The following is a 57,671-nucleotide window of genomic DNA, read 5'->3' on the forward strand; positions in this document are numbered from 1 at the left end:
GGCGGCCGCGGTGACGTTGGCGGCGGCGGCGAGCTCTGCCGGCGGGGCGAAGCGTCGCTCCTCCTTGAGCAGGTTGGCCAGGCTCTCGTTGCTCAACGCGCACTCCTCATCGAGTCATGATCGGGGACGATCCCGTGCGTGGGGATTGTCCCGTGTGTCCCAGCGCACAGCTCACCAGGCGAACGGGGCAGTTGACAAGAGGCTCCCAGGAATTGGTGTAGACCTTTGGCTGGTGACCGGACAACGGCCCGTACGGCCGACCGCGCGGGAGTGGAGAACCGTACCAGGGCTGGTGGGCCCGTGCCCCGGCCCGCCCGGCGGGGACACGGGCCCGGCTCTCAGGCGGCCAGCCGGGGCCCGTCGTCGTCGCCGGACGGAACGCGACCTTCCTCATTCACCCGGTCGGCCGATGCCCCGCCGGTCCGGGCCTCGGCACGGGCGTCACCGCAGGCGTCACCGCGGGCCTCGGTGCGGGCCTCGACCGGGCTGAACGTCCCGGCGGCGCGGTCCAGGACGTAGGCCTGGGCGGTCGCGAGGTCGAAGTACATTCCGACCAGTCGCAGGGTGCCCTCCTCGACCCGGCGCTCCACGGCCGGGTTCGCCATCAGCTGGTCCAACTGCTGGACCACGTTGGTGATGCAGAGCTGCTCCACCGGGCCCGCCACCGGCCGGGTGGTGAACTCGGCAGGCACCCGCCGGAGCCGGTCCAGCGAGCCGCGGCCGTTGCGCAGCCAGCGGGCCAGCGGGGTGGGCGGACCGGGGAGTTCGTGCACGCCGTCCAGCAGGGCCTGCATCGCGCCGCAGCCGGAGTGGCCGCAGACCGTGATCGAGCGCACCTCCAGCACCTCGACCGCGTACTGCACCGCGGCGGCCACCGAGTCGTCGGCCGCGCCGGGTTCGAACGGGGCCGGCACCAGGTTGCCCACGTTGCGGACGGTGAAGAGGTCGCCCGGGCCGCTGTTGGTGATCATGCTGGTGACCATCCGCGAGTCCGCGCAGGTCAGGAAGAGCTGGGAGGGCGTCTGCCCCTCCCGTGCCAGCCGGGCGAGTTCGGGCCTGATCAGCGGGGCGGTGTGCAGTTGGAACACCCGGACCCCGTCCAGCAGCCGGCCGTGCGGGTCCTCCTGCTGCTCGATGCAGTGGTGGCCGACCCAGGGCGTCCAGGCCCGGCAGCGGTGCGGTCCCGGTGAACTGCCCGCGCGCACCGTGCCGTCGGGGTCGAGCACCTCGTCGTCCTGACGCTTCGTCACCATCGAGACCCGGCCGCCCGCGTCCTGGTGCCCGGTGCGCCAGCTGTGCAGCGTCTCGTACGCGGCGTGGTCCAGGAAGGAACCGTCGTGGATCACGGTGACCTCGGCCCCGGCCGGGACGCCGGCCAGCGCCCGGCTGAGCCGGGGGACGGCGGTGAAGGTGAGCGGGCCGTGCGTCTGGACGGTGACCGAGCCGTCGGTCCCGGTCTCGACGTCCACGTGGGCACGGGTCAACCGGTAGAGCGCGAGCAGGACGGCGGTGCCGGCCCCGATCGCGACGCCCCACAGCACACCGGCCGCCACCACGGCGATCACGGTGGTGAGGTAGACCGGGAACTCGCGGTGCCGGTGCACGTTGCGGATGTGCGCGAAGCTCACCATCTGCAGCCCGACCACCAGGACCAGCGCGGCGAGCGCGGCCAGCGGGATCCGGCGCAGTCCGCCGGTCAGCGCCAGCGCGGCGGTCAGCACCCAGACGCCGTGCAGTACCGACGCCCACCTGGACCGCGCGCCGGCCTGGACGTTGGCGGTGCTGCGCACCGCGCCGCCGGCGATCGGCAGCCCGCCGATCAGACCGCTCACCACGTTGGCGAGGCCCTGGCCGCGCAGTTCGCGATCGAGGTCACCGCTGCGGCGGGACATCCGGTCGATCGCGACGGCGGAGAGCAGCGACTCCACGCCGGCCACGGCGGTGACGGTGAGGACGGCGGCGATCAGGCCGAGTACCGGGCCGTCCGGGAGGGCGGGCACGAAGGCGTGCGGCTGCCAGGCGGGCAGCTCGATGTGGGCGAGCCGCAGGTCCAGGGCGAGCGCCAGGGCGGTGGCCAGGGCGATGGCGGCCAGGGGGCCCGGAACCTTGGCCAGTCGGGCGCCCAGCCTGCCCGCGCGGCCCGGGAGTCGGCCGAGCCGGGGCCAGCCGAGCAGGACCGCCACGGTGACGGTGCCGACCAGCAGCGCGGGCGGGTGCGGTCCGGCCGACTGCCCCGGCAGGGCGAGGAGGTTGGCGATCGCGGAGCTCTGCGGCGAGCCGCCGAGCACGACGTGCAGCTGCGCGATGGCGATGGTGAGCCCGACCCCGGCCAACATGCCGTGCACGATCGCGGGCGAGACGGCGAGTGCCGTCCGGGCCACCCGGCGCACGCCGAGCAGGAGTTGGAGCAGGCCGGCGGCGAGGGTGATGGTGCAGGTGGCCTGCCAGCCGTACCGGGCGATCAGTCCGGCGGTGATCACGGTCAGCGCTGCCGAGGGGCCGCTGACCATGAGAGTCGTGCCGCCGAACAGCCCGACCACGATGCCGCCGACGGCCGCGGCGGCCAGCCCCGCGGTGAGCGGGGCGCCGGTGGCGAGTGCGATGCCGAGGGAGAACGGCACGGCGATCAGGAAGACCACGAGCGAGGCGGAGATGTCCTGCGCCCAGCGGATCCGGGCGCCGGGGCCCGGCGGTGCGTGGTCGGTGGTGTCGGAGGCGATGGGGGCACTGGAGATGTCGAGGGTCATGTGTCTTCCCGTCTGTCCGGGGGAGCGAACGCAGTCAGGTCCGGCGGTGAGTCCGGGGTGGGGCTCGGGGCGGATCGGCTGTCGTGGGTCGCGACGGTGGGCGGGATGGCGTGGGCGCGGCGGGGAGTGCGGGTTTCACCGGCCGGCGTTGACCATCGGGCCCGCCAGGAGCCTGGGCGAGGTGCGGGGTGTCTCGCCGAGGGCCGTCGGGACGGATCATCAAGACTCGGTAAACCGAGGGTAATGAAATCTTTGCACGGCGTTGTTACGGGAGGGAAGCGGAAAACCCCCTGATTCACTCCAATGGGTGGTGTTCGAACCGTCAGGAATCTGCTGGTGGCGGCGGGGAGGGCAAAGGGGCCGGGCGTGACGAACGGGTCGGACACGGCGAACGGGCCGCGGCCTCCCCGGGGTGGTGGGAGGCCGCGGCCCGTCCGGGCGCGGTGGCGCGGGCGTCAGGCGCGGGCGCCCGCCGGGGTCGGCTGCTCGCCGCTGTCCGCGAACCGGCCCGGGACGAAGCCCTCGTCGACCTGGGTCGCCAGGTCGATGCCGACCTTGGCGTTGGCCCAGCTCTCCGCGTTGCGGCGGTGGAAGAGCACGGCCTGCCCGGTGTAGCGGTGCGCGTCCCGTCGGCCGTACGCCGCGTCGGCCTCGGTCCGCAGCTGCGCCAGCACGGCCCGGTTGGCCGGCTCCAGGGACTTCAGCGGCGGCTCGGTGCCCTGCTCCAGGCGGCGCACCCAGTCCGACTGCCCGAAGGTGGTCAGCAGGTCGTCACCGACCTCGCGGCGGAGGAAGGCCAGGTCGTCCGGGCCCTGCACCTTGTTGCCGACCACCCGCAGCTGCACGCCGAAGTCGCGGGCGTAGTCCCGGTACTGGCGGTAGACGGACACGCCCTTGCGGGTCGGCTCGGCCACCAGGAAGGTCAGGTCGAAGCGGGTGAACAGGCCGGACGCGAAGGAGTCCGAGCCCGCCGTCATGTCGGTGACCAGGTACTCGTCCGGGCCGTCCAGCAGGTGGTTGAGCAGCAGCTCCACCGCGCCGACCTTGGAGTGGTAGCAGGCCACCCCGAGATCCTCCTCGGTGAACGCGCCGGTCGCCAGCAGCCGGACCGAGCCCTCGTCCAGCGCGATCGGGCGGGCGCAGGCGGCGTAGACCGGGTTCTCCTCGACGATCCGCAGCAGCCGCGAACCGCGGCCGGGCGGCGTGGTCTTGATCATCTCTTCGGCCGAGCGGATCAGCGGGTTGCTGCCGCGCAGGTACTCCTTGATCTCCGGCAGGTGCGCGCCGAGCGAGGGCAGGTCGGCGGCCTGGGCGTCCGTCAGCCCCAGGGCGGGGCCCAGGTGCTGGTTGATGTCGGCGTCCACGGCGATGACCGGTCGGCCGGCGGCGGCCAGGTGGCGGATGAACAGTGCGGACAGCGTGGTCTTCCCGCTGCCGCCCTTGCCCACGAAGGCGATCTTCATCTGGGGACTCCGGCTCTCGCTCAGGGCCCTCGCGCGGGGCCGCCTGTCCAGGGGCGCGGGCGACAGGAGCGCCCGCTAGTTGGAAATCGTTATCGTCTCCGATAGCGGTCATGCTAGCGGGGGTTTGCGGTTCGCCGGGGAAGGGAAGTGAGGATTGCCTCTAACGGGTGATGCGGGGTTGCTGTTCCGGGAGGGGTGGCCCGTTCATTACTCTCGGGTAGGTGAGCACTGGAACAGATCCCCTCGCCCCGCTGGCCCAGCTCCCCGGGGTGCCCGACGCGGTGGCCGAGGTGCGCAAGGCCGTCGACCGGCTCTACGGCCACCGGGTGATGCGCCGCCGCGCAGCCGAGGTCACCTCCGAGGCCGCGTTGCGCGGCGCCCGCGCGTCGGCGGCCCTGGCCGGGGCCGACTGGCCGCTGGAAGAGGTCCGCCGTCGCACCGACTTCAGTGCGGACGCCGAGGCCCGCGCGGTCGGCGCCGCCCTGCGGATCGCCGCCGAGGCCGGACAGCTGCTCAGCATCTGGCGGCACTCGCCGCTCCAGGTGCTGGCCCGGCTGCACCTGCTCGCGGTCGGCGACGGCGACCCGGCCGCCGGGCGCCCGCGCCGGGCGGGGGAGGGCGCCGAGGCGCTGTTCCCGCTGGAGCTGGAACCGGTGGAGAGCGTCCGGGTCGAGGCCGTGGACGGGCCGCTGCCCGAGCTGCCGCCCGCCCCGGGCGCGGAGGAGGTCGCGGCCCGGCTCGACCAGCTCTCCCGGCTGCTGGTGGCGCGCGCGGAGGGCCAGGGCGTGGGCACGCCGGCCCTCGTCGTGGCCTCGGTGGTGCACGGCGAACTGCTCGCGCTGCGCCCGTTCGGCAGCTACAACGGAGTGATCGCGCGGGCCGCCCAGCGGATCGTGCTGATCGCCGAAGGCCTCGACCCGAAGGCGATCTGCCCGGCCGAGGTCGGCCTGGCGGAACTCGGCACCGCCATCTACCGCCGGGCCCTCGCGGGCTACCTGGCGGGCACGCCCGAGGGTATGGCGGCCTGGATCGCGCACTGCGGCGCGGCGCTGCGGCTCGGCGTGCGGGAGAGCACGGCGGTCTGCGAGGCGATGCAGCGCGGCATGGCCTGAGCGGTCGGGCCGCGCGTTTCGAAGGGTCGCACGCTCCGAAACCGCGCGCAGTCGGAAGGGCCCCTCGTCCGGAGGGGTCCGGAGGGGCCCTGTGCTCGGAGAGGCCTCGCGCTCGGAAAGGCCCCGCGAAGGGGCCCGTACACATGCAGATGCGGCGGCACCTGATCCTGCTGGGTGCCGCCGCTGGTGCAGGTACCGGGTGACCATGCATGCACCGGAAGTGCCGATCAGACGGGGATCCTGCCCGTTCGTCTGGTCCGGCGGCCCGACAGCGGGTCGGCTGCATGTGGGTGCTCGGTTACCTGTACGCGCGGTCCGTGGGGCCTGAACTGCGTTGTCGGTTTGACCTCTTCGGTCCTGACCGGGTCTCGCGGGCCGTGCTTCATTTGTATCGCGTTTCGGGCCAAAGGGGAACCCGAAAAGAGAACTCTGTATCGATTGACCGTTTTGTCCAAGGCGGGCCGGGCGTGCGGCCTCAGGCGAGGGGGCGCCGCCGGCGGGCCAGGTACCAGATCACCCCGGCGGTCACGATCGCCGTCCCGACCGCGACCGCGGTCAGCACCGAACCGCTCGGAGCGGAGAACTCGGGCAGCCGCCGCCGGAGTTCCACCGGCTTGTCGAAGACGAGCACCGGCCACTCCCGGGCCTGCGCCTCCTTGCGCAGCGCGCGGTCGGGGTTGACGGCCGACGGGTGGCCGACCGCCTCCAGCAGCGGCAGGTCGGTGGAGGAGTCGCTGTAGGCGTAGGAGGAGGCCAGGTCGTAGCCCTCGACCGCGGCCAACTCCCGGATGGCGGCAGCCTTGTTCTCGGCGTAGGCGTAGTACTCGATCTCGCCGGTGTAGCAGCCGTCCTCGACCTGCAACCGGGTGGCGATCACGTGGTCCGCGCCGAGCAGCGCGCCGATCGGTTCGACCACCTCGGAGCCGGAGCTGCTGACGATCACCACGTCCCGGCCGGCCGCGTGGTGCTGCTCGATCAGCGAGGCCGCCTCGTCGTAGATGATCGGGTCGATCAGGTTGTGCAGGGTCTCGGCGACGATCTCGCGGACCTGCTGGACGTTCCAGCCCCGGGTGAGCGCGGAGAGGTACTCGCGCATCTTCTCCATCTGGTCGTGGTCCGCGCCGCCGACCAGGAAGACGAATTGCGCGTACGCACTCCGCAGTACGGCCCGACGGTTGATCAGGCCGCCCTGGTAGAAGGGGCGACTGAAGGCCAGCGCGCTCGATTTGGCGATGATGGTCTTGTCGAGGTCGAAGAAGGCCGCCGTGCGCGGCCCGTTCGACCGGGGGCCGGCGGGTGCGGGGCGCTCTTCGGGCCCGGTGGTGTCGTCCTGGGACTCGTCGGCGTGGTCGTCGGCGTTCTCGGTGGTGTCCACGGGAACCGAGGATAGAGGGAGCCGCAAAACACCCCGCCATTCGGTGTACTCACGGGCGTGCGGGTTTGTGTTTCTGGCCGCTCGGGTACACCATGGAAGTCACGGATCGTTCGCGACCGTGCTAACCCGGTCCGGCTCCTCCCCCCCGAGTCGGGCCGTGGATAGACGACCCCCGCTCTCCCCCCCGGCGGGGGTCGTCGCACGTCCGGGGCCATTTTCAGGGCTTGAAGGCCCTTCGCGGCGCATTCCGCGCGCGCCTCGCCGACGGGCTACAGGGGGTGTCGACAGCTCGGCCGGACGACCGCCTTTCGTCACTCTGTGTCGCCGTTTGCTCATGGCTGTCGAGGAATGAACGGCTTGGTTCCGACCGGCGGCGCGGGTCGCTGCGAGAGGGTTCCGGAAGGCGATCGGGAGACGGCCGGGAGAGCTCCGAGAGAGCTCCGAGAGAGCGCTGAGAGAGCTCCGAGAGAGGGCGTCGGGAGATCGTCCGATCGCGCTGCGACGGCCCGGCGGTTCATCTCCGTGACTCCTTTCGTCAATTCTTCGCCGATTAGCCCCCCGCCCGGGTGAACGTTTTCATCCACAGCCCACGAGTTATCCACAGGCAATCGGAACGTGGATGACGGAATCCGGATCTTCCCCCACCGTGATGGTCGGCGGCGGTCGCCGGGCAGGGCCTCATCCCCTTCCTCTTCCAGAGGTCTGCCGGGCGGCCGTCCGCCGGAACCGTCCGACGTGCGCCCCGGTCGCCCCTGGTGGCCGGCGGCGCGGAGGGGAGACCACCATGTCGACGCCGATCGCCGACCACGTCACCGCCGAGGGCCCCGGGGCCACCGGGCCGCTCGTCGTCACCGAGGACGAGGGACTGGCGGAGCACCTGCTGCGGCTCTGCGCGGCGGCGGGTACCGAGCCCAGGCTGATCCGTGGCGCGCCGCCGACGCGGGAGCTCTGGGAAGCGGCCTCGCTGGTCCTGGTCGGGGACGACCAGGCCGTCCGTTGCTCCGAGTTGGGCCGACGCGGCGGGGTGCTGCTGCTCGGACTGGACCTGGACGATCCCGGTGTGTGGGTCCGGGCCGTCCGACTCGGCGCCGAGCACGTGCTGTTCCTGCCCGATGCCGAGGCCTGGCTGCTCGACCGGATCGCCGACGCGGCCGAGGGCGGCGGGCCCCCGGCGGTCACCGTCGCGGTGCTCGGCGGCCGGGGCGGGGCCGGTGCCTCGACACTGGCCTGCGCCCTGGCGGTCACGTCCGCGCGGGCAGGCCGGCGGACCATGCTCGTCGACGGCGATCCGCTGGGCGGCGGCCTCGACATCCTGCTCGGCGGCGAGACGGCCCGCGGGCTGCGCTGGCCCGATCTGGCCGGCTCGCGCGGTCGGGTCAGCGGGTCCGAGCTGGCCCGGGCGCTGCCGGCGCTCAAACGGCTCGCGGCGCTGGCCTGCCTGTCCTGGGACCGCGGCGACACCCTGACGGTGCCGCCGGAGGCCATGCGCAGTGTGCTGGCCGCCTCGCGGCGGCGCGGTGGGCTGGTGGTGGTCGACGTGCCCCGTCACCTCGACGCGGCCGCCGGGCAGGCGCTGGAGCAGTCCGATCTGGCGCTGCTGGTGGTGCCGGCCGAGCTGCGCGCGGTGGCCGCGGCCGACCGGGTCGCCGCGTCGGCCCGGATGCGGCTCGGGGACGTCCGGGCCGTGGTGCGGCCGGTGCGGGCCGGCGGGCTCCCGGCCCAGCGGATCGCCGACGGGCTGCGGCTGCCGCTGGCGGGGGAGTTGGAGCCGGAGCCCGGCCTGGCCCCGGACGTGGAGAAGGGCGTCCCGCCCGGGAGCCGGGAGAGCGGCCCGCTCGCGCGCTTCTGCGCGACCTTCCTGAACGAGGTGCTGCCGCCGGTACCGGCGGTCGGAGGAGGTGTGTACTGATGGTCCGTCTGCGCAGAACAGCTTTCCGGGACGGCGTGCCCGGCCCGGGCACCGGCGGGCGGGAACACCGGCCGCTCCGGAGCGTGCCGCCGCCCGGCGGGCCGCCGGAGGCCGAGCACGGGCCCTGCCCGTACGGCCGGACGGCTCGCGAACAGCGGGCGGCGGCCCTGGTGGACGCGGTACGGCTGCGGCTGGCCGAGTCGGGGGCCGCCCCGACGGCGGGCTCGGTCGCGGCCGCGCTGCGGGCCACCCGGCCGCCGCTCGGCGGGGACGAGGTCCTGGACACCGTGCGCTCGCTGCGCGCCGAACTGGTGGGTGCGGGCCCGCTGGACCGGCTGCTGGCGGCGCCCGATGTCACGGACGTCCTGGTGAACGGTCCGGAGGAGGTGTGGGTCGACCGTGGCGGCGGCCTGCGCCGGGCCACCGGAGTCCGCTTCGCCGACGCCGAGGAGGTGCGGCGACTGGCCCACCGGCTGGCCACCGCGGCCGGGCGGCGGTTGGACGACGCCCGGCCCTGGGTGGATGCCCGGCTGCCGGACGGCACCCGGCTGCACGCCGTGCTGCCGCCGATCGCGGCCGGCTGCACGCACATCTCGCTGCGGGTCTGCCGGCCCCGCCCGTTCACGCTCGACGAACTGGTGGCGGGCGGAGCGCTGCCGCCGGAGGGCGCCGACCTGCTGGCCGGCATCGTGCGGGCCCGGCTCTCGCTGCTCGTCTCGGGCGGGACGGGCTCGGGCAAGACCACGCTGCTCGCCGCCTTGCTCGGGACGGTCGGGCCGGACGAGCGGATCGTGGTCGCCGAGGACTCCGCGGAGCTGCAGCCGGCCCATCCGCACGTGGTCCGGTTGCAGAGCCGCCCGCCCAACCAGGAAGGGCTGGGCGAGTTCACCCTCCGGGACCTCGTCCGCCAGGCGCTGCGGATGCGTCCGGACCGGCTGGTGATCGGCGAGGTGCGCGGGGCCGAGGTGTCGGACCTGCTGGCCGCGCTGAACACCGGGCACGAGGGCGGCTGCGGCACGGTCCACGCCAACACGGCGGCGGACGTGCCGGTCCGGCTGGAGGCCCTGGGCGCGCTCGCCGGGCTCGACCGGCCGGCCCTGCACAGCCAACTGCGGGCCGCGATCGAGGTGGTGGTGCACCTGGTCCGGGATCCGGGCTCGGGGCGCCGCCGGATCGCGGAGGTCCACACGTTGGCCGGGGACCGCGAGGGGCTGGCCGTGACCACCCCGGCGGTGGCCTTCCCGGCGGCGGGCGGCCTGGTTCCCGGGGCGGGCTGGGAACGGCTGGTCGGGCTGCTGGCGGCACGCGGGGTGGTGCTCGGGGCGGGGCCCGAGCCCGGATTCCCCGAGCCCGAATCCGACCGGTCCGGATCCATCGAGCCCGGGCTCGGGGGGCCGCCGTGACGGCGGGCGCGGGGCTGCGCGCGGCGGAACTCGCTTTCGCCCTGCTGCTCGGCGGGTGTGCCACGGGCGCCCTGGCGCTGCTCGGGGCCTGGAGGAGGAAGGACCGATGACGGATGGCAACGGAGGTCGACGGGATGACGCACGGTCGGTTCGAGCTCTGCTGGACGGTGGCGCTGTGCCTGGTGGCGGCCGCCGGATGGCGAGCGCTGCAGGAGCAGTTGCCGGGCGGGCGGCGCTCCAGGCTGGTGCTCGCGGGCAGCGCGCCCCCCGTGCGGGGGCCGAGCCCGGAGTCGGCGCCGCGGGCCCGGATCCGGCTGCCGGAGGTCCTGACGCCCGAACTGCTGGCCCTGCCGCTCGGGTTGGTCGCCGGGCAGGCCACCGGCTCACCGGTGCCGGTGCTTGCCGCGGCGCTGGCCGTCCTGCCGCTGCGCCGGTGGCGGTTGCGGCGGCGGCTGGTGGCCGAGGCCCGGCAGCGGGCCGCCGCCGTGGTGGAGCTCTGCGCCGGGTTGGCCGGGGAGCTGCGGGGCGGTGCGACGCCGGAGCGGGCGCTGCACCTGGTCACGACGCGGCTCGCCGCCGACCTGGACGGGCGGCGCAGGCTCGGCGAGGAGCCGGTGGCGCGGCTCGCGGCGGGCCGCTACGGCGGTGACGTGCCCGCCGCGTTCCACCTGCTGGCCGAACTGCCGGGCGGGAGCGGGGCGGCGGCCGTCGCGGCCTGTTGGCGGGTCGCCGCCGACAGCGGGGCGGGGCTGGCGGCCGCGCTGGACCGGGTCGCGGAAGCACTGCGCGGCGAGCGGGCGTTGGCGGAGGAGATCGCCGGGGAGCTGGCCGGGCCGCGGACGACGATCGTCGTCCTGGCCGCGCTGCCGGGCGCCGGACTGCTCCTCGGCACGGCGCTCGGGGCCCAGCCGCTGGCCGTCCTGCTGCACACACCCGCAGGGTTGGGCTGCCTCGCGGCGGGAGCGGTCCTGGAGGGGCTGGGTGTGCTCTGGACGGCGCGCATCGTCCGGTCCGCGGCCAGAGGCGCGCTGGAGGCCCCCAAGGGGCGCGGCGAGCCCCGCCGAGCGCCTGACGGTGTGCGGCCCGGGCTTCCCACGGGTGGACACGGCGGTGGGGTGTCGCGGCTGCGGGTACGGGCGCTCGGAGTGGGAGCGGGGGCCGGGTGATGCGCGGAGCAGAGTGGGCGGCGGCCGGGCTGCCGCTCGTGGTGGCCGTGCCGGCCGTGGTGGTGCGGGTGCGGGCGGTGGTGCGCGGTCGGGTGAGACGACGATGGGCGTTCGCCGGGGCTCGCGAGCGGGAGGCGGCGCGGAGGCTGACAGGGGCCGCGAGGCCAGGTGTCGGGCGTCGGCGACACCTGGCCTTGGTGGTCGGCGCCGGGCTCGCGGTGGCCCTGCTGGTCGGTGGCGGCACCGGGCTGGTCGTCGGAGTGCTGGCGGCGGCGGGCGTCCATCGGTGGTCGGCCCGAGCGCGATCGCCGGCGGACCGCCGGGCGGCCCTGGAGGAGGAGCTGTTGACCAGGCAACTCCCGCTGAGCGCGGAACTGTTGGCGGCCTGCCTCGGGTCGGCGGCGCTGCCCTCCGAGGCGGTGTCGGCGGTCGGCCGGAGCGTGGGCGCGCCGATGGGCCCCCGCCTGGTGACGATCGGGGCCGAACTGGCCCTCGGCGCACCGCCGGAGCTGTGCTGGAGGCGACTGGGCGAACAGCACCCGTCGCTGGCACCGCTGGCGCGCTGCCTGGTGCGGACGAGCCTCGGCGGAACCCCCGTCGCCGGGCCGCTGATCCGGCTGGCCCAGGGGCTGCGGACGGCGGCCGCCCGCGCGGCCCACGCCAGGGTCCGCCGGGCCGCGGTACTCGCCACCGCGCCGCTCGGCCTCTGCTTCCTGCCGGCCTTCGTGCTGATCGGCGTGGTGCCGGTGGTCATCGGCCTCACCAACCTGTTCGCGCAGGCCATGTGACCGGAAGTCGAATGTTCGGACAATCGAGAGACAGGAGAGATCCATGACTGCAGTGATCGCGATCAGGCCGGTCGGCGGGCGCCCGCTCCGGCGGCTGACCAGGGCCCGGCGGCTGCCCGGGGCTTGGCGGCGGACGAGCCGCTGGGCGGCCTGCCGGGTGCGCGGGGTGGCTCGGCACCGGGGCCGGTCGGACGCGGGGATGACCACGGCCGAGTACGCGGTCGGGACCTTGGGCGCGTGCGCCCTCGCGGCCGGGCTGTACAAGGTGGTGACCAGCGAGGCCATCACCGGCGCGCTGACCGACATGCTCCAACGGGCGCTCCATGCGACGTAGGGCAGGTGGGCCCGGAGGCGCGGGGCCGGGGCGGCGTGGTGACGGCGGCTTCGTCACGGCGGAGACGGCGGTGGCCCTGCCGGCGCTCGTCCTGCTCGCCGCGATGCTGATCTGGGGCGTGCTCGCGGCGGCGGCGCAGATCCGCTGCGTGGACGCCGCCCGGGTCGGCGCCAGGGCGGCCGCGCGCGGGGAGGCGGACGCCGTCGAACTCGCCCGCGCGGCGGCCCCGGCGGGTGCGCGGGTCCGGCTGACGCCGACGGCCGACACCGTACGGGTGGACGTGGACGCGCCGTGTGCGGCGCCGGGCAGGCTCGGCGGAGTGCTCGCGGTGCGGGTCGCCGCGACGGCCGTGGCGGCGCGGGAGGACGTGCTGGTGGCAACTGCGGAGGGAGGTGGCGGTCCGTGGCCGTCCTGACCGGGTCGGCGGGCCCTGCCGGGCGGACTGCCCTGTCCGGGGCGGCTGTTCCGGCCGGGCGGACTGTCCGGGCCGGGCTGCGGGCGGCGCTGGATCGGGTGGTCCGGGCCCGTGCGGGGCGGGCGGCGGCGGGCGGGCGAGGGCCGGACACCGGCTCGGCGACGGTCTGGTTGCTCGCGCTGGCGGTGCTGGGCACGGCGGTGTTCGCCGCGACTCTCGCGGTCGGATCGGTGGTCGTCGCCCGGCACCGGGCCGAGTCGGCCGCCGATCTCGCGGCCCTCGCGGCGGCGGACCGGCTGCTGCTGGATCCGGACGGCGGCTGCGCCCGGGCCATGGGGATCGCCGCGGCCCAGGGCGCGGACCTGGTGTCCTGCGGGGTGGACCGGTCGTCGGACGCCGTCGAGGTGGTGGCCGAGGTGAGGGCCGGCGGCCTCCCGGTGCGCCTGCCGGTAGGCCCGGCGCGGGCGAGGGCCCGGGCCGGGCCGGTACGGGCGCCGGTCAGCGTCGCCGAGGACGGCCCCGGCGACGCCCCGGGTGGTGCGGCGGCGGCCTCATGACCCGGCCGACGTCCCACCGTCCGGGCCCACGCCACCGTCCGGGCCCACTCCACCGTCCGGGCCTGTCCCGGCACCTGCTGCCTCCGCCGACTCGGGCGCCTCCGATCCGGCGCCGCCTGCCCCGGCGTCGCCCGCCCTGGTGCTCGGTGTCGCCCCGGGATCCGTCGCCGCGCTCCCGGGTGCTCCGGCCAGCAGGACGTCCAGCAGGCGGACGGCGGCCGCCTTGTCCAGCGGGTCGTTCCCGTTGCCGCACTTGGGGGACTGCACGCAGGACGGGCAGCCGCGCTCGCACTCACAGGAGGCGATCGCCGCGCGGGTGGCCGTCAGCCACTCGACCGCCCGCTGGAAGCCGCGTTCGGCGAAGCCGGCCCCGCCCGGGTGGCCGTCGTAGACGAACACGGTCGGCAGCCCGGTGTCCGGGTGCAGCGGGACGGAGACGCCGCCGATGTCCCACCGGTCGCAGGTGGCGAACAGCGGCAGCAGACCGATCGAGGCGTGCTCGGCGGCGTGGGCGGCGCCGGGCAGCTGGTCGGGCGGGATGTCCGCGTCCAGCAGCTGGTCCTCGGTGACGGTCCACCAGACCGCGCGGGTGCGCAGCGTGCGGGGCGGCAGGTCGAGCTTGGTCTCGCCCAGGATCTCCCCGGTGGAGATCCGCTTCCGGAGGTAGCCGACCACCTGGTTGACCACCTTCACCGAGCCGAAGGTGAGCCGGCCCTCGCCCCAGTCGACGGTGGTGTCGGTGTCGAGGACGGAGACGGAGGTGATGTCGCGGGCGGCCGTGGTGTACGGCGGATCGGCCGGTTCGACCAGGGCGGCCGAGTTCTCCAGGTCGAGCTCCCGGACCAGGTAGGTGCGGCCCTGGTGGAGGTGGACGGCCCCGGTGTGGACGGTGGTGTGCGCGGCCGCGGCGTCCACCGTGCCGAGCAGTCGGCCGGTGTCGGCCTCGACGATCTGCACCGGGCTGCCGCCGCTGCCGCGCAGGTCGACCGCGTCGGCCGCGCGTTCACGGCGGGTCCAGTACCAGCCGTCACCGCGCCGGCGCAGCAGGCCGCGGCGTTCCAGGACCGGCAGCAGCGGGGCGGCGGACGGCCCGAACAGCTCCAGGTCGGCGTCGGTGAGCGGGAGTTCGGCGGCGGCCGCGCAGAGGTGCGGGGCGAGCACGTGCGGGTTGTCGGGGTCGAGCACGGTGGCCTCGACGGGCGCCGCGAACAGCGCCTCCGGGTGGTGCACCAGGTAGGTGTCCAGCGGGTCGTCCCGGGCGATCAGGACGGCCAGCGCGCCCTGGGCCTCTCGTCCCGCGCGGCCCGCCTGCTGCCAGAGCGAGGCCCGGGTGCCCGGGTAGCCGGCGATCAGGACGGCGTCGAGGCCGGAGATGTCGACGCCGAGTTCGAGGGCGGAGGTGGAGGCGAGGCCGAGCAGTCGGCCGGTGTGCAGGGCGCGCTCCAGGGCGCGGCGTTCGTCGGCCAGGTAGCCGCCGCGGTAGGCGGCCACCCGGTCGGCGAGTGGTCGGCCGAGCTGGTCCTGGGTCTGGAGGGCGACGAGTTCGGCCGCACGGCGGGAGCGGACGAAGACGACGGTGCGGATCTCCCGCTCGACCAGATCGGTGAGCAGGTGCGCCGCTTCGGCGGTGGCGGTGCGGCGGACGGGCGCGCCGTGTTCGCCGACGTTCTCGGTCAGCGGCGGTTCCCAGAGGCCGAAGACCATCGGCCCGCGCGGCGAGGCGTCCTCGGTGACGGCCACCGAGGGCAGGCCGGTGAGGCGCTGGGCGGTCGCGGCCGGGTCGGCGGTGGTGGCGGAGGCCAGCAGGAAGGTGGGTGACGATCCGTAACGGGCGCACACGCGGCGCAGCCGGCGCAGCACCTGGGCGACGTGCGAGCCGAACACGCCCCGGTAGCTGTGGCACTCGTCGACGACCACGTAGCGCAGCGCCTTGAGGAAGGAGGACCAGCGGGCGTGCCCGGGCAGGATGCCCCGGTGCAGCATGTCCGGGTTGGTGAGCACGTAGGAGGCGTACTGGCGGACCCACTCGCGCTCCTCGGGCGGGGTGTCGCCGTCGTACAGGGCGGCGCGGACCCTCGGCGGGGCGAGTTCGGCGGCCCGGCGGCGCTGGTCGGCGGCGAGGGCCTTGGTCGGCGCCAGGTAGAGCGCGGTGGCGCCGCGGCCGTTGCGGGCCTCGGTGCCGTCCAGCAGGTCGCTGAGCACCGGGGTCAGGTAGCCCAGCGACTTGCCCGAGGCGGTGCCTGTGGCGATCACCACAGTCTGACCGCATTTCGCCAGGTTCATGGCTTCTGCCTGGTGCGCCCAGGGCTGCTCCACCCCGACCGCGCGGGCCGAGGCCACGATCTCCGGACGGATCGACTCGGGCCAGGTGGAATAACGCGCAGGTCGGGCGGGAAGGTGCTCCGTATGGGTGAGCCGGTCAGACCGCCCCCGGCCGTCGGTCAGGGTCGCGAGCAGTGCCTCGGGCAGGCTGTGTCGGGGCGGCATGAGGACCCAGTGTGTCACCGGCGTGACGGAGAATCGTCGTAAGCCATCGTGCGGGCATGGTCGCAGGTGGTTGAATGTGGCCGTGACGGCCGTACGGCCGTGGGTCGCAGCGCTGAGGCTTGCCACGCGTTGGCTGGGCGCGCCCGGGCTCGCGACCATGCGGTGGCGGCCGTCCGGCCGAGGATCGCACATGACGTAGCAAGGCAAGGTGCTGGAGGTTCCGTGGACCTGTCCCTGTCGACCCGTTCAGTCGGCGATCGCACGGTCGTCGAGGTTGGCGGCGAGATCGATGTGTACACCGCCCCGAAGCTGCGGGAGCAGCTGGTCGAGCTCGTCAACGACGGCAAGTACCACCTCGTCGTCGACATGGAGGGCGTTGACTTCCTCGACTCGACCGGCCTGGGTGTGCTGGTGGGTGGTCTGAAGCGGGTGCGCGCCCACGAGGGCTCGCTGCGCCTCGTCTGCAACCAGGAGCGCATCCTGAAGATCTTCCGCATCACCGGCTTGACCAAGGTCTTCCCGATCCACACCTCGGTGGACGACGCGGTCAACGCGACCGACTGACGCGGCCGGGCCGGCCCCCGTGGCCGGCCCGCCCCGTTTTCCTCGCGTCCGGGGTGCCTGGGCCGGTGCGGCCCGGTGCCTCCCGGCCGCAACTGGGCCGGTCCAGCCGGCCCGTAGGGGCCGTACTTCCGGTCCCGGTCGGAGCACCCCGAGGGGGAGAGATGGCAACCGTCGAACTTCGATTCAGCGCGCTTCCCGAGCACGTGCGGACGGCCAGGCTGGTCGCCGCGGCCGTCGCCAGACGGGCCGGGGTCGACGAGTCGGTGCTCGACGAGGTACGGCTCGCGGTCGGCGAGGCGTGTTCCCGCGCGGTCGGCCTGCACCAGCGGGGCGGCATCGGCGGCACGGTCAGGGTTGCCCTGACCGATCAGGAGAAGCGTTTCCTCATCGAGGTCGAGGACGAGGCCGGCCCCACCGCCGCCCCGGCCTCCGACGCCGACGAGGGCGGCGAGCCGGACGAGGACACCCTGGGCCTCGCCGTGATCACCGGCCTGGTCGAGGAGCTTGAGGTCACCAACGGCACGGGCGGTGGCCTGATCCGGATGAGCTGGCCGGTTTCGGTCGCCTCCGTCGCGGTCTGAGGCCGCTTCCGCACGCGATCGGGGTCCCGTCCCCGGGCCTGCGTCGACAAACCGTCGAGCGTTGATGGTTCACCACTTCCGTTCCGTCGCGACCGGGTCGGGTTCGATCGCCGATCAGGCCTCGTCGCGGCAGCGGAAGTGACAAGAGGACGTCGTGCGGAGCCGCGTTCCGCGGTCGGCCGGACGGACGCGTCGGGCCGGGGGAACAGGAAGCGGGAACCGGGAAGCGGGAACCGGCCGTGTAGGTTCGACGACCGATGACGACCGAACCGAAAGGCTTCTCCCGGTGAACAAGCGACTGCTGGCCGTACCCGCCCTCGGCGTGCTGCTGGCGTTCGGCGCCGTCGGCTGCGGCGGCGACGACAACAGCAAGCAGCTGGAGTCCTGGGCGTCGAACGTCTGCGGCGCGGCCAAGGACCCGATCGCGCAGGCCCAGGCCGCGCTCGCCGACACCGGCCAGGTGAAGACCGGCGAGGCCCCGGCCGACCTGCAGAAGCGGCTCTCCACGGACATCGGGCGGCTGGCCAAGACCAACCAGGACATCGCGTCCGCCGTCGACGGCGCCGGCGCGCCCAAGGTGCAGGACGGCGCGACCCTGCAGAAGGACACCGTCGACGAGCTGAAGAAGGCGGCCGACGGCTACCAGGAGGTCCAGAAGAAGCTGGACGCGCTGCCCAACAACGACCAGGCGAAGTTCGCCGACGGGCTGCGCAGCGTCGCCGACCAGGTGCAGCAGCTGGCCTCGCTCTCCACCCAGGCGCAGAGCAAGCTGCAGCGCGGCGACCTCGGCGTCGCGATGTCCAAGCAGGAGGGCTGCAAGCCGTCCCAGGCCACCGCACCGGCAGCTGCCCCGACCAGCGGCGCCAGCACCGGCGCGAGCGGTACCCCGGCGCCCGCCGGTGCGGGCACGAACCCGACCCCCGGCGCGACCGACACCCCGAGCGCCCCCGCCACCACTCCGGCGGCTGGTGCGACCGGTTCTGCCGCTCCCACGGCCGGTGCCGGCACTCCGGCCGCCCCGGCCACCACCCCGGCCCCGGCCGCGAGCTGACCGGGGGCCGAGCCCGCCGCACGGCCCATCGGCCCATCGGCCCATCGGCGGTTCGGCGGTTCGGCGTAAAAGGGGGGACAGACGCGTCAGCAGCCGGTGCCGCTCACAGGAGCGGCACCGGCCGCCACGTGGTGCGTGCCGTGGGGCACGGGAGCGAGCGCCGTCGGGTCCGAGCGCTCCGGGCGGCTCCGAGCGCTCCGGGCGTACAAGCGGGCGTGCGGAGGCCCGATAGGGCGCGCGCGGAGGCTCGGGCTCCCGACGGGACGCTCAGGGCGGGCGGGCCCGGAGGCGGGCGGCGGGGGATCGGCGGGGGACAATGGCGGGGTGATCAGTAGCCCCGTTCTCGACCCGACCCGCCTCGCCAAGCTGCGCGAGGCGCTGCTCGCCGCCTCGTTCACCGCCGACGGGTGCCTGGACCTGCTCGGGCCCACCGGCTACGCGGCGCTGGCCCGCAGCGAGGCGGTTCCGGCGCTGCGTGCGACGCGCGGTGGCAGCCCCTTGGAGACGCTGGTGCGGCTGTTCCTGCTGCAGCAGCCGGTGCCGTACCAGGCGGCCGCCGCGGCGCTGCCGGTGGAGGACTGCCTGGCGGACGGCTGGCTGCGCCCGGACGGGGACCTGGTGCGCGCCACCGTCGACGTCCGGCCGTACGCCAACGAGGTGGCCGGGCTGCCCAGTTCGGATGCCTGGGTGGTCTCCGACCTGGGCTGCGCGGTGGGCGGCGCGGGCGGCATCGGCTCCGGTGAGACCGCCCACGGGGTGGCCCGCAAGGACCTGGTGCTGGGCGTCGGCGGTGCCTCCACCACGCTGGCCAACATCACCGTGCGACGCTCGGTGCGGGCCGCCCTGGACCTCGGCGCTGGCTCCGGCGTGCAGGCGCTGCACGCGGCCCGGCACGCCGGTTCGGTCACCGCCACCGACCTCAATCCGCGTGCGCTGCGCTTCACCGAGCTGACCCTGGCGCTGTCCGGTTTCGAGCACACCGAGGTGCTCTCCGGCAGCCTCTTCGAGCCGGTCGGGGAGCGGAAGTTCGACCTGATCGTCTCCAACCCGCCGTTCGTCATCTCGCCGACCGGCCGGTTCACCTACCGGGACGGCGGCATGGCCGGCGACGACCTGTGCCGCAGCCTGGTCCGCTCCGCCGCCGACCACCTGGAGCCCGGCGGCTACTGCCAGTTGCTCGCCAACTGGCAGCACGTTCGGGGCGAGGACTGGCAGGAGCGGCTGGCCGGCTGGGTCGCGGGCACCGGACTGGACGCCTGGGTCGTCCAGCGCGAGGTCCAGGACGTGTCCCAGTACGCCGAGTTGTGGCTGCGCGACGGCGGTGACCACCGCGGCCCCGGCGGTGACTACCAGGCCCGCTACGGCGAGTGGCTGGACGCCTTCGAGGCGGGCCGGGTCGAGGGCATCGGCATGGGCTGGATCACCCTGCGGGCGGGCGGCGCCGAGCGGCCGACCGTCCGGGTCGAGGAGTGGCCGCACCCGGTGGAGCAGCCGCTCGGCCCGCACATCGAGGCCTGGTTCGACCGGCAGGACTTCCTCCGCTCGCACGACGACGCGGGCCTGCTCGCGGCCCGCTACGTGCTGGCCGACGAGGTGGTCCAGGAGCAGGTCGGCGTGCCCGGCGCGGAGGACCCGGAGCACGTGATCCTGCGTCACAACCGGGGCATGCGAAGGGCCACCAAGGTGGACACGGTGGGGGCCGGCTTCGTGGGCGTCTGCGACGGGACGCTGGCGGCGGGCGAGATCGTGGACGCCATCGCGCAGCTGCTCGGCGAGGACCGGGTGGTCCTGCGCGACCGGGTGCCGGAGTCGCTGCGGCTGCTGGTCGAGCAGGGGTTCATCGACCCGGTCCGCTGAGCCGGGGCTGCCCCGACGGGCCGGTCCGCCGACGTCGGTCCGCCGACGCCTCCGGACCGGTCCGACGACGCCGGTCCATCCGCCGCCGACCCGGCCCGCCGGAGCCGGTTCACCCGCCCGTACTCCCTGGTTCGTCCGGCGGTCTCTGAACGGCTGCCCCCCGTTGGCCCTCCACTGTGAGGCTCTGTCCACAGGCTGTGGACAGAGCTGGGGAGCCGGGGGCCAGGGGTGGACACGACGACGGCGACGGTGGGTGGGCTGGTGCTCGCCCTCTTCGGTGGCGTGCTGCTGCTCTGGTGCGCCGCCGAAGTGCGCCTTCGCCACCGGGTGCGCCGCCAGGGCGTGGCGGTGGTGGCCACGGTGATGGCCGAGGACGACGTGCACGGGCAGCTGGACAGCGCGCCGCTGCTGTCCTTCTCGGTGCCGCCCGCGGTCGGCGGTGCCGGCGCGTGCCGGATCGGGGGGCTCGTGCTCACCCGTCCGCGCGGGCACACCCCGCTGCGCCGTCCGGAGCGCTTCGCGCCCGGTGCCCCGGTGCGGATCTGCTACGACCCGGAGCGGCCGAGCCGGGTGGTGCTGGCGGCCGGCGAGATCGGGCGGGGGTTCGTCGTCGACCTGCTCTGGAGCGCCCTGGGGGTGGCCTGTCTGGCGGCGGGTGCCGGGCTGCTGACCGCGGTCGGCGGCTGAGCGGTACGCCCGCTCCCGAGGACGTTCCCCCGCGCCTTCGACCACACCGCCGAGGCCTTCGACCACACCGCCGAGGCCTTCGACCACACCGCCGAGCACACCCTTCGGCCACCTACTCGACCACATCCTCGGCCAAGCCCTCGGCCACGCCGTCGACGGCCGCCCGCCGGCCCGTCGATTTTCCGTTGACAGATCTTGAAATCCGTCATTCCATCCTCCGGAACCTGCCGAAGCCCCCCTCCACGGGGCGCGAACCTCCGTCATCGGGTTACCGTTCGAGTGGCGTCGGTGAGCCCGGCAAGTGAAAAAGCGGGATCCGTCCGTTTGACAAGGGTGGCCGGGGTACGGTCACACTCCGCTGGTGGGGTGTCGTGCAGCGGCGGCCCCGGGACGGTGGAGGGGTCGGGCGGAGCGCAGCCCGTGCTGCCGCGCCGACCAGCCACATAAGGACCGGGAGAGAAGAGCGAAGGTGTCCCCGAGCAGCGAGACCGCGCACGGACAGCGACTCGTCATTGTCGAGTCGCCGGCCAAGGCGAAGACGATCAAGGGCTACCTTGGCCCCGGCTACATCGTCGAGGCGAGCGTCGGGCACATCCGCGACCTCCCCAGCACCGCAGCCGAGGTGCCGGACAAGTACACCGGCGAGGTGCGCCGCCTCGGGGTGGACGTCGACCACGACTTCGCGCCCATCTACGTGGTCAACGCGGACAAGAAGTCCCAGGTCAGCAAGTTGAAGTCGCTGCTCGCGGAGTCCGACGAGCTCTTCCTCGCCACCGATGAGGACCGCGAGGGCGAGGCCATCGCGTGGCACCTGCAGCAGGTGCTCAAGCCCAAGGTGCCGGTGCACCGGATGGTGTTCCACGAGATCACCAAGTCGGCGATCCAGGAGGCCGTGGCCAACCCGCGCGAGCTCAACCAGCGCCTGGTCGACGCCCAGGAGACCCGCCGCATCCTCGACCGCCTCTACGGCTTCGAGGTCTCGCCGGTGCTGTGGAAGAAGGTCATGCCGAAGCTGTCGGCGGGCCGCGTGCAGTCCGTCGCGACCCGGCTGGTGGTCGAGCGCGAGCGCGAGCGGATGGCCTTCCGCACCGCCTCGTACTGGGACCTGGTCGGCACCTTCGGCACCGGTCGCACCCCGGCCGACGCCGCCAACCCGGAGACCTTCGGCGCCCGGCTCGCCGCGGTCGACGGCAAGCGGATCGCCAGCGGTCGCGACTTCGGCCCGGACGGCCGGCTGAAGGCCGGCAGCGCCAACAGCCTGCACCTGGACGAGCAGGCCGCCCGGCAGCTGGCCACCGCCCTGGAGCGGACCGCGTTCAGCGTCCGCAGCGTCGAGTCCAAGCCCTACCGCCGCTCCCCGTACGCGCCGTTCCGGACCACGACGCTCCAGCAGGAGGCCAGCCGCAAGCTGGGCTTCGGCGCCAAGCGGACCATGCAGGTGGCCCAGAAGCTGTACGAGAACGGCTTCATCACCTATATGCGCACCGACTCCACCACGCTGTCGGACACCGCGGTCTCCGCCGCCCGCGCCCAGGTCACCCAGCTGTACGGCGCCGACTACCTGCCGGACGCCCCGCGCACCTACGCCAGCAAGGTCAAGAACGCGCAGGAGGCGCACGAGGCCGTCCGCCCCTCCGGCGACCGCTTCCGCACCCCCGCCGAGACCGGCCTGACCGGCGACGACTTCAGGCTCTACGAGCTGATCTGGATGCGCACCGTCGCCTCCCAGATGAAGGACGCGGTCGGCCAGTCCGTCACCGTCCGGGTCGGCGGCACCTCCGCCGACGGCCGGGACGTCGAGTTCTCCGCCTCCGGCAAGATCATCACCTTCCACGGCTTCCTCAAGGCCTACGTCGAGGGCGCCGACGACCCGAACGCCGAGCTCGACGACCGCGAGCGCCGGCTGCCGCAGGTCTCCCAGGGCGACCCGCTGGGCGCCGAGCGGATCACCCCGGAGGGCCACGCCACCAAGCCGCCGGCCCGCTACACCGAGGCCTCGCTGGTCAAGGAGCTGGAGGACCGCGAGATCGGCCGCCCCTCCACCTACGCGTCGATCATCGACACGATCATCCAGCGCCGGTACGTCTTCAAGAAGGGGACGGCGCTCGTCCCGTCGTTCCTCTCCTTCGCGGTGGTCAACCTGCTGGAGAAGCACTTCGGCCGGCTGGTCGACTACGACTTCACCGCCAGGATGGAGGACGACCTCGACCGCATCGCGGCCGGTGAGGCGCAGTCCGTGCCGTGGCTGAAGCGCTTCTACTTCGGCGAGGGCGAAGGCGAGGGCCTCGCGGCCGGCGGCGCCGCCGAAGCCGGCAACGGTGACGGCGACCACCTGGGCGGTCTGAAGGAACTGGTCACCGACCTCGGCGCGATCGACGCCCGGGAGATCAGCTCGTTCCGGGTCAGCGACGACATCACCCTGCGGGTCGGCCGCTACGGCCCGTACGTCGAGCGCGCCTCCGCCGTCGAGGGCGAGCCCGGCCAGCGCGCCGACATCCCGGACGAGCTGCCGCCGGACGAGCTCACCGTCGAGCTGGCCGAGGAACTGCTGGCCAAGCCCAGTGGCGACTTCGAGCTCGGCCCGGACCCGGTCAGCGGCAACATGCTGGTCGCCAAGGACGGCCGCTACGGCCCGTACGTGACCGAGATCCTGCCCGAGGGCACGCCCAAGACCGGCAAGAACGCGGTCAAGCCGCGCACCGCCTCGCTGTTCAAGACGATGTCGCTGGACACCGTCACCCTGGAGGACGCGCTGCGGCTGCTCTCGCTGCCGCGCGTGGTCGGTACCGACGCCGAGGGCGCGGAGATCACCGCGCAGAACGGCCGCTACGGCCCGTACCTCAAGCGCGGCACCGACTCCCGCTCGCTCACCAGCGAGGACCAGCTCTTCACGATCACCCTCGACGAGGCGCTGGCGATCTACGCCCAGCCCAAGCAGCGCGGCCGGGCCGCCGCCGCCCCGCCGCTCAAGGAGCTGGGCAACGACCCGGTCAGCGAGCGCCCGGTGGTGGTCAAGGACGGCCGCTTCGGCCCGTACGTGACCGACGGCGAGACCAACGCGACGCTCCGCAAGGACGACGACGTCGAGACCATCACGCCGGAGCGCGGCTACGAGCTGCTCGCCGAGAAGCGGGCGCGCGGACCGGTGAAGAAGGCGGCGAAGAAGGCCCCGGCGAAGAAGACGGCGGCCAAGAAGGCGACCGCGACCAAGACCGCGGCCACCAAGACCGCGGCCGCGAAGAAGACCGCTGCCAAGAAGACCACCACCAAGACGGCGGCGGCGAAGAAGACGACTGCGGCGGCGGCCAAGAAGACCACCGCGAGCAAGACCACGGCGACCGACGAGGGCTGATCCCCGGTCACCGCCGACGGGCCCGTGCCCCCGATCCCGGGGGTGCGGGCCCGCGCGTTGTCGCGTGTCGTCGTGGGCGGGGAAGCGGGGCGGGAAGCGGGCGGGCGGCGGGTGGGTGGTGCGCCGGTCGGCAGCCGGGTGGTGCGCCGGGAAGCGGGCGGGTGGTGCGCCGGGCGGTGGGCGGACGGCAGCCGGGCGGGGATCTGTGCGGGGAACGTCACAACCCGGTGATGAGCGGGATCCGGAAGCCCGTTCACCACAATCCGGCCAGGCCTCGCCCGCTACGCTGACCGTATGACGAGCGAGGAGCAGCCCACCCCCAGCGCCGCCCCGGCTGCCAGAGCCGCGACGCCCGACCTGCCCGAGGTCGCGCCCGCCGGGACCCCGGTGGACCGGGCCCGGGCACTGCTGCGGACACGCGCCTACCGGCGGCTGTGGACCACCCAGCTGATCGGCGGCACCGCCGACCGGCTCGGCCTGCTGGTGCTGCTCGCGCTCACGGTGATCGCCGCCGCCGTCGACGGCCGGTTCGGCGACCTGCCGCGCAGCCTGGCCTTCGCGAGCGCCGCGGTCCTCGCGGTCCGGGTGGCGGCCACCGGCCTGGTCGGCGTGGCGTTGCTCGGCCCGGTGCACCAGCTGGTCGCGGACAAGCTCGACCGGCGCTGGACGCTGTTCGGAGCCGACGCGCTGCGCGCCCTGCTGATCGGCCTCGCGCCCTGGTGGACCGTCTGGCTGGGCTCCGGCCCGAAGACCTCCGGGGCCGCCACCTACGTCCTGCTCGCGACCGTCTTCGTCACCGGTGCCGCCGAGCGGGTCTGGGGGATCGCCAAGGCCGCCGCCGTCCCCGGCCTGCTGCCGCCGGCCGACCCCTACGCCCCGGCCGTCGAGCGGCGGCCCGCCGCCGCCAACCTGGAGACCGTCCGGGTCGTCGACCGCTTCACCGGCTGGGTCACGCTGCCGCTGGCGGCCGTCGGCCTGGTCGGCCTCACCCTGCTCAACAACATCGGCGCGGCGGTCGGCTCGGACTGGCTCCGCGCCCACCAGCTCACCTTCGCGGCGCTCGGCGCGGCCGGGCTGTTCGTCGCCTCGGCGGTCCGCTGCTACCTCCAGCAGCTGCCCGGCGGCCCGGTGGCCGTCGCCCCGGTCTCCCCGCTGCAGGGCCTGCGCGCCCCGACCGACGCCGCCCCCGGCCCGGCCCTGGGCAAGGGCCGCACCGGCAGCGCCCCGTACTTCACCTTCGCCGTCGCGGCCGGCTTCGCCGCGATGGCGGGCGTCGCCGCGCTCGCGCTGCTCACCGCCGCCGAGCACCGGGCCGGGCCGATCGGCTACGGCCTGCTGGTGCTCGCCGCCACCGGGGGGCCCGCCCTCGGCGCCCGCCTCACCCGGGCCACGCTGCCCTCGCTCTCTCGCCGCCGGCTGCTCGCGCTGGCGCTGCTCGCCCAGGGCGTCGCGCTGATCCTGGCCGGGCTGGTGCTGGACTTCGTCCTGGTCCTGCTGCTCACCGCGCTGGCCGCGCTCGCCGCCGGGATCGTCGTCTCGGCCGGGCGCACCCTGCTCGCCCAGGAGGTCGAGGAGGCCCGGCTGCCGAAGGTCACCGAGCACCTGTTCGCGGTGCTGCGGACCGTGGTCGCCGGCGCGCTGGTCGTTGTCCCGCTGATCGCCGCCGCCTACGGGGACGTCGAGTACGGCGCCGTCGAGCCCGGCTCCTTCACCTTCATCCACGGCGGCGCGGCCCTCGCCGTCGCCACCGCGGGGCTGCTCACGCTGGTGCTCGCCGCCGTCGTGCTGCTGCGCGCCGACGACCGGCGCGGCACCGTGCCCTTCGGCCGGGACCTGCTGGACGCCGTACGCGGCGCCGCCGGCCCGGTGCCGCAGCGCGGCGCGGGCACCGGCTTCTTCATCGCCCTCGAAGGCGGCGACGGCGCCGGCAAGTCCACCCAGGCCCAGGCGCTCGCCGAGTGGATCCGCGGCAAGGGGCACGAGGTCGTGCTCACCCGCGAGCCCGGCGGCAGCCCGGTCGGCCAGCGGCTGCGCGGCCTCGTCCTGGACGTCGGCAACACCGGCCTGTCGCACCGCGCCGAGGCGCTGATCTACGCCGCCGACCGCGCCGAGCACGTCGAGAACGTGATCCGGCCGGCCCTGGCTCGCGGCGCCGTGGTGATCACCGACCGGTACATGGACTCCTCCATCGCCTACCAGGGTGCCGGGCGCGACCTGGCCGCGACCGAGGTCGCCCGGATCTCCCGCTGGGCCACCGGCGGTCTGCTGCCCGACCTGACCGTCGTCCTGGACGTCGACCCGACCCGGGCCCGGGAGCGGTTCACCGAGGCCCTGGACCGGCTGGAGTCCGAGCCGACCGAGTTCCACCAGCGGGTCCGGGCCGGTTTCCTCGCCCTGGCGGCCGCCGACCCGGCGCGCTACCTGGTCGTGGACGGCAGTCAGGCCCCCGGCTTCGTCACCACGGCCATCCGGCACCGGCTCGACCGCGAGCTGCCGCTCTCCGAGCAGGAGAAGGCCGCCCGCGCCGAGCGCGAGCGCCTCGCCCGCGAGGAGGCCGAGCGCCGCGCCGCCGAGGAGGCCCGCAAGAAGGCCGAGGAGGAGGCCGCCGAGCGCAAGCGCCAGGAGGTGCTGGCGCAGCTGCGCGCCGAGCAGGCGGAGAAGGAGCGGCTGGCCAAGGAGGAGGCCGAGCGGGTCGCCGCCGAGGCCCGGCGCAAGGCCGAGGAGGAGGCGCGTCGCCGGGCGGAGGAGGAAGCCGCCCGCCGTGCCGCCGAGGAGGCCGAGCGTCGTGCCGCCGAGCAGGTCCGGCTGGCGGCCGAGGCCGCGGAGCGCAAGCGGATCGCCGAGGAGGAGGCGGCCCAGGCCGAGCTGCAGCGGCAGCGGGAGCTCGCCCGCGAGGAGCAGCGCCGCCGGGCGGAGGAGGCGCTGCAGCGGGCCGAGGAGGCCCGGCTGGCGCAGGCCGCCGCACTGGCTGCCGCGGCTGCGGCGGCCGAGACGGCGGCGCACCGGGCGGCCGAGCGGCCGGGCGCGGCTGCGGGCGGGGCGTCGGTCGGGGATGCCGCGACCACGGAGCTGCGGGCGGTCCGGGAGACTTCGCAGGGCCCGGCCGACGGGCTCGGGGGCGGGCTCGGGGACGAGGCGACGCGAGAGCTGTCGGTGCGGGACCGGCAGGCCGCGGTGCGGGCGGCCGACGCCGTCGAGGCGCGCAAGGCGGCCGGGGCCGCCGGAGCGGTCGACGCGACCGCCAAGCTGCCGGTGGTGCCGGCCTCGGCGGTGGACGAGACGGCCGTGCTGCCGAAGGTGGACGAGACGGCCGTGTTGCCGAAGGTGCTGGCGGAGACCGACCGGACCGAGGTGCTGCCGCGGGTCGAGTCGGGCCGTCCGGTGGACGGCACGCGTGAGCTGCCGGTGGTCGGCGGCGAGCGTGCCGCGGAGCCGCGGCGGCAGGCCCCGGCGCGACCCCAGTCGCCGCCTCAGCCCCAGTCGCCGCCCCAGCCACAGCCGGCGCCCCAGCCGCAGTCGGCCGCTGAGCGGCCCCGGCCGGAGTGGGCCGAGGAGACGCCGATGGACGACCTGCCGAGCCTCACCGACACCCTGCTCGGGTCGCACGACGAGTGGGCGCGTTGGGAGCACGGCGGCCCGCAGGGCGGCGCGGACCCGCGCGGAGGGGACGAGCGGGGCAGGCAGGACAGGTCGGACCGGCCGGACACGGGCGACGACAAGGGCAAGGGCGACGGCAAGGGCCGTCGCTGGGGGCGTCGGGGCTGACCCGGACACGGTGCGGGCGGCGCCGTCGGGGGAGGTCCCCGGCGGCGCCGCCGTGCCGTCGGGCGCCGGTCCCGGGCACCGCTCCGGGCCTGCCCCGGGTGCCGCTCCGGGCCGGTCCCGGGCACCGCTCCCGGACCGGCTCCGGCCAGTGGAGGTCCGGCCGTCCGGAGCGGTCGTCGGCCGCCCGCCGTGACCCGGACGGAGCAGTGGCTGTCGGGGCGGAGACGTATGCTCGACGGCGGGGAAGAGGCGCCACGGGCGCTGCCGTACGGAGCTTGGGAGCAGCAGTTGGCCGTCTGGGACGACCTGGTGGGCCAGGAGCGGGTGGTCGAGCAGCTGACCGCCGCGGCCCGGGCGGCCGGGGCGGCGGTCGAGGCCGGTCGCGGGGCCGCCCCCGTCGAGGGCGTGAACGCCTCCCTGATGACGCACGCCTGGCTGTTCACCGGCCCGCCCGGCGCGGGCCAGGTCACCGCCGCCCGCGCCTTCGCCGCCGCCCTCCAGTGCACCAGCCCGGACCTCGCGCTCGGCGGCACGCCCGGTTGCGGGTTCTGCGACGGCTGCCACACCGTGCTGGCCGGCAGCCACGCGGACGTGAAGTACGTACGGACCGACGGCCTGTCCATCGGCGTGGGCGACATGCGCGCGCTGGTCCTGCGCGCCTCCAGCTACCCGACCGGCGGCCGCTGGTCGGTGATCCTGGTGGACGCCGCACACCGGCTCACCGAGGCAGCCGCGAACGCGCTGCTGAAGGGCGTGGAGGAGCCCTCCCCGCGCACCGTCTGGCTGCTCTGCGCCCCCTCCGTCCAGGACGTGCTGCCGACCATCCGCTCGCGCTGCCGGCTGCTGGTGCTCCGCACCCCCGCCGCCGAGGCGGTCGCCGACACGCTGGTCCGCCGGGACGGCGTCGACCCGGAGACGGCCCGGCTGGCCGCGCTCGCCGGGCAGGGCGACATCGAGCGCTCGCGCCGCCTCGCCGTCGACGAGCAGGCCCGCACCCGCCGGACGGAGGTGCTGCGGATCCCGCTGGAGGTCGGCGACATCGGCGGCTGCCTGACCGCCGCCCAGCGCCTGGTCGACACCGCCAAGGCCGACGCCGAGGCGCTGGCCGAGACCCAGGACGCCAAGGAGACCGACGACCTCAAGGCCGCCTACGGCGCCGCCGAGGGCAGCAAGGCGCCGCGCGGCATGGCCGGGGCGGTCAAGGAGCTGGAGAAGCGGCAGAAGAGCCGGGCCACCCGCACCCGCCGGGAGACCCTCGGGGTCGCTCTGCTCGACCTGCTCGGCTTCTACCGGGACGTGCTCGCGATCCAGCTCGGCTCCACGGGTTCCCTCGCCAACGAGGACCAGCGGCAGGCCCTGAACCGGGTCGCCCAGGCCGGCCCGGCGGAGGGCACGCTGCGCCGGATCGAGGCGGTGCTGGCCTGCCGCGAGGCGCTGGACCGCAACGTGGACCCGCTGCTCGCGGTCGAGGCGATGACGGTGGCCCTGCGCGCGGGCTGAGCCGGCCCGGCCGCGAGCCCCGGGCCGCGAGGCCCGAGGCCCGGCCCCGGGCCTCGTCCAGGCCTCGACTTCAGGGCTGATGGTCGGACTGTCTGATGGGGTGTTCGTCAGGGCGTCCGTCGGGTGTCCGCCGGGCCGCTCCACCGGCCGACGGCCGTACGCCTCCCGGAGCCGGTGCGCTGTCCCACCTTCGAGTGAACGAGCGACACTCGCCGGGCACACCCGCGTGTGACCGTCCGCCGGTTGTGCACGCTGGGGGCCGACTGCGCCCGGTGGGCCGGTCGCCTCCCGTACGCGCCGGGTCCGGTCCGGCGCCGGCCCTCTCCCGAGGCGGTGCGTCGCATGGTTCGTCTGCTTCTCGTCATCCCCCTGCTGGCCGCCGCCCTCGGCGGGATCTGGCTGGCCCGGGGCGCCCTCCAGCGCTGGCACGACCTGCGCGCCGCCGAGACCTACGAGCTGGCCGGGGACCGGTGGCCGATGCTGCTGAGGGCGGGCGGGGCGATGATCTGCGGGGTGTGCGTCACCGCGTTGACGCTGCTCACCGCGCTCGGCGCCTTCGGCGGCATCGGCCGCGGCGACCGGGCGCAGGACGGGCCGGAGGGCGTCGTGGACCCGGCGGGCACCGGGGCCGGGGCGGTGGTCCGGCAGCAGGCGGCGCCGCCCGCGGCCACCGAGCCGGGCGCTGCCGCCGCTGCCGTGGGGGCTCCCGGCGGGGCCGTCACCACGGCCCCCGCCGTGGTCAGCCGCTTCGACAGCGTCGGCCACCCGGGCGGCGGCGAGCTGCTCCAGTCCGCCGTGCTCGGCCCCGACGGGCGCCCGCGCAACGTCCGGGTCTGGCTGCCGCCGCAGTACGCCAAGGAGCCGAACGCGCGCTTCCCGGTCGTCGTGATGCACGCGGCCACACCGGGCAAGACCGCCGACGCCGAGGTCCCGGACGTCTTCGAGGGCATCGGGTCGGCGCTGCAGACCGGCAAGGCCCGTCCGTTCGTCCTGGTCGCCCCCGAGGCGCCGAACGGCACCGCGCACCCCTGCGAGTTGGTCGCCGCCGCCCCGGCCGCCGTCGCCGACGACGCGGTGCTGCGCACCACCGTCGCCACCTCCTTCCGCACCCTGCCGCCCGGCCCGGCGTCCTGGGGCACCCTCGGCGTCGACGGCGGCGCGCCGTGCGCGGCCGCCGCCGGGCTGGCCCGCCCCGACCTGTACGGCGCGGCCGCGGCGGTCTCCGGCCGCTACGACGCCGCCGCGCTCACCCAGGCCGGCGCCGAGGCCCCGGCCGACAGCGCGGCCAAGCTGCTGCTGGCCGCCGCCAGGGCCGACGCCGCCGGGCTGGACGCGGCCCGCAAGCTCCAGGCCTCGCTCAAGGCGGGCTCCGGCCCGGCGGCCAAGGCGGACGTGCGGATCTCGGACAACGTGCAGGACTTCACCCCCGACCGGGAGCGGCTGCGGCTGGTGCGGCAGGCGGCGCAGTTCCTGGCCGAGGCGCTGGCCAAGGCGTCCTGAGCGCCCGTCGCGCGGGCGTTACGCTGCCCGGTACCCCGGGGTGGGTGCCGGGCAGCGGCGTTTCCCCGCCGTCCGGGTCGTGCCGTTCGTTCGCACCGTTCCTTCCCGTCGTTCCTATCCTTCCTATCCTTCCTTCCCATCGTTTCGTCGAGGAGAGCAGCCGGATGAGGGCCTTCGGGCGGGTGCGGGTACTGGGCGCGGCGACGCGGGTGTCGACCGCGGTGCTGGCCGTCGGACTGCTGACGGGCGGGTGCGGCTCCGGTCCGTCCGGGGCGCCGAGGGCGGCCTCCTCCGACTCCGGTGCGTCTTCGTCCTCGTTCGCGGCCTCTTCCCCGGCGCCGGCCTCGGCCCCCGGCGCGTCGGGGGCCACTCCGTTGCAGCCGCTGCCCGTCGCCGTCCCGGCCGCGCTCGCGCCGTACTACGCGCAGCGGCCGGCCTGGCAGCCGTGTGACGGCGGGTTCGAGTGCACGACCTTCCGGGTGCCACTGGACTACGACCGGCCGGGGGACAGCGACCTCACCCTGGCTGCCGCCCGCGCGGCGGCCGAACCCGCCGCGACCGGCGCGGGCGTCGGCGCCGGGGCCGGCACCAACTCCGGTGCAGACCCCAGCTCCAGCCCCGCTGCCGGAGCCCGCGGCCTGCGGCTCGGTTCGCTGCTGCTCAACCCGGGCGGGCCCGGCGGTTCGGCGATCGAGTACCTGGAGTCCGCCGCCCGGACGTACGACAGCGGGGTGCGCGCCCGGTACGACCTGGTCGGCCTCGACCCGCGCGGGGTGGGTCGCAGCAGCCCGGTCACCTGCCTGAGCGGTGCCCGGATGGACGCCTTCACCGCCGTCGACCTGACCCCCGGCGACCAGCGCGCGATCGACGACCTGGTCGCCGCCGACAAGGAGTTCGCCGACGGCTGCCGGAAGCAGGCCGGGGCGGTGCTCGGCCACCTGAGCACCGTCGAGGCGGCCCGGGACATGGACGTGCTGCGCGCGCTGCTCGGCGACGAGCGGCTGAACTTCGTCGGCAAGTCCTACGGCACTTTCCTCGGCGCCACCTACGCCGGGCTCTTCCCGACCAGGGTCGGCCGACTGGTGCTGGACGGCGCGATGGACCCGGCGCTCGACTCGGTCACCGGCAACCGCATCCAGGCCGGCGGTTTCGAGACCGCCTGGGCCGCCTTCGCCAAGGACTGCGCCAAGCGCGAGGACTGCCCGCTCGGCCGGACCGAGCAGCAGGCCGGCGATCAGCTCACCGCGCTGTTCGCGACCGTCCGGACCGCCTCGTTGCCCACCACCGACAACGGCCGTCGGCTCACCGAGTCCCAGGCGACCACCGGTGTCATCGAGGCCATGTACGCCGACTTCCTCTGGCCCAAGCTGCGCTCCGCGCTCGCCGACGCCAAGGCGGGCGACGGCACCGGGCTGCTGAAGCTCTCCGACGCCTACTACGGGCGCGAGGCCGACGGCTCGTACCCCAACCTGATGTTCGCCAACACCGCGGTGAACTGCCTCGACCTGCCCGCGCCGTTCCGCGGGCCGGAGGAGGTCCAGCGGGCGGTGCCGGATTTCGAGCAGGCTTCCCCGCACTTCGGGCGCGACATGGCCTGGATGGCGCTGACCTGCGCGTACTGGCCGGTCCGGGCGACCGGTGCGGCGCACACCATCCGGGCCGCCGGCGCCGCCCCGATCGTCGTCATCGGCACCACCCGTGACCCGGCCACCCCGTACGCCTGGGCCCGCTCCCTGGCCGGGCAGCTGGAGTCCGGCCGCCTGCTCACCTTCGACGGCGACGGCCACACCGCGTACGGCCGGCACAGCGCGTGCGTGGACGGCGCGGTGAACCGCTTCCTGCTGACCGGGGAGGCGCCCGAGCAGGACAAGCGCTGCGACCGCTAGGAGCGGGTTCCGGACGGCCGGTAGGTAGTTTTCGCTTCAATCGATCGCCAGTACGACGTTACGATGAGCGCCCCCTGCCACCCTTCCCCGCACCGGAGCGCAACGTGCTCGGAGTCAACGACCTGGCGACGTACATCCTCGGCGCCCTCGTCATCATCCTGCTGCCCGGCCCCAACTCCCTGTACGTCCTGTCCGTCGCCGCCCGCAAGGGCGTCCGGACCGGCTACCGGGCCGCCGCCGGCGTCTTCGTCGGCGACCTCACCCTGATCAGCCTCACCTCGATCGGCGCGGCCTCCCTGCTGAAGGCCAACCCGGCCGTCTTCGCGGTGGTCAAGTTCGGCGGCGCCGCCTACCTGCTCTGGATCGGCTACGGCATGCTCCGCGCCGCCCGCGGACTCTGGCTCGAACGCCGGGCCGCGGCCGACCCCACCGCCGAGCCGGCCCCCGAGTCCGCCGAGAACCCCTTCCGCCGCGCCCTGGTGGTCAGCCTCCTCAACCCGAAGGCCATTCTCTTCCTGCTCTCCTTCTTCACCCAGTTCGTCGACCCGTCCTACGGACAGCCCGCCCTGTCCTTCGCCCTCCTCGGCGGCATCCTGCAGACCTTCAGCCTGCTCTACCTCTCCCTGCTGATCTTCGCCGGCACCACCCTCGCCACCGCCTTCCGCCGCCGCAAGCGCCTCTCCGCCACCCTCACCAGCGGCGTCGCCGTCCTCTTCGCCGGCTTCGCCGCCAAGCTCGCCGTCTCCTCCGCCTGACCCCCACCCCCGGGCAGCCGGGTACGGATCACCCGCCAACCTGTGTAGACTGGCCCGCGTTGCCGCCACACACGGCAACGGTGCCGCCTTAGCTCAGTTGGCCAGAGCAACGCACTCGTAATGCGTAGGTCGCGGGTTCGAATCCCGCAGGCGGCTCCAAAGCGAACCCCAGGTCAGGCCTCTGACCTGGGGTTTTTCTTTCCGTCGACCATGGAAATCGTGCGAATCGGGCATCGGGACTCGATGTATCGCAATGCGTAGGTCGTCGGTTCGTTCGTGTCGCCGATTCGCTGAGTAGTGCTTGTTACCTGCGGTTTTGTCGGCGGCGGCGAGTTGGCTCACTCGGTGTCGGAGCGCCTCGGTGGACAGTCGGTGGACAGCTGTGCGTGGCACCTCGTCAAGAGGTCTGCCACGGTGGACGGCGGGCTGTGTTTCGCCGATCGTGGGCTTGTGAGGTTCTCACAACGGTGCCCTCCTTCCGTGGGTTGCGCATCGGGAGGAGGGATCGCGCCGCCGGATGTTGTTCATGAAGTCTTGTGCGAGGGTCACTGACTTTGGCGGCGCCGAGAGTTGCGGACTGACTGTGGTGCCTCATCGCCCGTGAGATAGCCGAGAATGAGCATCCGGCCCTCGTCGAGGCTTCGCGTGATCTGCCGATGGACCAGATCCGTGCTCACCCCTGTAGTGCCGATCATCCCTGTCTCTACCAGTCGGCTGAACATGGTGTTGTCCAGATAGCTGGGAACGTTCGAGAAGCCGAACCGAACCCCGCCCTTGGAGCCGTCTCGTAGCCGGGCGTCTTGGCGTAGTTGCTCGAAGTGTTGACGCGAAAAGTACATGCCCGGCACCATCGCGTCGGCTTGCGGAATGATCGCCTCGGGCGGGCACAGCTTGATCCAGCTGGGGTCGGCGCAGAGGCGGTGCTCGTCATGCGGCTCGCGAAAGAATGCCGCATACCGGTCGACTGCTCGCAGCCGCTGGAGCTCCTTGTTCAGGCTGCTGTCGCTGTCCGGATAGTAGAAACCGTTTCGGTGCGCGTTGAGTTTCTTGTACTGGACGAGGATCAGGTTCTTGCGTGTGTCGTTGTAGTAAATGATGTCCGCGCCCGAGATGTGTTCGGCGATGGTGCGGTTGGCGTTTGCCACGAACAGACGCTGGCCGTGGTAGCTGAACTGCCTCCACGACACGTGGCCGGTAGGGCCGCCGAGCCAGCCCACGAGGTTCTCGGTGTCGTGAGTGATTAGGTGGTCTTCGAGGGCGATCTCACTCCTGGGTAGCTGTCCGGAAGGTCCTCCGAGCAGAGCCAGATAGCGTGGGGGTGGCACGTCGTCGTAAAGGCGTTCCGCCGGCGGGTCCCACCGAGCGAGCTGGGGGATGACCATGCCGGCCATGCGTGGAATTGCGAGGGTGGCGTCCCGCTGCACCGCCAGGGCATGTCCAGCCTTGGATTCCGAATGCACCCGGTAGCCGCTCGTGGCCGCGTCGATGTGATCGATTGTGCTCTGTACTTCGGGCCGCAGCCTGATCAGGGCCTCGATCAGCGCCTTGCCGGTACCTTCCGGCTGTTGGCCCTCTGCAACGAGGTGGCGCTGGTATCGGCTGTGGAGCATGCCCAGGAGGTCATCGAGCGGTACCGGCCGATCGATCAGCAGGGTATGGAGAATCCTGAGCTTCTCGTCGAGGTCCGAGGCCGCCTTCTCCCGCCTGGTCATGCCAAGGCGAGTCACCAGGAGCGTTCGGTACACGTCGGGCGTGGCGATCAGGGTGAGATGGCTTCCCTTGGTCCAGAACTCCTTGGGGCGGGTGATGCTCCAGTCCCACTCCTCCCGCCGTGCCGGAGGGTGCAGCTTCTCTTTGAACTCGACGTGCTGTGTCTCTGCCGTGGTGCACCTGATGATCGCGACCATGGGCACATTCTGGTCGCGGACGGTGACAGCTGTGGCCGAAACGAAGCATCACGCAAGCCTCTGGCGCGTGCTGTGAGTGGAGACGATGCCGTTCGCCTGATCCCGTGAGGCAGCAGGGCTGGGAGTGCCTAGCGATTAAGATGCCGTCCGAGGATGAGAGCGGATAAGCCCACCGTCGGGTGGAAGCGCGAGAGCGACAGGGCTAGGCCGGAGAGTCCCTGCTGACGCCCTCTGCCCTTGGCCCTGTTCGTGTTGCATCGTGCTGATGCAGACCCCGGAGGTGTACCGGTGACGTCAGCTGCACGGCCGTCCGCGCCGAAGCCCGGCCCCCCTCCGCGCCGTGAGCGCTGGTTCCAGTCACGACGGTCTGGCTTTCAGTGGGAGCAGGAGGGGCTGGACCATGTGCGCCAGCTGATGCCGCAGGCCGAGCCGTACCGGGCGTGGGCGGGGTTCCAGTTCACCGGCCCGTCTGGGCGGGTCAATGAGTGCGACGTGCTCATCGCGGTCCCCGGCGGCCTCTACCTGCTGGAGCTCAAGGGACATCCGGGCCGGCTGGTAAACCACGGGGACACCTGGCAGTTCCATGCCGACCGGGTGCGCACGCTGAAGAACCCGCTGCACCTCACCGACCTCAAGGCCAAGGAACTCAAGGAACAGCTGACCCGGGCCGCCCGCGCCATGAAGGTGGACCCGAAGCGGGTGCCCTTTATCAAACCTGCGGTCCTCCTGCACAGTCCCGATTTGGTGAGCGAGCTCGACGAGTTCCAGCGGACCTGGGTGTACGGGCTCAACGGGGGCAGCAGTGGGCTGCCCGGGATCTGGGACGGTCTGCTGGGACAGCCGCCCGAGCGTGAGAACTGGCGCATCACCGCGCAGACCAGCCAGCTGCTCGAACAGCTGATGAGTCGCATCGGCATCAGCCATTCGACGGCGCACCTGCGCTTCGGGGATGACTGGCGCCTGGAACCGCGTGCCCTGGACGCGGGCCCCGGTTGGGAGGACCGGCTGGCGACGCGCGACGACGGCCTGATCCAGGAGAGCGGCCGGGTGCGGATCTACCTGGCCGGCCAGGGCGCATCGTCGCAGCAGCTTCAGGCGATCGATCGAGCGGCCCGCCGCGAGTACCAGGTGCTCCAGGGCATCAACCATCGCGGCATCGTGCAGGCCGTGCAGATCCGCGAGCACGTCGGTGGCCCGGCGATCCTCTTCCGCCACCGTTCTTCCGACCTCCGGCTCGACGCCTACCTCGACGCGTACGGGGGGCGGCTGACGCCCGAGGTCCGACTCGACCTGGTTCGCCAGTTGGCCGAGGCCGTCCGCTATGCCCACAACCGGTCCCTCTACCACCGAGCCCTGTCCGCGCGCTCGGTGTACGTGTCCGCTCGGGAGGAGGGAGGTGACCCGGTCCTGAGGATCGCGGACTGGCAGACCGCCGCGCGCGACTTCGAGACCACCCTGCACCGCTCGCTCGGCGACACCCCGCTGGACGCCGGGCTGATCGCGGACGTCGCACAGGTGTATCTCGCTCCCGAGACCGATCAGGAATTCGCCGACCCGGTCGATCTCGACATCTTCGGACTGGGAAGTCTCGCTTACCTGCTGATCACCGGCCGTCCGCCGGCCGACCGGCGCAGCGCGCTGGTGGACCGGTTGGCGGCCGAGGGCGGGCTGCACCCCTATGCGGTCGCCGATGGCCTCTCCGCCGCTCTCGACGCCCTGGTCTTCAGGGCTACCGCAGCCGATGCGCAGCAGCGGCTGGAGTCGGCCGAGGAGTTCCTGCGGCTGCTGGACGCCGCCGAGGCCGACACCGCCGCACCCGATCCGGTGGGCGTGGCGGACGCTGATCCGCTGACCGTTCAGCCCGGTCAGGTACTCGAGGGCGGCTGGACCGTCACCCGCGTCCTCGGCACCGGCGCGACCGCCCGTGCCCTGCTGGTGCGTCGCACGGACGACGGCCCGGACGCCGGGGCGGATTTCCCGCGCGTCTTCAAGATCGCCCTGGACCGTGAGAAGGACGCCCGCCTGTACGCCGAGGCCGAGGCCCTGAAGGAGGTGGGCGGCGGACACATCGTGAAGCTGCTCGCCGAGCCGCGTGAACTCGGTGGCCACACCCTTCTGGAGATCGAGTACGCGGGCGGTTTCCGCTCGCCCGGCGACCGCGACCCGGTGAGCCTCGGATCCAGGCTGCGCGATCTGGGCCCGCTGGGCTACGACCAGTTGGAGCGGTTCGGCAACGACCTCTTCGGCGCGCTCGACAGCTTGGCCGCTCGCGGTATCCGCCACCGTGACATCAAGCCGGACAACCTGGGGCTGTTCAAACGCAGCGACGGCTCCTGGCAGTTGATGCTGTTCGACTTCTCCCTGGCCGACGCACCGGACCAGGACCTTCACGCGGGCACCCGCGGTTATCTGGACCCGTTCCTGGGCGGCAGCCGCCGCGCGCGCTACGACGACCACGCCGAGCGGTACGCCGCCGCGGTCACCCTCCACGAGATGGCCTCCGGGGAGCGTCCGGTCTGGGGGAACGGCCAGATAGACCCGCTGACCGTCCCGGACGCCAAGTTGTACGTCGCCGGTGAACTGTTCGACCAGACGCTGAGCGTAGGGCTGACCGAGTTCTTCGAGCGCGCGCTGCACCGCGACGTGGAGCAGCGCTACGACAGCCTGCGTGACATGCAGGAGGCGTGGCGTCGGGTCTTCCGCCGTGCCGACTCGGCGCATCCGACCACCACTCCCGCCACGGTCGGCATGACCGCCGAGGGCATCGAGGACGCCCGCGAGCAGGCGGCGGCGGTGGCGGTCCTGGCGACGCCGCTGGATGCGGCGGGCCTGTCGCCGCGCGCCGTGTCCGTCGCGGCGGGACTCGGCGCGTCGACGGTCGGGGCCCTGCTCGACATCGCACCGGCCACGATCTCCCGTGCTCGCGGTGCAGGCAACGTGGTTCGCAAGGAGCTCAACCGCCGTCACCGTCAGTGGACGCAGGCCCTGCGTCGACGCCCCGTCCCACGCACGCCGGTCGCCATCCCGGCGGACGCCCCGCAGGAGGCACTGGAGTCGGTGGAGACGCTGGCCGCTCGGCTCATGCCCGTGGAGGGCAAGCGTCGCACCAAGCCCCGCCCCGACGTCGTACGGGCCACGCTGCAGTTGCCCGGCGGCGATTCGCTGGAGCCCTGGCCCGCCCAGCCGGCCATCGCCAAGGCCCTGGGTATCAGCCAGCCCACGGTCTCCCAACACCAGCAGGCCGCGGTCGAGCAGTGGGCGGCCCTGTCGTGGCTGCGAGGCGTTCGCGACGAGCTGGTCGCCATCCTGTCCGAGCAGGGCCGGGTGCTGACCGCCGAGGAACTGGCCGGCGAGCTGCGGGCGCGCCACGGGGCGGGTGACGGCGATCCCGCCGAGACGCTCGCCCTGGCCGTCGCCGTGGTCCGTGCCGCGGCGGACACCGAGGCCCGAAAGCGGGGTGCCGACGTCGGGCCCGAGGACGAGCCGCCGGCCCGACTGGCCGTGCTGCGGCGCGGTGGCCGGGTGGTGCTCGCGCTGGAGGACCAGGACGCGGATGATCCGACGCCTGCCGAGCTGGCCGACTACGCGTCAGCCCTGGGAGAGGTGGCTGCCAAGGTGGCGCACCGCGACCCGCTGCCCGGGCGGGTGACTGTGCTGCGCGAACTGCGTGCTGTGAGCGCACCGGAGGGCATGGCGGCCCTGGCCGACACCAGGCTCGTCGACCTGGCCGCGGCGATGGCGGGCAGCGTCGGTGTCAGCCCACGCCTGGAGCTGTTCCCGCTGGATCTCGACCTCGTCCGCGCCCTGCGCATCTCGCAGGCGGCCGCGGGTGTGCGGGAGGGCGCCGGCATCAGTACGAACGATCTGCTGACCCGGGTCAGGGCCCGCTTCCCCGGGTTGACCGTCCTGGGCGACACCACGTACGTGGAGCTGGAAGAGGCCCTGGGAAAGGCCGACTTCCCCCTCGTCTACGACCAGCAGCGCAAGCGCTTCGTACCACGTCCCCGCGATGGGGCGGGGGGCCGCGTCGAGCTGTCGGTCTCGCTCCTGACCAGTACCGGATCCCTGATCCAGGCGGCTCAGAGCGACCTGGCGTCGGGCCGGGACCCGCGTCAGGTGCTGGACGCCCGCCTGAGGGTGGCCCGTCGGCGGGGTGGTTTCGTCGCCCTCACCCTCAAGGGGCCCGAACTTCCGGGCGTTGCGGAACGGTTGGCAGAGCGGTTCGAGGTGCTGCCGGTGGCGCTCGACGAACTGTTCCTCACCACGCTGCGGGAACTGGCCGTGGAACAGGGGGTGTCGTGGCAGGCGCTGCTGAAGGCGGACGCCCGGTTCGCCACCTCGGGCGTGATCGGCGCGGGCCTCGCCTCCTACACCCGCCTGGCCTCCGAGCGGCTGGCCGCACGTGTCGTCGTGCTGGCGGAGCGGTCCGCTCCGCGCACCGTCCTGCTCGCCCATCAGGCCGGCCTCGTCGCCCGCTACTGGACGGCGGGGGGACGCGAGTTGCTGGTCGCCCTGCAGGAGGCGGCCCGGCGCCCGGCCGACACTCCGCACGGCCTGTGGCTCCTCGTCCCCATGGAGGACCCGGAGGCTTCACCCGCCCTGGACGGCCGCACGGTTGACGTGGTGGACCGGGTGAGCGAGTGGGCGGTGCTGGAGGGACTGTTCCTGAAGGAGCTGAAGGAGCAGGATGCGATGGTGGGAAACGCCCGGGGCTGACATCGGTTGACGTCACGGGGGCTCGCAGTCGGGTTGCCGGAATCCGCTCACCTCGCGGTGAAGATCGGCTTAGGATCCGGGTGTGCCGGATACCTCGCAGGAAGCCCACTTCCAGTCAGCCGCGCAGCGGCACTTCCGCGACGCGGACTTCCTCCGTAAGGACAGCCGCCTGCCCACTGCTGACCATCTGTACGGTTTCGCGGCAGAGTGCGCGGTGAAGAGTCTGCTGCTGCGGCTCACGGAGGTGACGATGAGTTCTTCCAAGCCGCACGCTCCGCATCCGGACGACCCGGACCGCATCATCGAGTTCGGCCATATCAACGAACTGATCAAGGACGTCGCCGTACTGGCCCGCGGCCGGACCGCCGGTCCGCTCCACTCGGCACTCGACGGCGACCTTCGGGTGTTCAAGAAGTGGCACGTGAAGTACCGCTACTTCGACGGTGGTTACGTCAAGCCGGAGGTGGTGGGCGAACGCCGGGACGCCGCCCACCGCATACTCTCCCTGCACGAATACGTCGTGTTGAACGGAAGGCTCCCGTGACCACCTCCCCTTTCCCCGTCCGATTCGACGAGGCACGCCAGCGCGCGTTCGAGGTCGCGCGTGACGTGGCAGGCCGGGGCTTCCACGTCGTGCTGGTCCGGGACGTGCTCGGCCGTTTCTCCCTCGTGGTGGACGACACGGGCAAGGAGGGCGTCGACCGCCTCCGGGACGCGTGGACCGTCGAACTGACCGAACGACTCGGCCGGTACCGGTCCGACCAGCCCGCGCTGCTCGCCTCGGAGATGTTCTCGGCGGACGCGCTGCTGAACTCCCCTCGCGCCGTCCCCGACTCCGGCGGTCCGTCCGGCGTGGGCTCCGTCCGGTTCCTGGACAACACCGTCGTCGGCGAGGACTGGGCGAAGGTGAGCGTTCCGGAGCCCGCCCCCGGCGGCGACCGCCCGTACCGGGTCGCCCTCTACGGCTTCAAGGGAGGCGTGGGCAGGACGACGGCGATGTCCGTGCTGGCCCGTCGTCTGGCCGACGAAGGCCACTGTGTCCTGGTCGTGGACCTCGACTTGGAGTCGCCGGGAGCAGGCCCGCTGCTCATGGGCAAGGCCCTGCCGCCCCACGGGATCGTGGACCAACTCGTGGAGGCCGTGGTCGGAAATGCCGACGGCCTGGAGGTCGTGGAGCGCTCCTCGTACCTCCCGCAGGACCGCTACGGGGAGCTGTGGGTGGCCCCGGCGCGGGGCCGCGGTTCCCAGGACGTCCCGTACTCGTACGTCGACAAGCTGAACCGCGTCTACGCCGACACGGCGGGCGCGTCCTTCGCGGACCGGCTGGAACAGGCGGTCCGCGCTTGTGAGGACGCCGTGGAACGGCACAACGACGGTGTCCGGCGTCCGGACGTCGTCCTGCTGGACAGCCGCGCCGGCATCCACGACGTGGCGGCGATCGCCATCTCCCGGCTGGCTGACCTGGCGCTGTTGTTCGGTTCGAGCAACGAGCAGACCTGGCAGGGATACGGCGATCTGTTCGCCGCCTGGCAGTCCACGGGCCAGGCCTCGCGGATCCGCGGGAAGCTGCGGATGGTGGCCTCCATGGTGCCCGACTCGGTGCACTATCCGATGGAGGACTACCTGGACGCGTTCCGGAGGCGGGCCTTCGAGTGCTTCAGCCCGTTGTACGACGACGTGCCGGGCAATCCGCTGGGCACCACCGACGCCACGACTGAGCCGGCACCGTTCTCGCAGAACGTGAACGAGGAGTCGGAAGCCCATTGGGCGATCCCGATCCTTTTCGAGCCCGGTCTGGTCGGGATGGACGCGGCGAACGCACCAGGCTGGCAGGACCGCGCGTTCGTGCAGGCCGCGTACCGTGAGTTCCTGGATACCGTCATGGAGCGGATCACGGAGGATCTGCGGAACGGCCCGGAAGGAACGTCATGACCGTCGAGGTGCCCCTCAGCGCGCGCGAGTATCGCGACCTGCTGTCCTCCGCGCTGGAGGAGGCCGCCTACGCGGACACCAGGCCACCGACCGCGCGCACCCTGTTCATGCCGGACTCGCACCGCAGTGCGCTCTACGTCGACACCACCGTCGTGCCGGGTGGCCGGGGTGTGGGCAAGACGTTCTGGTACCAGTCCCTGCTGGACGACCGACTCCGTGAACTCGCGGCCACCGAGTACCGCATCGCGCGCCTGCGCAGGCTGAAGGTCGCCCGAGGGTACGGCCTGGCGCTGATGTCGGACCGCTACCCGGGACCGCCCGTGCTGCGCGACCTCATGACCCGGACGGACCCGTACACCATCTGGTACACCGTCCTCCTGACCGCTCTGGGCCAGGAGGAACTGCGGGCCCTGCCCGCCTGGCGCGAGAAGGTCGCCTGGGTGCGCGACAACCCGGACTCGGCACAGCGCACGGTGGAACGGGCGGACGGGCAGGCGCACGAGGAGAACATCGTGCACCTGCTGCTCTTCGACGCTCTGGAACACCTGCACGACGAACGGGAGAAGGCGGACCAGCTGGTTGCCGGCATCCTGCGGTTGGCCCTCCACATGCGGTTCGGCACCCGGAACATCCGCCTCAAGGTGTTCATCCGGCCGGACATGTTCGACTCGGCCAAGCCGCATTTCCCGGATGCGTCGAAGCTGTCAGGCTACGCAGCGCACCTGGAGTGGACGCGGACCGACCTGTACGGTCTGCTCTTCCACTTCTTGGGTAACGAGGACGGCGAGTACGCCGAACTTTCGGAACGGTTCCGTCGGACGGTCGGAGGCTGGGAAGCAGGTGCCGACCAGGCGAGGCACGTACCGCCGATCCTGCTGCGCAACGATGCCAAGTTCCAGCAGCTGCACTTCGAGCAGATCGCCGGCCCCTTCATGGGCAGCGACCACCGCAAGGGGCGACCGTACACCTGGCTGCCGAACCACCTCATGGACGGCGTCGGCCGGATCAGTCCCCGCAGCTTCCTCAAGGCCCTCTGGACGGCGGCCGAGGCGACTCGGGCGAGCCATCCCGCGCAGGACCGGGCGCTGCACCACGAGGCGATCCGCAAGGGGGTGCAGGAGGCGTCGAAGAGCCGGGTCGAGGAGGTCAGCGAGGACACTCCGTGGGTCAGGCTGGCCATAGAACCGCTTGCCGGGTGCCAGGTTCCGATCGAGGAGGCGAAGGTGATCGACATCTGGCAGAACGCCAACCTGACGGTCGCGCTGGCCAAGGATGCGGCGCGGTATGCGCAGGCCGATGAACCCGCGCTTGTGCGCACCGGTCCTCGCCACCCGGACGACCTGCCCCGGCTCATCGAGGAGCTGAAGGACCTCGGTGTCATGACGCCGCCCCGCAGCGACGGTCGCCTGGATCTGCCGGACGTGTACCGGATCGCGTTCGGGCTGGGCCGCAAGGGCGGGGTGCCGAGGCCAGCGGCCTAACCCCGACGGCTTCTGATATCGGGCCGAGCTGGCAGGATGGACGGATGGCCGTGCAGTACGGCCGGAGTGTCGGGGATGAGAGGTTCCACCGGTGTCGTCTGAGGAAGCCCGCAAGACGGCGGGCGCGTCGCTGGACCACGAGGCGCTGCTCAAGGACCTCCAGAAGCAGGTTGCCCTGCTGGAGCGGGACCTCAGGGACCGGGCACAGTTGGAGGAGTTCGACGGGCCGCTGCGCGGTGAGTACGACCGCGCCGTGGAGTCGGAGCGTACGGGCGCGCACTACGAGACGTGGCTGGACGAACGCCTGGTGCAGATCGCCTCCGCGTGGGTCCTGGCCTGCGTCTTCGTTCGCTTCAGCGAGGACAACGGGCTGATCCCCGATGCCTGGCTGTCCGGCCCGCGCGAGCGGCTGGCCGAGGCGCAGGACCGGCACGATGACTACTTCCGGGCGCACCCCGAGCGCAACGACCGTGACTGGCTGCTGGCCGCCTTCGCCGCGCTCGCCGACGCCCACCCGACTGCGGCGGGACTCTTCGACGAGGACTTCAACCCGCTGTGGGAGGTCATGCCGTCGTACGAGGCTGCCGCCCGCCTGCTGGCGTTCTGGCGCGACCGAGGCCCGGACGGCGAGACCCGCTACGACTTCACCGACCCGGAGCTGGACACCCACTTCCTCGGTGACCTCTACCAGGACCTCTCCGAGCACGCCCGCAAGACCTACGCACTGCTGCAAACTCCGGAGTTCGTCGAGAAGTTCATCCTTGATCTGACGTTGGAGCCGGCGCTTGAGGAATTCGGCCTGGACCCGGTGTGGAAGCACACGCCGGCCGGTTGGACCGGTGACGTCGACGGGGAGGGCCGTGGCCGTGGCCTGCGCTGCATCGACCCGGCGTGCGGGTCGGGCCACTTCCTGCTGGGGTTGTTCCGGCGGATCTTCGCCAAGTGGCGTGAGCTGGAGCCCGGTGTGGACCGCTGGGTGCACATCCGCCGCGCCCTGGAGTCCGTGCACGGCGCTGACAGGAACCCGTACGCGGTGTCCATCGCCCGCTTCCGGCTGCTCGTGGAGACGTTGAAGGAGGGCGGCGAACGGGATCTTCGGCGGGCGCCCGCTATGCCGATCCGGGTAGCGGTGGCGGACTCGCTGCTGCACGGGCGGGAAGCCACGATGATCGAGGAGACGCTTCTGGGGGAGGCGCCGGAGACCTTCCACTATCGGACGGAGGACGTCGAGAAGTACACGCGGGAGGTGGACCTGCTCGGGCGGGGGTCCTACCACGTGGTCGTGGCGAATCCGCCGTACATCACGGTCAAGGACAAGCAGGAGAACGAGAACTACCGAGGGGTGTACTGGGCCTGCTCGGGCAAGTACGCGCTGTCGGTGCCCTTTGCGCAGCGGATCTTCGAGCTGGCGGTTCGCGCGGAGGGTGGCAGCCGGGATGGCGGTTTCACCGGGCAGATCACCTCGAACTCCTTTATGAAGCGGGAGTTCGGCAAGCTCCTCATCGAGTCGTTCTTCCACGGTGGGTTGTACAAGGACCCAGCGGCGAAGCGGAAGCGCGACTTCGCTGGTGTTGAGTTGTCGCACATTATCGACACCTCAGGTGCGTACATTCCCGGGCACGGCACGCCGACGGTGATCCTGGCCGGGCGGAACCAGGTCGCGCGGCAGGCTCAGTCCATTCGGGCGGTGCTGGGCGTTCGGGGCGAAGCTGGTATTCCCGACGAGGGTGCGCTCGGCGAGGTCTGGGTGGCGATCACCGAGCAGGTGGGGAAGCCAGGGAGCGAGTCGGAGTGGATCAGCGTTGAGGACGTGGAGCGGGCTCGGTTCGCTAACTTTCCGTGGTCGCTGAGTGGCGGTGGTGCGGGCTCTGTCATGGAGACCGTGGAAGGGCACTGCGCGCAACGGCTCAGCGGGGTGATCGACTCCACCGGGTTTCACGACATTCTGGGCGAGGATGATGTCTTCGGCGCAGAGCGCCTTCCCACTCTCTGGCAGAGGCATGCTGTAGCTCACCGGACGCTTGTCACGGGAGATGTCCTAAGGGACTGGTTCACTAACACGGGTGCCGTTGTTCTCTGGCCCTACCGAGACCAGAATGCTGATCTTTCCCTGCAAAGCACCGCGCTCTTCTGGCCGTACCGAAGCAACTTGAAAGCCGGGCTCACTTTCGGAAAGACGCGCGAAGAGCGGGGGATGGCCTGGCACGAGCACATCATGCTCTCCTGGGAGCGAACTCGTGCATCCGCGCTTATCTCATTTGCGTTTGTTGCCACGCACAACCACTTCATGCTGGATCGGGGCGGGAAGGTCTTCAACCGTTCCGCGCCCGTGATCAAGTTGTCGAAAGGTGCTAGCGAGGAGCAACACCTGGCCCTGCTGGGAGTGCTGAACTCGTCGACGGCTTGCTTCTGGCTGAAGCAGGTTAGCCACGATAAGGGGAGCCAAGGGGTTAACGAGGGGTTCAAGTCTCAGGAGTGGGAGCGGTTCTACGAATTTACCGGAACTAAGCTCCAGGAATTCCCAATTCCCGATGTCTTGCCTCTTGCCCTTGCGCGCGAACTCGACGTGCTCGCTCAGAAACTGGCCGAGTGCGAGCCGTCTGCCGTCGCTAGCTCCGGCGCGCCCACCCGCGCGGCACTCGATGAAGCGCACGCCGTGCAGGAGGCGATCCGGGCGCGGATGGTTCTGCTCCAAGAGGAGCTGGACTGGACGGTTTACGGGGCGTATGGGTTGCTCACGCCCAGGGAGGTCGCGCTGACCACCCTCCCAGGCAGCCCTGGCGAAATGAGCGACGCTGATGCGCCGCAGCTCCGGCTCGGGCAGCGGGCCTTCGAGATCGCGCTGAAGCAGAAGGTCGACGCCGGCGAGGCTGAGACTGCCTGGTTCGCGCGGCACGGGTCCACCGAGACCGCGACGGCCGAGATCCCAGCTGAGTGGCCTGAGGCGTACCAGAAGGTCGTCCAGGCCAGGCTCGACATCATCGCGTCGAACAAGGACATCCGGCTGATCGAGCGTCCTGAGTACAAGCGGCGCTGGTCCACGGAAGCGTGGGAGAAGCGCGAGGCCACCGCCCTGCGCGCCTGGCTGCTCGATGCCGCCGAGCGGGAGGAGCTGTGGTTCGAGGAGCGCGGCGACTATGACGCGCCCCGAACGCTCACGGTGTTCCAGCTCGCCGATGCCCTGCGCCACGACGAGGGTGTCCAGGCCGTCGCCGCGCTCTATGCCACCGACCACCTCGGCAACCGCGAGGCTTCCCTGGCGACCGTTCTCGCTGCGGTCATCGAGGCCGAGCACGTGCCCTACCTTGCTGCGCTTCGTTACAAGGAGACCGGCCTGCGCAAGCGCGAGCAGTGGGAGCGGGTGTGGGAGCAGCAGCGCGAGGAAGACAGCACCGGGCAGCGGCTCGACATCAAGGTGCCTCCGAAGTACACGGGCGCCGACTTCCTCAAGCACTCCTACTGGTCGAACCGGGGCAAGCTCGACGTGCCCAAGGAGCGGTTCGTCTCCTACCCCGGTGCCTCCCCGGACGGCGATCCGTCGCTTCTCCTCGGCTGGGGCGGCTGGAACCACCGCGATCAGGCCGAAGCGCTCGTCAACCTCGTCAACGACCGTTCGTCGGTTGATGGTTGGGAGAAGGAGGATCCGCGCTTCACGCCGCTGCTCGCCGGGCTTCAGGAGATCATGCCCTGGGTGCGCCAGTGGCACGACGGGGACGACCCGGAGTGGGGTGGCAACCCCGCCGAGGAGTTCCAGACCGTCCTGAACCGGGGTCGTGTCGAGCGCCACCTGTCGGAGTCCGATCTCCGCGACTGGCGACCGGAGAAGAAGCGCGGGGGGCGGAAGTAGCGAACTGAACAGGGCCGCGCGATGTTTCGCGCGGCCCTGTCGGTCGTCCATCAGTCAGTCGGCGGTCTCGTCCGTGGGAGGCTGCTCGACCACGAAGGATCCCTTGCCGCGTACGGTGACGATGAGCCCACGTTCGCGAAGCTCCTGCGCTGCACGTCGCGCTGTGAGTCGCGCTACGCCGTACTCGTCGGCGAGGTGATTCTCCGAGGGGATGGGCCTGTCCGGTGCCAACTCGCCGCTGCGGATCTTCTTGGTGATGGCATCGGCCAACTGGATGTAGAGCGGTCGCGCGCTCATGGGATCCAAGACCGCCTTCGGCTCCATATCGCTCATACGTCCAACGTAGAGGGGTCTCGATCAACACGATCGTATGGATCTCTCTGTACTTGTATACAGAGGTCTGTAGAGCGCGTTACGGTCGTAAGCAGCAAATACCCCGGCGAGGTGGTCAGACCTCCCGGGGCGTGGCCAACGCTGAACTGGAGCGTCGACATGTACGACCTTATCCGCCACACCGCCGAGCGGCTGCGGCTTCTGCTCGCCCCCGGTCGGGGCGTCCACCGCAGGATCGCCCGTTCCCCCTTCCGGGTGCCCTTGCGGGGGCCCGGCCGCCACGCGATCGGCATGCGGGAGGTGGCCGCGTGATGCGGTACGGCGCGAACTCCGGCCGCACGCCCCGCCTGCTGCCGTGGACGTCCCCCGAAGGCAAGCCGTGCTACCTCGTGTCGGCCGCCGAGGGCGGCTACGTGTCGCGCCTGGCCGACGACGTGGAGGCCACGCTCCTCGACACGGGCGCGGACGTCCTCGACCACGCCCGGGAGGTGCTGGCCGACCTCGCCTCGCCGTGCGCCGAGGTGCGGTTCGCCGCCTCCCGGCTGGCCGAGTGCCTGCGCGACGCCCTGCTGGTCGCCGAGTCCCGCGGCCTGCGGCTGGCGGCGACGGAGACCGACGAGGCCGATGAGGACGACGAGCAGGACGAGCAGGACGAGCAGGACGAGGAGGCCGTCCCGACCGGTGGCCAGTGACCCATGACCGCCCGGTGGGTGCCGTTCCGCCGCCCCGACGGAACGGCACCCACCGGCCCGAAGGGCAGATGATCACGGGTTCCCTCGGTCACGTACTTTCCGCCGCGCCGAGCTGGCAGGATTGAACACTGATGCGCGCGTGCGGCAGGTGCCGCCGCGCCGCGCAGCGTGAGGCGACCGGCCGGGGCGGCCGGGCGGGAGACGAGTGGGGGAGCGGGAGCGCCGATGGCCAGGGGCAGCAATGTCGTGCTGAGGGACGTCCTCGATATCAAGGAGGACGCCAGCGCAGGCGACTTCAAGATCGCCCTGTCCCAGGGGTTCCGCGGTGACCTGGCCGGCTCGGTGGCGGAGTACGTGGTCACCCCACAGCTCGCCAAGCAGTTCGACGAGGCGCTGAAGCTGGTGCGCGGTGCCGTGCGCAAGAACAACTCCTACGCCGCCTACCTGCACGGCTCCTTCGGTGCCGGTAAGAGCCACTTCCTGACCGTGCTGCACGCTGTGCTCAACGGCGACCAGGCCGCCCGTGACAAGAAGCGGTTGCGTGAAGTGGTCGCGGGGCACGACGACTGGCTGCCCGGGAAGAAGTTCCTGATGGTGCCCTACCACTTGGTGGGCGCCGCCAACCTGGACTCGGCGCTGCTCGACGGATATGTGAAGACCGTGCGCGCGCAGCACCCGGAGGCGACGACTCCGGCGGTGTTCAAGTCGGACTCGCTGCTCGTCGACGCCCGCGCCCTGCGCGATTCCCTCGGCGACGAGGCGTTCGCCCGACTGCTGCCCACCGCCGCCCCCGCGGCGCCGGCCGGGGACGACGGCCTGACGCCCATCGGAAGCGGCCCCGCAACAGCAGAGGACGACGACGAACTCGCTCCCATCGGGTCCGTCGCCGCCACTGCGTGGACGGCTGCCGAGCTGGACGCCGCCTTCGCCGCGCCCGCCGGCGACGAGCGCCGCGGCCGCCTGGTCTCCGCCCTGCTCAGCGGCCCCATGAAGTCCTACGCGGCCGGCAAGACCGGCGACGCGGACGCGTTCCTGCCACTGGACGACGGCCTCAGCGTGATCAGCAAGCACGCCCGGTCGCTCGGCTACGACGGTGTGGTGCTCTTCCTCGACGAGCTGATCCTCTGGCTCCAGGCCCGGATGCGGGAGCGCACTTGGGTCAACGAGGAGATCCAGAAGCTCGTCAAGCTGATCGAGGCGGGCAACGCCGACCGGCCGGTGCCGATCGTCTCCTTCATCTCCCGCCAGCGCGACCTGTCCCAGCTCATCGGCAAGGACATCCTCGGCGCCGACGTGCAGAACATGGAGCAGGCGCTGGAGTACCTGAAGGAGCGCTTCACCGTCATCAACCTGGAGGACCGTAACCTCCCGGAGATCATCAAGGAGCGAGTGCTCAAGCCGAGGCCCGGCCAGGAGGAGGTCCTGGCCGCCTCCTTCGCGGGCATCGGCCGCTCCAACCAGCAGGTCAAGGACATCCTGCTGGACGACGAGGGCGCCACCAGCGCCGACTGGGACGACTTCAAGCGCGTCTACCCGCTCTCTCCCGCCCTGCTGAACGTGCTCGTGGCGCTGTCCGGCGCGCTCCAGCGCGAGCGCAGCGGCCTGAAGCTGGTCCAGCAGCTGCTGGAGTTGAACGCCGGTGCCCCGCTCGGCCGCCTCATCCCGCTCGGCGACCTCTGGGACGTCCTGGTGGACGGGACCGGGGCCGCCTTCACCGAGCAGCTCAAGTACGAGTCCGCGGCGGCCGTGAAGTTCCACGCCAAGGCCCGTCAGCACCTGCTGGAGAAGTACGGTGCGGACGACAATCCCGACTTCCTCGCCGACGACCGCTTCGTCAAGACCCTGCTGCTGGCCGCGCTCGCGCCCGACGTACCCGCCCTGCGCCGGCTCACCGGTTCGCGGCTGGCCGCGCTCAACCACGGGTCCGTGCGCTCCCGGACCGTGCCCGAGGGCGACAAGGTCATCGAGCGGATGCGGGCCCTGCAGAACGAGTTCCCCTCCGAGCTGCGCGCGGAGGGCGAGGGCGACCCGGTCTTCTCGCTGCACCTGTCCGACCTCGACGTCGAGCCGCTGCTGGATGCCGCCGCCGGTGAGGACAAGGCGGGTGTGCGCCGGGTGTGGGTGCGGGACCGGCTGTGGGAGCTGCTCGGCGTCCGCGAGGGGAAGCTCGTCGCCGAGCGGGAGATCATCTGGCGCGGCACGCGGCGGACCGCCGAATTCGTCTTCGGCAACGTCTTCGACCGCCGCGACCTGGCGGACGAGCAGTTCACCCCGTCCGAGGCCGGAAACATCCGCTTCGTCGTCGACTACCCCTGGGACGACGAGAACCGTTCCCCCAGCTACGCCTACCAGCGGGTGAAGGAGCTACAGGACAACGGTCTGAAGGAACCCACCCTCGTCTGGCTGCCCGACTTCCTCTCCGAGCAGCGCAAGGCGCAGCTCGGCCGGCTCATGCGGATCACCTTCCTGCTGGAGCGCAACCGGCTCGACGAGTACACGCGCACCTACTCGCCCGATGACCGCGCCAAGGCCCGGCGCCAGCTGGAGGTCGGGCGCGAGACCCTCACCCGCACCCTCGTCGAATCGCTGGGCGAGGTGTACGGCATCGCGACGCCCAAGGAGGGCACCAGGGCCGCCGAGGTGGTCGACGGGCGCCATGTGCTGTCGCTCCTGCCCCAGTTGTCACGCCCCGAGCCGGCGTCCGGCAAGCCGTTCGCCGACTCCGTGCCGAAGCTGGCCGACGACGTGTTCTCCGCGCTGTACCCGAAGCACCCCGACTTCGGCCCCGACCCTCGCTCCGGTCAGCCCAAGGCCGTCACCGCGGGCGAGCTGCGCACCGCGCTGGAGTGGATCACCCGCGCCATGGACGACGGAGGCCGGGTGGAGGTCGACAGTCACCACGCGCCGACGGTCAAGCGCATCGTGGAAGCGCTCGAACTCGGTACGGTCCATGAGGGGCCGCTCGTGCTGCGTGCCGAATGGCGGACCCGCATCAACCAGGCCGCCGCCCAGAACCAGGAGCGCGACGACCTCAAGGTCGAGGACATCCGCCGGTGGATCACCAAGGACCTCGGCTACGGCGGCCTCGACCCGCAGACGTCGAACCTGCTGATCGCCGCGTACGCGCTGCTCGACGACCGTGCCTGGGTGTTCCACTCCGGGCGCGAGACCGCGGCCCCCGAGCTGTCCGCGATCGGGCCCGGCTGGACACTGCGTTCCCAGCCGCTGCCGAGCAAGGACGAGTACGAGATGGCCCGGGACCGTGCCGGACGGCTCTTCGGCGTGGCCGCCAAGCCCAACCCCTACGCGCGCAACGTCAACTCGCTCGCCGGCGAGGTCCGCGCCAAGGTCGAGGCGTTCGAGAAGGACGTGGCCGGCGTCCGGGAAGTGCTCGACCGGCATGCGGCCCTGCTCGGTCTCGACGACACCGCGCCCCGCAGGGGCATGCTGCGCGAGGCCGCGCGCCTCCTGGCCCGACTCGGCCGGCACGGCGCGGATGCGACCGCCCTGGTCAAGGAGCTGGCCTCGCTGACCTACGAGACCGCCGACCGGGACCTGGCCCACGTCATGGACAGCGCCGAGGACGTGCTGAAGGCCCTGGACGCCACCGACTGGCGGCTGCTGGCCAGCGTGCAGAGCTTGAGCGGCCGGGACGACAGCGTGGGTGACCGCGCTGCCCGGCTCCTCGCCCGGCTGGAAGAGGCCGCCCGCGAATCCGAGCTCAAGCGGTCGTTGGTGCCCGTGCTCGACGGCGTCCGGGAGACCGCGATGGCCATCGTCGATGCCGCGCTCAAGGTGGAGCGCACCGCACCGTTGCCGCTGCCCACGCCCACCCCCGGGCCGGAGCAGATCCCGCTGTCCCAGCACGGGAACCCGCCCGTGTCCTCGCAGCCGGCCGTGCCTCGGCCGGGAGCCGAGGCGACGCCGCAGGCCGAGGAGCCCGCGGAGACGGACGGTCCCGTCCGGGCGGTGCGCCGGGTCATCCACGCCGAGCCCGGCGGTCTGGAGGCCGTGCTCGCCGCCGAACTGGCCGCCATGCGGCAGGAGATCGAGGCATTCCAGACCCGACACCCGGACACGGCCGTCGAGATCGTCTGGCACGCCGTCGATGCCGCCGTGCCGGGTGACGACACCGGAGCCGAGGCGGAAGGACGCCGGTGATGGCCGCACGCCCCGCCGTGGGACGACGCGCGATCGAGGTCCTGCTCCAGGCGGAGCTTCCCGAGGCCCCGGGAAAGCGACTCGTCCTGGTCGACGCCGTCTACGAGGGCCCCGACGGGGAAGGCGAGTTCACCGTGCGCGTCGACGGCGGCAACCGCCGGGTGCGCATCACCGAGCAGGGCTCCCTGCTGGGCATCGTCGAGGCGTGGCAGCGGCACCAGGCCGAGGAAGGGGCAGCCGGTGACGGTGTCCTCGTGGTCACCGGTTCGGTGCCCGCCGACCAGTTCGGCTGGGACCTCCGGGCGCAGGCGGTCCGCCACCGCGCTCTCGGCGTCGACCGGGCCGAGGTCGTCAAGCAGCTCTTCCGCGCCACCGATCTCGACTCGCGGATGGCGGGCGAGCGCTGGCTGTTGGACGCGCTGCTGGAAGCCGAGCCGGTGGACGGCTGGCCGCGGGCGGGGTCCGTTCTCACGCGTGACCGCGCCGTGCGGGCCCTGCTCGGCGCGCGACTCGGGCTGGGGGACACCACGGCCGACACCCTCGACCTCGACGCCGACGCCCTGTTCGCCTGGACCCGCACGGCCGCCGGCCCGGCCCGGTTCGCCGCGCTGTCCGAGGCCGAGCGCGAAGGGCTCGGCGAGTGGCTCGCGCAGGCCGTCGGGTCGGTCGCGCCCATGCTGCTGGGGCTGGCCGCCGACGGACGCGGCGGTGACGCTCTGCCGCTGGGCGCACTCGCTTCGGCAGCCCTGTCGTCCGCGGCGCCGGAGGCCGCGGGCTTCGCGCTCGGGACCCTCTTCGGCGCGGTGCTCCCCTCGTTCGAGTCGCTGCGGCCGTTCGCCGACGCCGCCACCGGGGTCCTCACCCGGTGGATCGCCCAGGCCGAGGGCAGCGGGCCGCAGCGCGCGGACGCTCGTGGCCGGGTGTCCGACGTCCTCGACCGTGCGGACCGGCTCGCCACCGACGCCCGGCTCAGCCCGTTGATCGGCGCCGACCGGCTGCTGCCCTCCGGGTACCGGGCGCGACTGCGGCATCTCGCCACCGTCCTGGACGGGCCGGCGACTGCTGCCGAGGCCGCCCTGCGCGAACTGGCGGACCATCAGCTCGCCGCGCTGTACGCCGACTCCACGGAGACCGCCGAGACCGCCGTACGCCTGGTCCGCTGGCTGAAGTCGTCGCCGGAACCGATGGAGTCGGTGGGGCAGGGTGTCCAGACCCACCTGGCCTCGTCGGGCTGGGCCGATCTGGCCGTGGGAATCCTCGCGGAGGGCGACACCCACCGGGATCCGGTCGTCTCGGACGCGTACCACCGGCTGATAGGAGCCGTGCGGGCTCGCCGGGCCGGGATCGACGAGGAGTTCGCGAAGCGGCTCGCCGTGTGGACGGAGAGCGCGTGCCAGCAGGCGCCGGGAGGCGCCCTGCTCATCGAGAACGTCCTGGTCGAGGCCGCCGTGCCGCTGAGCAAAACGGTCCGGCGGGACGACGGCGACTCGGACGGCCGGGAGCGGGGCAGGCCGCTGATCCTCGTACTGGACGGCATGAGCGCCGACGTGGCCGTTCAGCTCGTCGGCGGACTGGACCGCAGGGTGTGGACCGAGGTCGTGCCCAAGCCCGGACCGGGCCGGCAAGCGGCCCGCCAGGCCGCCGTGTCGATGCTGCCCTCCGTGACGACGATCAGCCGCGCCTCGCTGCTCAGCGGGCAGCCGGCGGACGGCGGGCAGAGCGTGGAGCGTGCCGGGTTCACCGCCTTCTGGAAGAAGCGCCATCGCGACGCACGCCTTTTCCACAAGGGCGGCTACGAGGGGCCGCCCGGGCACCGGCTGGCACCCGAGCTGATCCAGGCACTCGCCTCCGATGACATCGTCGGGGTGGTCCTCAACACCATCGACGACGCGCTCGCCGACGGCCGGGAAGGCGCCCGTGGCAGGTGGGCGCCAGAGGACATCGGCAAACTTCCCGACCTGCTGAACGCCGCCCGTGACTACGGGCGGCCGGTCGTACTGGTGTCCGACCACGGTCACGTCCTCGACCGCACGCCACGCGGTGGGCAGCAGCCCGAGGCGGACGGAGCCATGGGAGCCCGGTGGCGCATCGGTGCGCCGGGCGAGGGAGAGATCGCACTGACCGGTCCCCGGGTACGCACCCCGGGCGGCAGTGTCACCCTGCCCTGGCGCGAGGAGCTGCGGTACACCGCCCGGCAGGCCGGCTACCACGGCGGGGCCTCCCTTGCCGAGGTCACCGTGCCCGTGATCACCCTGGTCCCGTCCGCGGACCTGGTCCCGGAGAAGTGGACGCTGCTGCCGGCCGAGCGGGTCGCGCCCGCCTGGTGGCACGGCGAGGAGGGGACCTCGCCGGGTGCGGCCGAGCCGTCCGCCGTCGCGGCGGCGTACTCCCGGCCACGACCGGGACCGGCGCGTGCGGACGCCACCCCGGTACCGGACCGGGACACCGTCGGTTGGCGGACCGTGACGTCCGAGCCGTACCGGACGCTTCGCCAGTTCGTCCGTGGCGCCCCGAGCGACACCGCCGTCGCGGCCGTGCTCGATGCGCTGCTCGCGGCGGGTGGGAAACTGTCTCCCGGCGCGGTGGCCGCGGCGGCGCAGACCGCCACGGGCAAGTCGGAACGCAACCCGGAGCGCTTCGCCACCGTCCTGGAGCGTCTCCTGAACATCGACGGCTATCCCGTGTTCCAACTCGTCGAGTCCGGGCGGACCGTCCAGCTCGATCGAGCCCTTCTCCAACAGCAGTTCCTTGAGGATGCGGCGTGATCAGATCCGAATCCGAGGTCAGTGCCGCGCGGCGACGCGACGTACTCGACGCGCTGCGCCGTGGCACGGTGCCGCAGGCCGGTCTCGGCCTGTTCGCCGTCGGTCTGGAACGTTTCGAAGCAGCCCTGGACGACGACCTGGCCACCGCGGCTCGCGGTGGCTCCGCCTTCCACGCCCTACGGGGTGAATACGGCTCCGGCAAGACATTCTTCGCCCGTTGGCTCGCCGAGCGCGCCAAGCGGCGCGGCCTCGCCGTGAGCGAGGTGCAGATCTCCGAGACCGAGACGCCGCTGCACCGCCTGGAAACTGTCTATCGCAGGCTCGTCGAGCGCCTCACCACGGCCACCCATCAGCCTTCCGCCCTCCGGGCGGTCATCGACTCCTGGTTCTACGCCCTAGAGGAGGAGATCCTCGCCGCCGGTGACATCGCCGAAGACGACGAGAAGGCTCTGGCCGAAGCCGTCGACGAACTGCTGGAGCGGCGGCTTGCCGAAGTCGCCCGGACCACGCCGGCCTTCTCCGCGGCTCTGCGCGGCTATCGCCGTGCCGTGGCGGCCGGGGACGGGGCGCACGCCGAAGCGCTGATCGCCTGGCTCGGCGGACAGAAGTCGGTGGCCGCCTCTGCCAAGCGCGTCGCGGGTGTCCGCGGCGACCTCGACCACTTCGCCGCCCTCGGGTTCCTCCAGGGCCTGCTCACCGTCCTGCGGGACTGCGGGCACCCGGGACTCCTCCTGGTGCTGGACGAGGTGGAGACCCTTCAGCGGGTGCGCGGCGACGTTCGGGAGAAGTCCCTGAACGCGCTGCGCCAGCTCCTCGACGAGATCGACGCCGGACGCTTCCCAGGCCTGTTCCTCGTCATCACCGGCACCCCCGCCTTCTACGACGGTCAGCAGGGCGTGCAGCGCCTGGCGCCGCTCGCCCAGCGCCTGGCCACGGACTTCACCACCGACCCCCGCTTCGACTCGCCGCGCGCCGTCCAACTGCGGCTGCCCGGCTTCGACCTGGCGTCGCTCGGTGAACTCGGGCGCAAGGTGCGGGATCTGTACGCGGGAGTGGCACGCCACCCCGAACGGCTCGCCGCCCGCGTCGACGAGGCCTACCTCGACGAACTGGCCCGCGCGGTCACGGGCTCCCTCGGCGGCAGGGTCGGTATCGCTCCGCGCCTGTACCTGCGCAAGCTCGTGGCCGACGTGCTGGACCGGGTCGACGAGTTCGCGGACTTCGACCCCCGCGTCCACTACGCGCTCACGCTCGGCGGCGCCGAACTCACCGAGACCGAGCGGAACGCGGCCGTGGGAGCCGGGGACATCGAACTGGACCTGGAGCCCTCATGACCTCGGAGAAGGAACCAGGAGACCCCTTCGACCTGCTCGACCCCGTCCTCGGCTACCACATCGTCAACTCCCTCGGCTGGCGGTCCCTGCGCCCCTTGCAAGAGGAGGCGATCGGACCGCTCCTGGGCGGCGAGGACGTCGTCCTGCTCGCGCCCACGGCCGGCGGGAAGACCGAGGCCGCGACGTTCCCCCTGCTGACGCGCATGAACCGGCAGGGCTGGACGGGCACCAGCGTGCTGTACGTGTGCCCGCTCAAGGCGCTGCTGAACAACCTGCACCCGCGGCTGCGGACGTACGCGCAGTGGCTCGGCCGCACCGTCGAGTTGTGGCACGGCGACATCACCACGTCCAAGCGGCGCGGCATCCTCGCCGGGCGCCCCGACGTTCTGCTCACCACTCCGGAGTCCCTGGAATCCATGCTGGTGAGTGTGCACGTCGACCACCGCGCATTCTTCGCGGGGCTGCGGGCCGTCGTGGTGGACGAGGTGCATGCCTTCGCCGGCGACGACCGGGGCTGGCACCTCCTGGCCGTACTGGAACGCCTGAGCCGGGTCGTCGGACGGCCGGTCCAGCGGGTGGGCCTGTCGGCGACCGTCGGCAACCCCGGCGAGCTGCTGGCCTGGCTCCAGGGGGCAGGACTGGGACGCCGACCCGCCCGGGTCGTCGCCCCGCACCTCACCGGAGAGGAACGGCCCGGCCAGGCCACGAAGGATTCGATCGGCGGGGCTCCCCGGCAGGACGTGCCCGCCACGGTCCCGCCCGGGGACATCGAACTGGACTACGTCGGTTCCGTCACGAACGCCGCGACGGTGATCGCCGCTCTGCACCGGGGTGAGAAGCGCCTGGTTTTCTGCGAAAGCCGTCGCACCGTCGAGGAGCTGGGCGAGCAGCTGCGCCTGCGGGGTGTGACGACCTTCCTGTCCCACGCATCGCTCTCCGTCGACGAGCGCAGGCGCGCCGAGGCCGCCTTCGCGGAGGCCCGCGACTGCGTGATCGTCTCCACCAGCACGCTGGAGCTCGGCATCGACGTGGGTGACCTGGACCGGGTCATCCAGCTCGACGCGCCGCCCACCGTCGCCTCGTTCCTGCAACGCCTCGGACGCACCGGCCGCCGCTCGGGAACGACACGCAACTGCCTCTTCCTCGCACTCAGCGGTGATGGGCTGCTCTCGGCGGCTGCGCTCCTGCTCCAGTGGTCGCGAGGCTGGGTGGAGCCGGTCGTCGCGCCACCCGAGCCGAGGCACCTGGT

General features: G+C 72.8%; 36 protein-coding genes and 1 tRNA gene (1 of these 37 running past the window's edge). 31 read left to right on the forward strand and 6 right to left on the reverse strand.

Annotation, left to right across the window (positions count from 1 at the left end; all coding sequences use genetic code 11):
- Positions 1 to 338: 338 nt before the first annotated feature.
- Complete coding sequence (locus AB0Q99_RS13880) at positions 339 to 2,747, reverse strand: SulP family inorganic anion transporter (protein ID WP_363571297.1); 2,409 nt, start codon at positions 2,745 to 2,747, stop codon at positions 339 to 341.
- 455 nt (positions 2,748 to 3,202) lie between these two features.
- Positions 3,203 to 4,210, reverse strand: coding sequence for an ATP-binding protein (locus AB0Q99_RS13885; protein WP_363571299.1), 1,008 nt, complete (start codon positions 4,208 to 4,210; stop codon positions 3,203 to 3,205).
- Between the two features lie 221 nt (positions 4,211 to 4,431).
- Here AB0Q99_RS13885 and AB0Q99_RS13890 point away from each other — a divergent pair, with 221 nt between their 5' ends.
- Complete coding sequence (locus AB0Q99_RS13890; protein WP_363571301.1) at positions 4,432 to 5,322, forward strand: oxidoreductase; 891 nt, start codon at positions 4,432 to 4,434, stop codon at positions 5,320 to 5,322.
- A gap of 475 nt (positions 5,323 to 5,797) precedes the next feature.
- Here AB0Q99_RS13890 and AB0Q99_RS13895 read toward each other — a convergent pair whose 3' ends face one another.
- A complete protein-coding gene (locus AB0Q99_RS13895) occupies positions 5,798 to 6,697 on the reverse strand; it encodes an HAD-IB family hydrolase (RefSeq protein WP_363571302.1) in 900 nt (299 codons plus the stop codon).
- Positions 6,698 to 7,481: 784 nt separating this feature from the next.
- On the opposite strand from AB0Q99_RS13895, the gene ssd reads away from it, so the two are divergent.
- The 7 genes from ssd to AB0Q99_RS13930 all read left to right on the forward strand — a co-directional run bounded on the left by ssd (position 7,482) and on the right by AB0Q99_RS13930 (position 13,269).
- The gene (gene ssd / locus AB0Q99_RS13900) at positions 7,482 to 8,606 is read left to right on the forward strand and encodes a septum site-determining protein Ssd (RefSeq protein ID WP_363571304.1); all 1,125 of its coding nucleotides are present in this window, start codon (positions 7,482 to 7,484) and stop codon (positions 8,604 to 8,606) included.
- On the forward strand, positions 8,606 to 10,009 hold the full coding sequence (locus AB0Q99_RS13905) for a TadA family conjugal transfer-associated ATPase (RefSeq protein WP_363571306.1): 1,404 nt from the start codon (positions 8,606 to 8,608) through the stop codon (positions 10,007 to 10,009). The genes ssd and AB0Q99_RS13905 overlap by 1 nt, the downstream gene beginning before the upstream one ends.
- Positions 10,010 to 10,122: 113 nt before the next feature.
- Positions 10,123 to 11,175 carry a type II secretion system F family protein gene (locus AB0Q99_RS13910; protein ID WP_363571308.1) on the forward strand — a complete coding sequence of 351 codons (1,053 nt, stop codon included), beginning with the start codon at positions 10,123 to 10,125 and terminating at the stop codon, positions 11,173 to 11,175.
- Positions 11,175 to 11,963, forward strand: coding sequence for a type II secretion system F family protein (locus AB0Q99_RS13915; protein WP_363571310.1), 789 nt, complete (start codon positions 11,175 to 11,177; stop codon positions 11,961 to 11,963). The genes AB0Q99_RS13910 and AB0Q99_RS13915 overlap by 1 nt, the downstream gene beginning before the upstream one ends.
- A 43-nt stretch (positions 11,964 to 12,006) precedes the next feature.
- Positions 12,007 to 12,297: a DUF4244 domain-containing protein gene (locus AB0Q99_RS13920; protein WP_363571312.1), complete on the forward strand. Its 291-nt coding sequence runs from the start codon at positions 12,007 to 12,009 to the stop codon at positions 12,295 to 12,297.
- 70 nt (positions 12,298 to 12,367) lie between these two features.
- Positions 12,368 to 12,712: a TadE family type IV pilus minor pilin gene (locus AB0Q99_RS13925; RefSeq protein WP_363571314.1), complete on the forward strand. Its 345-nt coding sequence runs from the start codon at positions 12,368 to 12,370 to the stop codon at positions 12,710 to 12,712.
- Positions 12,700 to 13,269 carry an Rv3654c family TadE-like protein gene (locus AB0Q99_RS13930; RefSeq protein ID WP_363571316.1) on the forward strand — a complete coding sequence of 190 codons (570 nt, stop codon included), beginning with the start codon at positions 12,700 to 12,702 and terminating at the stop codon, positions 13,267 to 13,269. Before AB0Q99_RS13925 ends, AB0Q99_RS13930 begins: the two co-directional genes overlap by 13 nt.
- Here the strand turns inward: AB0Q99_RS13930 and AB0Q99_RS13935 are convergent.
- Positions 13,264 to 15,756, reverse strand: coding sequence for a DEAD/DEAH box helicase (locus tag AB0Q99_RS13935; RefSeq protein ID WP_363571318.1), 2,493 nt, complete (start codon positions 15,754 to 15,756; stop codon positions 13,264 to 13,266). The genes AB0Q99_RS13930 and AB0Q99_RS13935 overlap by 6 nt on opposite strands.
- Before the next feature lie 222 nt (positions 15,757 to 15,978).
- Between AB0Q99_RS13935 and bldG the strand changes: the two genes are divergently transcribed.
- The 12 genes from bldG (at position 15,979) to AB0Q99_RS13995 (ending at position 33,413) form a co-directional block, all read left to right on the forward strand.
- Positions 15,979 to 16,320, forward strand: a complete 342-nt coding sequence (bldG, locus tag AB0Q99_RS13940) for an anti-sigma factor antagonist BldG (protein WP_049659132.1) — start codon at positions 15,979 to 15,981, stop codon at positions 16,318 to 16,320.
- Positions 16,321 to 16,481: 161 nt separating this feature from the next.
- Complete coding sequence (locus AB0Q99_RS13945) at positions 16,482 to 16,901, forward strand: ATP-binding protein (protein ID WP_363571320.1); 420 nt, start codon at positions 16,482 to 16,484, stop codon at positions 16,899 to 16,901.
- 286 nt (positions 16,902 to 17,187) lie between these two features.
- Positions 17,188 to 17,952, forward strand: coding sequence for a hypothetical protein (locus tag AB0Q99_RS13950; protein WP_363571322.1), 765 nt, complete (start codon positions 17,188 to 17,190; stop codon positions 17,950 to 17,952).
- 324 nt (positions 17,953 to 18,276) lie between these two features.
- A complete protein-coding gene (locus AB0Q99_RS13955; RefSeq protein WP_363571324.1) occupies positions 18,277 to 19,809 on the forward strand; it encodes a methyltransferase in 1,533 nt (510 codons plus the stop codon).
- A gap of 228 nt (positions 19,810 to 20,037) precedes the next feature.
- Positions 20,038 to 20,496, forward strand: a complete 459-nt coding sequence (locus AB0Q99_RS13960) for a DUF3592 domain-containing protein (RefSeq protein ID WP_363571326.1) — start codon at positions 20,038 to 20,040, stop codon at positions 20,494 to 20,496.
- A 469-nt stretch (positions 20,497 to 20,965) separates the two neighbouring features.
- On the forward strand, positions 20,966 to 23,848 hold the full coding sequence (topA, locus tag AB0Q99_RS13965; protein WP_363571328.1) for a type I DNA topoisomerase: 2,883 nt from the start codon (positions 20,966 to 20,968) through the stop codon (positions 23,846 to 23,848).
- Positions 23,849 to 24,142: 294 nt separating this feature from the next.
- Entirely contained in the window at positions 24,143 to 27,613 is a 3,471-nt protein-coding gene (gene tmk / locus AB0Q99_RS13970; RefSeq protein ID WP_363571330.1) for a dTMP kinase, read from the forward strand.
- Positions 27,614 to 27,901: 288 nt separating this feature from the next.
- Positions 27,902 to 29,113: a DNA polymerase III subunit delta' gene (locus tag AB0Q99_RS13975; RefSeq protein WP_363571669.1), complete on the forward strand. Its 1,212-nt coding sequence runs from the start codon at positions 27,902 to 27,904 to the stop codon at positions 29,111 to 29,113.
- 342 nt (positions 29,114 to 29,455) lie between these two features.
- Complete coding sequence (locus AB0Q99_RS13980) at positions 29,456 to 30,613, forward strand: hypothetical protein (protein ID WP_363571332.1); 1,158 nt, start codon at positions 29,456 to 29,458, stop codon at positions 30,611 to 30,613.
- 164 nt (positions 30,614 to 30,777) lie between these two features.
- On the forward strand, positions 30,778 to 32,499 hold the full coding sequence (locus AB0Q99_RS13985; RefSeq protein WP_363571334.1) for an alpha/beta hydrolase: 1,722 nt from the start codon (positions 30,778 to 30,780) through the stop codon (positions 32,497 to 32,499).
- Between the two features lie 104 nt (positions 32,500 to 32,603).
- Positions 32,604 to 33,254: a leucine efflux protein LeuE gene (gene leuE / locus AB0Q99_RS13990; protein WP_363571336.1), complete on the forward strand. Its 651-nt coding sequence runs from the start codon at positions 32,604 to 32,606 to the stop codon at positions 33,252 to 33,254.
- Positions 33,255 to 33,336: 82 nt separating this feature from the next.
- Positions 33,337 to 33,413: transfer RNA gene (locus AB0Q99_RS13995), tRNA-Thr, on the forward strand.
- 386 nt (positions 33,414 to 33,799) lie between these two features.
- On the opposite strand, the gene AB0Q99_RS14000 is transcribed toward AB0Q99_RS13995, so the two are convergent.
- Positions 33,800 to 35,161, reverse strand: a complete 1,362-nt coding sequence (locus AB0Q99_RS14000; RefSeq protein WP_363571337.1) for a hypothetical protein — start codon at positions 35,159 to 35,161, stop codon at positions 33,800 to 33,802.
- A 288-nt stretch (positions 35,162 to 35,449) separates the two neighbouring features.
- Between AB0Q99_RS14000 and pglW the strand changes: the two genes are divergently transcribed.
- The 5 genes from pglW (at position 35,450) to pglX (ending at position 47,137) form a co-directional block, all read left to right on the forward strand.
- Complete coding sequence (pglW, locus tag AB0Q99_RS14005; protein WP_363571339.1) at positions 35,450 to 39,877, forward strand: BREX system serine/threonine kinase PglW; 4,428 nt, start codon at positions 35,450 to 35,452, stop codon at positions 39,875 to 39,877.
- Between the two features lie 82 nt (positions 39,878 to 39,959).
- The gene (locus AB0Q99_RS14010; RefSeq protein ID WP_363571341.1) at positions 39,960 to 40,421 is read left to right on the forward strand and encodes a hypothetical protein; all 462 of its coding nucleotides are present in this window, start codon (positions 39,960 to 39,962) and stop codon (positions 40,419 to 40,421) included.
- Positions 40,418 to 41,809 carry an AAA family ATPase gene (locus AB0Q99_RS14015; RefSeq protein WP_363571343.1) on the forward strand — a complete coding sequence of 464 codons (1,392 nt, stop codon included), beginning with the start codon at positions 40,418 to 40,420 and terminating at the stop codon, positions 41,807 to 41,809. Before AB0Q99_RS14010 ends, AB0Q99_RS14015 begins: the two co-directional genes overlap by 4 nt.
- Positions 41,806 to 43,290, forward strand: a complete 1,485-nt coding sequence (locus AB0Q99_RS14020; protein WP_363571345.1) for a hypothetical protein — start codon at positions 41,806 to 41,808, stop codon at positions 43,288 to 43,290. The genes AB0Q99_RS14015 and AB0Q99_RS14020 overlap by 4 nt, the downstream gene beginning before the upstream one ends.
- A gap of 91 nt (positions 43,291 to 43,381) precedes the next feature.
- A complete protein-coding gene (pglX, locus tag AB0Q99_RS14025) occupies positions 43,382 to 47,137 on the forward strand; it encodes a BREX-2 system adenine-specific DNA-methyltransferase PglX (RefSeq protein ID WP_363571346.1) in 3,756 nt (1,251 codons plus the stop codon).
- Positions 47,138 to 47,191: 54 nt separating this feature from the next.
- On the opposite strand, the gene AB0Q99_RS14030 is transcribed toward pglX, so the two are convergent.
- Positions 47,192 to 47,470, reverse strand: coding sequence for a GntR family transcriptional regulator (locus AB0Q99_RS14030; protein ID WP_363571348.1), 279 nt, complete (start codon positions 47,468 to 47,470; stop codon positions 47,192 to 47,194).
- A 159-nt stretch (positions 47,471 to 47,629) separates the two neighbouring features.
- Between AB0Q99_RS14030 and AB0Q99_RS14035 the strand changes: the two genes are divergently transcribed.
- The 6 genes from AB0Q99_RS14035 to AB0Q99_RS14060 all read left to right on the forward strand — a co-directional run.
- Positions 47,630 to 47,782, forward strand: a complete 153-nt coding sequence (locus tag AB0Q99_RS14035; RefSeq protein WP_363571350.1) for a hypothetical protein — start codon at positions 47,630 to 47,632, stop codon at positions 47,780 to 47,782.
- The gene (locus AB0Q99_RS14040) at positions 47,782 to 48,162 is read left to right on the forward strand and encodes a hypothetical protein (RefSeq protein ID WP_363571352.1); all 381 of its coding nucleotides are present in this window, start codon (positions 47,782 to 47,784) and stop codon (positions 48,160 to 48,162) included. Before AB0Q99_RS14035 ends, AB0Q99_RS14040 begins: the two co-directional genes overlap by 1 nt.
- A 225-nt stretch (positions 48,163 to 48,387) precedes the next feature.
- The gene (locus AB0Q99_RS14045) at positions 48,388 to 52,323 is read left to right on the forward strand and encodes a hypothetical protein (protein ID WP_363571354.1); all 3,936 of its coding nucleotides are present in this window, start codon (positions 48,388 to 48,390) and stop codon (positions 52,321 to 52,323) included.
- Complete coding sequence (pglZ, locus tag AB0Q99_RS14050; RefSeq protein ID WP_363571356.1) at positions 52,323 to 55,088, forward strand: BREX-2 system phosphatase PglZ; 2,766 nt, start codon at positions 52,323 to 52,325, stop codon at positions 55,086 to 55,088. Before AB0Q99_RS14045 ends, pglZ begins: the two co-directional genes overlap by 1 nt.
- Positions 55,088 to 56,422, forward strand: coding sequence for a BREX system ATP-binding protein BrxD (brxD, locus tag AB0Q99_RS14055; RefSeq protein WP_363571671.1), 1,335 nt, complete (start codon positions 55,088 to 55,090; stop codon positions 56,420 to 56,422). The genes pglZ and brxD overlap by 1 nt, the downstream gene beginning before the upstream one ends.
- On the forward strand, positions 56,419 to 57,671 hold the 5' portion of the coding sequence (locus tag AB0Q99_RS14060) for a DEAD/DEAH box helicase (RefSeq protein ID WP_363571358.1). It continues 943 nt past the right edge of the window; 1,253 of the gene's 2,196 nt are visible here — the first part of the coding sequence; its start codon is at positions 56,419 to 56,421; the stop codon falls past the right edge of the window. Before brxD ends, AB0Q99_RS14060 begins: the two co-directional genes overlap by 4 nt.

The organism is Kitasatospora sp. NPDC086791 (assembly GCF_040685975.1).
Lineage (GTDB): Bacteria > Actinomycetota > Actinomycetes > Streptomycetales > Streptomycetaceae > Kitasatospora.

What these genes read in the sequence shown, in the direction of transcription:
- AB0Q99_RS13880 (WP_363571297.1), bottom strand. Translation starts at nt 2,747, where the DNA reads ATGACCCTCGACATCTCCAGTGCCCCCATCGCCTCCGACACCACCGAC.
- AB0Q99_RS13885 (WP_363571299.1), bottom strand. Translation starts at nt 4,210, where the DNA reads ATGAAGATCGCCTTCGTGGGCAAGGGCGGCAGCGGGAAGACCACGCTG.
- ssd (WP_363571304.1), top strand. Translation starts at nt 7,482, where the DNA reads ATGTCGACGCCGATCGCCGACCACGTCACCGCCGAGGGCCCCGGGGCC.
- AB0Q99_RS13905 (WP_363571306.1), top strand. Translation starts at nt 8,606, where the DNA reads ATGGTCCGTCTGCGCAGAACAGCTTTCCGGGACGGCGTGCCCGGCCCG.
- AB0Q99_RS13910 (WP_363571308.1), top strand. Translation starts at nt 10,123, where the DNA reads ATGGCAACGGAGGTCGACGGGATGACGCACGGTCGGTTCGAGCTCTGC.
- AB0Q99_RS13915 (WP_363571310.1), top strand. Translation starts at nt 11,175, where the DNA reads ATGCGCGGAGCAGAGTGGGCGGCGGCCGGGCTGCCGCTCGTGGTGGCC.
- AB0Q99_RS13920 (WP_363571312.1), top strand. Translation starts at nt 12,007, where the DNA reads ATGACTGCAGTGATCGCGATCAGGCCGGTCGGCGGGCGCCCGCTCCGG.
- AB0Q99_RS13935 (WP_363571318.1), bottom strand. Translation starts at nt 15,756, where the DNA reads ATGCCGCCCCGACACAGCCTGCCCGAGGCACTGCTCGCGACCCTGACC.
- AB0Q99_RS13945 (WP_363571320.1), top strand. Translation starts at nt 16,482, where the DNA reads ATGGCAACCGTCGAACTTCGATTCAGCGCGCTTCCCGAGCACGTGCGG.
- tmk (WP_363571330.1), top strand. Translation starts at nt 24,143, where the DNA reads ATGACGAGCGAGGAGCAGCCCACCCCCAGCGCCGCCCCGGCTGCCAGA.
- AB0Q99_RS13980 (WP_363571332.1), top strand. Translation starts at nt 29,456, where the DNA reads ATGGTTCGTCTGCTTCTCGTCATCCCCCTGCTGGCCGCCGCCCTCGGC.
- AB0Q99_RS13985 (WP_363571334.1), top strand. Translation starts at nt 30,778, where the DNA reads ATGAGGGCCTTCGGGCGGGTGCGGGTACTGGGCGCGGCGACGCGGGTG.
- AB0Q99_RS14000 (WP_363571337.1), bottom strand. Translation starts at nt 35,161, where the DNA reads ATGGTCGCGATCATCAGGTGCACCACGGCAGAGACACAGCACGTCGAG.
- AB0Q99_RS14020 (WP_363571345.1), top strand. Translation starts at nt 41,806, where the DNA reads ATGACCGTCGAGGTGCCCCTCAGCGCGCGCGAGTATCGCGACCTGCTG.
- AB0Q99_RS14030 (WP_363571348.1), bottom strand. Translation starts at nt 47,470, where the DNA reads ATGAGCGATATGGAGCCGAAGGCGGTCTTGGATCCCATGAGCGCGCGA.
- AB0Q99_RS14035 (WP_363571350.1), top strand. Translation starts at nt 47,630, where the DNA reads ATGTACGACCTTATCCGCCACACCGCCGAGCGGCTGCGGCTTCTGCTC.
- AB0Q99_RS14040 (WP_363571352.1), top strand. Translation starts at nt 47,782, where the DNA reads ATGCGGTACGGCGCGAACTCCGGCCGCACGCCCCGCCTGCTGCCGTGG.
- AB0Q99_RS14045 (WP_363571354.1), top strand. Translation starts at nt 48,388, where the DNA reads ATGGCCAGGGGCAGCAATGTCGTGCTGAGGGACGTCCTCGATATCAAG.
- pglZ (WP_363571356.1), top strand. Translation starts at nt 52,323, where the DNA reads ATGGCCGCACGCCCCGCCGTGGGACGACGCGCGATCGAGGTCCTGCTC.